General features: G+C 39.6%; 37 protein-coding genes and 1 tRNA gene. 13 read left to right on the top strand and 25 right to left on the bottom strand.

The window, feature by feature from the left end; genetic code table 11:
* Together cobN and VB620_RS18670 are read left to right on the top strand one after the other, a co-directional pair.
* Positions 1-2427 (top strand): cobaltochelatase subunit CobN (cobN, locus tag VB620_RS18675; protein ID WP_323197653.1); only part of this gene is annotated, 2427 nt, incomplete at its 5' end.
* An 18-nt stretch (positions 2428-2445) separates the two neighbouring features.
* Positions 2446-3615, top strand: a complete 1170-nt coding sequence (locus tag VB620_RS18670) for a peptidoglycan-binding domain-containing protein (RefSeq protein WP_323197652.1) — start codon at positions 2446-2448, stop codon at positions 3613-3615.
* Positions 3616-3647: 32 nt separating this feature from the next.
* Here VB620_RS18670 and VB620_RS18665 read toward each other — a convergent pair whose 3' ends face one another.
* From VB620_RS18665 to lipA, 5 genes are all read right to left on the bottom strand, one after another.
* The gene (locus tag VB620_RS18665; protein WP_323197651.1) at positions 3648-4103 is read right to left on the bottom strand and encodes a transcriptional repressor; all 456 of its coding nucleotides are present in this window, start codon (positions 4101-4103) and stop codon (positions 3648-3650) included.
* 160 nt (positions 4104-4263) lie between these two features.
* The gene (locus VB620_RS18660) at positions 4264-5256 is read right to left on the bottom strand and encodes a DUF4351 domain-containing protein (RefSeq protein WP_323197650.1); all 993 of its coding nucleotides are present in this window, start codon (positions 5254-5256) and stop codon (positions 4264-4266) included.
* A 421-nt stretch (positions 5257-5677) separates the two neighbouring features.
* Positions 5678-6928 carry an RNA polymerase sigma factor SigC gene (sigC, locus tag VB620_RS18655; protein ID WP_323197649.1) on the bottom strand — a complete coding sequence of 417 codons (1251 nt, stop codon included), beginning with the start codon at positions 6926-6928 and terminating at the stop codon, positions 5678-5680.
* A gap of 476 nt (positions 6929-7404) precedes the next feature.
* Entirely contained in the window at positions 7405-8331 is a 927-nt protein-coding gene (locus VB620_RS18650) for an NAD(P)H-dependent glycerol-3-phosphate dehydrogenase (RefSeq protein ID WP_323197656.1), read from the bottom strand.
* A 43-nt stretch (positions 8332-8374) separates the two neighbouring features.
* Positions 8375-9244, bottom strand: a complete 870-nt coding sequence (lipA, locus tag VB620_RS18645) for a lipoyl synthase (protein ID WP_323197648.1) — start codon at positions 9242-9244, stop codon at positions 8375-8377.
* A gap of 115 nt (positions 9245-9359) precedes the next feature.
* Between lipA and VB620_RS18640 the strand changes: the two genes are divergently transcribed.
* The 11 genes from VB620_RS18640 to VB620_RS18590 all read left to right on the top strand — a co-directional run bounded on the left by VB620_RS18640 (position 9360) and on the right by VB620_RS18590 (position 22025).
* A tRNA-Pro gene (locus VB620_RS18640) sits at positions 9360-9433 on the top strand.
* Between the two features lie 108 nt (positions 9434-9541).
* Complete coding sequence (locus VB620_RS18635; RefSeq protein ID WP_323197647.1) at positions 9542-11038, top strand: class I SAM-dependent DNA methyltransferase; 1497 nt, start codon at positions 9542-9544, stop codon at positions 11036-11038.
* A 56-nt stretch (positions 11039-11094) separates the two neighbouring features.
* On the top strand, positions 11095-11424 hold the full coding sequence (locus VB620_RS18630) for a GIY-YIG nuclease family protein (protein WP_323197646.1): 330 nt from the start codon (positions 11095-11097) through the stop codon (positions 11422-11424).
* Positions 11425-11430: 6 nt separating this feature from the next.
* The gene (locus VB620_RS18625; protein WP_323197645.1) at positions 11431-12714 is read left to right on the top strand and encodes a restriction endonuclease subunit S; all 1284 of its coding nucleotides are present in this window, start codon (positions 11431-11433) and stop codon (positions 12712-12714) included.
* 207 nt (positions 12715-12921) lie between these two features.
* Positions 12922-13146, top strand: a complete 225-nt coding sequence (locus tag VB620_RS18620) for a hypothetical protein (protein ID WP_323197644.1) — start codon at positions 12922-12924, stop codon at positions 13144-13146.
* A complete protein-coding gene (locus VB620_RS18615) occupies positions 13137-13547 on the top strand; it encodes a type II toxin-antitoxin system VapC family toxin (RefSeq protein WP_323197643.1) in 411 nt (136 codons plus the stop codon). Before VB620_RS18620 ends, VB620_RS18615 begins: the two co-directional genes overlap by 10 nt.
* Before the next feature lie 44 nt (positions 13548-13591).
* Entirely contained in the window at positions 13592-15952 is a 2361-nt protein-coding gene (hsdR, locus tag VB620_RS18610) for an EcoAI/FtnUII family type I restriction enzme subunit R (protein WP_407674265.1), read from the top strand.
* 1248 nt (positions 15953-17200) lie between these two features.
* Positions 17201-18430 carry a sedoheptulose 7-phosphate cyclase gene (locus VB620_RS18605; protein WP_323197641.1) on the top strand — a complete coding sequence of 410 codons (1230 nt, stop codon included), beginning with the start codon at positions 17201-17203 and terminating at the stop codon, positions 18428-18430.
* 4 nt (positions 18431-18434) lie between these two features.
* Positions 18435-19268, top strand: a complete 834-nt coding sequence (locus VB620_RS18600) for an O-methyltransferase (RefSeq protein WP_323197640.1) — start codon at positions 18435-18437, stop codon at positions 19266-19268.
* 138 nt (positions 19269-19406) lie between these two features.
* On the top strand, positions 19407-20828 hold the full coding sequence (locus VB620_RS18595; RefSeq protein ID WP_323197639.1) for an ATP-grasp domain-containing protein: 1422 nt from the start codon (positions 19407-19409) through the stop codon (positions 20826-20828).
* 135 nt (positions 20829-20963) lie between these two features.
* Positions 20964-22025 (top strand): D-alanine--D-alanine ligase family protein, encoded by a 1062-nt coding sequence (locus tag VB620_RS18590; protein ID WP_323197638.1) that lies wholly within the window; start codon positions 20964-20966, stop codon positions 22023-22025.
* A gap of 112 nt (positions 22026-22137) precedes the next feature.
* On the opposite strand, the gene VB620_RS18585 is transcribed toward VB620_RS18590, so the two are convergent.
* The 20 genes from VB620_RS18585 to VB620_RS18490 all read right to left on the bottom strand — a co-directional run bounded on the left by VB620_RS18585 (position 22138) and on the right by VB620_RS18490 (position 40587).
* Positions 22138-22638 (bottom strand): DUF3122 domain-containing protein, encoded by a 501-nt coding sequence (locus tag VB620_RS18585; RefSeq protein WP_323197637.1) that lies wholly within the window; start codon positions 22636-22638, stop codon positions 22138-22140.
* An 84-nt stretch (positions 22639-22722) separates the two neighbouring features.
* Positions 22723-23214 (bottom strand): DUF1499 domain-containing protein, encoded by a 492-nt coding sequence (locus VB620_RS18580; protein ID WP_323197636.1) that lies wholly within the window; start codon positions 23212-23214, stop codon positions 22723-22725.
* Between the two features lie 142 nt (positions 23215-23356).
* Positions 23357-23935: a WcaF family extracellular polysaccharide biosynthesis acetyltransferase gene (locus tag VB620_RS18575; RefSeq protein WP_323197635.1), complete on the bottom strand. Its 579-nt coding sequence runs from the start codon at positions 23933-23935 to the stop codon at positions 23357-23359.
* Positions 23922-24509, bottom strand: a complete 588-nt coding sequence (locus VB620_RS18570; RefSeq protein ID WP_323197655.1) for a YdcF family protein — start codon at positions 24507-24509, stop codon at positions 23922-23924. Before VB620_RS18570 ends, VB620_RS18575 begins: the two co-directional genes overlap by 14 nt.
* Positions 24510-24539: 30 nt before the next feature.
* Positions 24540-25304: a glycosyltransferase family 2 protein gene (locus VB620_RS18565; RefSeq protein ID WP_323197634.1), complete on the bottom strand. Its 765-nt coding sequence runs from the start codon at positions 25302-25304 to the stop codon at positions 24540-24542.
* A gap of 55 nt (positions 25305-25359) precedes the next feature.
* Positions 25360-26169, bottom strand: coding sequence for an FkbM family methyltransferase (locus VB620_RS18560; protein ID WP_323197633.1), 810 nt, complete (start codon positions 26167-26169; stop codon positions 25360-25362).
* A 151-nt stretch (positions 26170-26320) separates the two neighbouring features.
* The gene (locus VB620_RS18555; protein WP_323197632.1) at positions 26321-27514 is read right to left on the bottom strand and encodes a glycosyltransferase; all 1194 of its coding nucleotides are present in this window, start codon (positions 27512-27514) and stop codon (positions 26321-26323) included.
* Complete coding sequence (locus VB620_RS18550) at positions 27514-28878, bottom strand: O-antigen ligase family protein (protein ID WP_323197631.1); 1365 nt, start codon at positions 28876-28878, stop codon at positions 27514-27516. The genes VB620_RS18555 and VB620_RS18550 overlap by 1 nt, the downstream gene beginning before the upstream one ends.
* A gap of 10 nt (positions 28879-28888) precedes the next feature.
* Positions 28889-29947 (bottom strand): glycosyltransferase family 4 protein, encoded by a 1059-nt coding sequence (locus VB620_RS18545; protein WP_323197630.1) that lies wholly within the window; start codon positions 29945-29947, stop codon positions 28889-28891.
* A gap of 31 nt (positions 29948-29978) precedes the next feature.
* Entirely contained in the window at positions 29979-30617 is a 639-nt protein-coding gene (locus VB620_RS18540; RefSeq protein WP_323197629.1) for a class I SAM-dependent methyltransferase, read from the bottom strand.
* A gap of 19 nt (positions 30618-30636) precedes the next feature.
* Positions 30637-31764 carry a glycosyltransferase family 4 protein gene (locus VB620_RS18535; RefSeq protein ID WP_323197628.1) on the bottom strand — a complete coding sequence of 376 codons (1128 nt, stop codon included), beginning with the start codon at positions 31762-31764 and terminating at the stop codon, positions 30637-30639.
* A gap of 13 nt (positions 31765-31777) precedes the next feature.
* On the bottom strand, positions 31778-32530 hold the full coding sequence (locus tag VB620_RS18530; RefSeq protein WP_323197627.1) for a glycosyltransferase family protein: 753 nt from the start codon (positions 32528-32530) through the stop codon (positions 31778-31780).
* Positions 32531-32562: 32 nt separating this feature from the next.
* On the bottom strand, positions 32563-33258 hold the full coding sequence (locus VB620_RS18525) for an FkbM family methyltransferase (RefSeq protein ID WP_323197626.1): 696 nt from the start codon (positions 33256-33258) through the stop codon (positions 32563-32565).
* A gap of 56 nt (positions 33259-33314) precedes the next feature.
* Entirely contained in the window at positions 33315-34289 is a 975-nt protein-coding gene (locus VB620_RS18520) for a hypothetical protein (protein ID WP_323197625.1), read from the bottom strand.
* Between the two features lie 44 nt (positions 34290-34333).
* The gene (locus tag VB620_RS18515) at positions 34334-35302 is read right to left on the bottom strand and encodes a glycosyltransferase (RefSeq protein ID WP_323197624.1); all 969 of its coding nucleotides are present in this window, start codon (positions 35300-35302) and stop codon (positions 34334-34336) included.
* A 121-nt stretch (positions 35303-35423) separates the two neighbouring features.
* The gene (locus VB620_RS18510; RefSeq protein ID WP_323197623.1) at positions 35424-36254 is read right to left on the bottom strand and encodes a glycosyltransferase; all 831 of its coding nucleotides are present in this window, start codon (positions 36252-36254) and stop codon (positions 35424-35426) included.
* Positions 36255-36341: 87 nt separating this feature from the next.
* Positions 36342-37547: a glycosyltransferase gene (locus VB620_RS18505; protein WP_323197622.1), complete on the bottom strand. Its 1206-nt coding sequence runs from the start codon at positions 37545-37547 to the stop codon at positions 36342-36344.
* An 8-nt stretch (positions 37548-37555) separates the two neighbouring features.
* Positions 37556-38590, bottom strand: coding sequence for a glycosyltransferase (locus VB620_RS18500; RefSeq protein WP_323197621.1), 1035 nt, complete (start codon positions 38588-38590; stop codon positions 37556-37558).
* A gap of 19 nt (positions 38591-38609) precedes the next feature.
* Complete coding sequence (locus tag VB620_RS18495; protein ID WP_323197620.1) at positions 38610-39833, bottom strand: glycosyltransferase; 1224 nt, start codon at positions 39831-39833, stop codon at positions 38610-38612.
* Between the two features lie 163 nt (positions 39834-39996).
* Positions 39997-40587, bottom strand: coding sequence for a methyltransferase domain-containing protein (locus tag VB620_RS18490; protein ID WP_323197654.1), 591 nt, complete (start codon positions 40585-40587; stop codon positions 39997-39999).
* Positions 40588-40769 lie beyond the last annotated feature (182 nt).

Below are 40769 nucleotides of genomic sequence, written 5' to 3'. Positions count from 1 at the left end.
CCCCACACCCCCCACACCTCCCACACCCCCCACACCCCCCACACTCCCCACACTCCCCACACCCCCCACACCCAACGCCCCGTTCCCGGTATGCAGTTGGGTAACATCTTTATAGGGATTCAGCCATCACGGGGTTATGATCTTGACCCTAGTTTGAATTATCATGCACCGGATTTAGTGCCGACCCATGATTATTTAGCTTTTTATTATTGGGTGCGGGAATGTTTTGATGCTGATGCTGTAGTTCATGTGGGTAAACATGGCAATTTAGAATGGCTACCGGGTAAAAGTGTGGCTTTGTCTAGTAGTTGTTATCCAGAGGTAGCCTTTGGCGCACTTCCCCATTTTTATCCGTTTATTGTCAATGACCCTGGTGAAGGTTCTCAGGCTAAACGTCGCGCCCAAGCTGTGATTTTAGACCACCTGACACCGCCGATGACGCGAGCAGAATTGTATGGGGCTTTGCAAGAGTTAGAAAATTTGGTGGATGAATATTACGAGGCGGAAAGTTTAGATCCCACCCGTGTACCAGTAATTAGCGATCGCATTCGGGAATTAGTCATTGCCGAAAATCTACATAAAGATTTAGGAATTGCCGAAGAAACGGATATTTTAAAGTTTGAATCCGTAATTTTGAATTTTCTCGGCGGCTATCTGTGTGAATTGAAAGAAGCCCAAATTCGGGACGGTTTACACATTTTTGGTCAATGTCCCCAAGGGCGACAACTGCGAGATCTAATCGTGGCGATCGCCCGCATTCCCAACCGTTATTCTATAGGTATTACCCGCGCTATCTGCACAGATTGGGGTTTAGACTTCGACCCCCTAACCACAAATTTCGCCACAGAGTTATCACAACTTGACCAACAAATTTTAGCCAGCAAAAACCCCAAAATCTGCCGCACTGTCGGCGATGCAGTGGAAATCCTCGAAGCACACGCAGCCGAATTAGTAGAACAACTCCTCAATCCCCACACCTCCCACACCTCCCACACTTCCCACACCTCCCACACCTCCCACACCCCCCACACCCCCCACACTCCCCACACTCCCATTCTTAACTGGATCAACAGCAAACTCCTTCCCGCCTTACAACAAACCCACGAGGAAATTGCCAACTTACTCCACGGACTGGATGGTAAATACATTCCCAGCGCCCCCTCCGGCGCACCGACAAGGGGTCGTCCGGAAGTCCTCCCCACCGGCAGAAACTTTTATTCAGTGGATATTCGCGCGATTCCCACAGAAACCGCTTGGGATGTCGGTCGCAAAGCCGCAGAAAACCTGATTGAATGTTACACCCAAGAAAACGGCGAATATCCTCAAACTTTGGGTTTATCCCTCTGGGGAACTGCAACTATGCGAACGGGTGGTGATGATATCGCCGAGGCTTTAGCTTTGTTGGGTGTGCGTCCGGTGTGGGATGGTGCAGCCAGGCGGGTTGTAGACTTTGAAATTTTACCTTTAACTATTTTGGGTCGTCCCCGTGTCGATGTCACCTTAAGAATTTCGGGATTTTTCCGAGACGCTTTTCCCAATTTAATTGATTTATTCCAGCAAGCTGTAACAGCAGTAGCCGCACTAGATGAATCTTCAGAGTATAATCCCCTGGCTGTGCAAGTGAACCAAGATACTGATTTTTGGATGCAACAAGGTTTGAGTGCAGAAGCCGCCAATGTGCGATCGCAATACCGCGTTTTTGGTTCTCAACCAGGTGCTTATGGTGCGGGACTCCAAGGACTTATGGCATCACAAAACTGGGAAGATGATCAAGATTTAGCCAATGCTTATATTAACTGGAGTTGCTACGCTTACACCACCGCCCCCGAATCTCAAGGGGAATTAGTGGGAATTTCTGCCCCAGAAGCCTTTGAGCAACGTTTAGGACAAATGCAAATTGTCTTACACAACCAAGACAACCGCGAACACGACATCCTCGATTCTGATGATTATTACCAATTCCAAGGCGGTTTAACAGCAGCAGTGAGATCGCTTCAAGGCAAAAACCCGCAAACCTATTTTGGTGATAATTCCATTCCCGCGCAGCCGCGTGTACGGAAACTCTCCGCAGAAATTGCTAGGGTATATCGTTCTCGCGTCGTCAACCCCAAATGGATAGAAGGAATGATGCGCCACGGCTACAAAGGTGCATTTGAAATGGCCGCCACCGTCGATTATTTATTTGCCTACGATGCTACCGCCCAATGTGTCGAAGACTATATGTATCAAGGCATCACGCAGGCCTATTTACAAGATCCTGTAGTCTCTGAATTTATTCAACAAAAGAACCCTTGGGCAATGCGTGATATTGCTGAAAAACTACTAGAAGCACACCAGCGAAATTTATGGCAGGATGTAAATATACAGACATTAGACGACTTGCGAAATCTTGTACATCAAGCCGAAGCAACTATTGAAGAACAATAATTGATTTAAGAAACAGATATGGACAACCTTGCGTATTTGTATTTAGCTGATGCTTATGAAAACACCGCATCCAGTGAATTAGTATCCCTCAGTACCTTATTAAACAAAGCATCTGCACCAGATTGGAAACGCTTTTCCAGTAAAGCCTGGAGACATTTGTTACCCCTAGCCCTGGCTTTATCTATTCTCAGTTCTGTCAGCAGCGTCTTAGCATTAGAGCGTGGAGACCAAGGACCCTCAGTGCGGAATCTCCAAGAACAATTGCAACACTCCGGCTTTTATCAAGCTCCCATCACCCAAGTCTATGACTTCTCCACAGAAGATGCTGTGCGGCGTTTTCAAGCAGCTCATGGTTTAGTCGTTGATGGAATTGTGGGAATCATGACTAGGCAAAAATTAGAAACCTCCTCTGCACAACCACAGAGTTCTAGCCACACATCAGTCAATTCACAACTGCCAAAACTGACTACAGCCAGTACACCTTTTGATACTACAGCCAGCACAGAGAACGTCTCAACTAAAATTATTAGTGCTGTGGTAAATCCAACAAGCCCTAATCCTCACTTCCTGAAAAGAGGTGATCAAAGCGAACAAGTCAAGATATTACAAGAACGGTTGCGAGTTGCAGGTTTCTATTCTGCTCAAGCCACAGGGGTATTTGGACCAATTACCGAACAAGCCGTGATGCGGTTCCAAGAAGCTTATCAATTAGATGTTGATGGTATGGTTGGCTCTGCAACACTCAGCAAATTACCAGATGTTGCTGTTGGCGGAGAAAATACTCCTCCCATACAGATAGTAAATACAGATAATCTCAGTGTTGGTCATCAAGGTGAAGCAGTCAGGCTAGTTCAGCAACATTTGATTCAAGCCGGATATCTTCAGGGAACACCAAATGGATATTTTGATTCCCAGACTGCGGCTGCTGTCAGTCAATTTCAAGCTGCGAATTACTTAGCTGTCAGTGGCATCGCTGGCCCCACTACCAGAGCTAAACTATATAGTGTAATTGATACTCCTGCCCAGAGTGAATTTAGTATCTTGGAAATCCAAAGGCGACTACGAGAACAGGGTTTCTATCAAGGTAATCTCAATGGTGTGATGGCCGATGATACTAAAATAGCCATCAAGCAAGCTCAAGAGCATTATGGCATCAGTCTCAGTGATATCAGAGGCGGACGTTTTTAACATCCGCTCTAGATGTGAAGATCATTTATTGACTACAAAGGCATAAGCGAGCGTTGACATTGAGGACAAACTGCGTGGATTGTCATTTGGCAATCCAGCAGGTGAAATCCTTCTTTTTGAGCAGTTTTTGCCCCAATTTTTAAAATTGAGTCGTTTTTAAACTCAATGGTGGAGTTGCATTTCACACAAATCAAGTGATGATGATGATGGGGGTAAGGCTGGTTAATTTCGTAATGCTTATGTCCTTCTCCTAATTCTAATTCCCGTAAAATCCCCATACGGGCCATCAATTTCAACGTGCGATAAATGGTGGAAAGACTGATCCCTTCCCCTTCCGTTTCTAATCGATGATAAAGATCCTCGGCGCTGAGATGTTCACCTTGGGGAAGTTCTTGAAAAATGTGGAGAATTGTTTCTCGCTGCGGTGTTAAACGCCAGCCTCGATCATTCAGTTCTGCTTTAAGTGAAGTAGATGTGTAAACAGTCATACTAATTTTTCTCAACAAAGCCTATTAATTGAGAATATAGCAAATTCTCAGGGCGATTTGCAACAATCATGTCTTATTGCGAAATATTATTAAGGCATCAATGATCATTGATTCTGAAACTTAACTTTATTTAAATAGGACGATTGATTTTTTCCCACTGTTAATTTGTTTCCAACCAGTTAAGTATATCTGCCATACTTGTAAAATCCAGTAAAGCTTCGCCAAGATTTTCTAATTGATTCACAGAAAGCGATTGGATGCGCTGTTGTATTTCTGGTGACAATTCACCTACTCTTCTTTTCAGTAATTTCAAAATAATCGCTTGTTCGCCTTCTTGTCGGCCTTCTTGTCGGCCTTCTTGTCGCCCTTCTTGCTTTCCCTCTTCTTTTCCCCGCTCGTAGCCTATGCGTTCGCCTGTGGTGACATATCTCATAGTCCGCTCCTGCTCAAATTGTTTAAATTCGTCCCAGAATTGATTTTCTAATGCTTTTGGTAAAATCATAACCCAATCAATGAATCGATAGAGGTTGCGAATATCTTGCTCTTGTAAGCCTAAATCGTATAAACGGCGAATTAAGCGGAATTTCCAAATTTTACGTTCTGCGGGTGATGAGCGCGTTTCCTGAGTTTTTAAATGCGCCATGACTACTGTCGCAAAGGGATTATTGTTATTTTCCAAATTCTCCCAACTAGCTTTGTAATCTAAAAGTTTGACGCTCCCAAATTCAAAGTTTAAGCGGGTGTGGGGATAATTGTAACTGTAGTTCCTGGGTCGCCATTCTTGGTTGGTGTCACAGAGAATAGCCAAGCTAATTGCTGGTTGGTCGAAACGGTCAAAGATGCGAAAGTTATAGGTGAACATCCGCTTACTGAAATTATCTTCTTTTTGCGCCTGAATTTCTACATGAACTAATAACCACAGTTCTTGTCCTCCAATTTGCCAAACTTTGACTAATTGGTCAGCATATCGTTTACCTTGTTCTGCTTCACGGGCGATTTGTTGAAATTCTTTGTTGAGAAATTCGTAGGGGCGTTCCCAGTCAATTAACGCCGCAGTTTCTGGGAAAAAGAATTGCATGGCCTGGGGAAAATATGCTTCTAGAATTTCTTTCCAAGGACTATCAAAATCAACACGGTCATTAAGATTGGTCATCAAGAGAAATATCGGAAAATTAAATATGCGTTTTCTCAAACCCTTGTAGAGATGTTCGATGTATAGCAGGGAACAGGGAACAGGGAACAGGGAACAGGAAACAGGAAACAGGGAACAGGGAACAGGGAACAGGGAACAGGGAACAGGGAATAGGCTCGCCCTGAGCGAAGTCGAAGTAACTCGTTTGCGTAGCATCCCGAAGGGTAGGGCTTGAAACTCTGACATTGTAAAGGTTTTATTATTTGTTTCTGTCCTAACTTCCCTGGCGATTGCTATAACGTCTCTACTTTCTTTCTCGGAGATTTTTTATATAAGGTGGTAGAAGAATTTTAATTTATATTTTATATAATGACGGCAGATTTTACACAAGAGCAGACAGAATTAGCGCCCTTGTGTAGATCAAATTTGTCGCCATTATTGACTAACTTAAGGATTCCAGATAATCGCGGATAAGGTTGCGCCGTTTGGGTTGGCGGAGTTTTTGCAAGGCTTTGGATTCGATTTGACGGACTCTTTCTCTAGATAAATCCAGAGCGCGGCCAATTTCGGCTAAGGAATAGGGATGACCATCGGATAAGCCAAAGCGCATGAGAATTACATCCCGCTCACGGCTGGTTAAATCTGACAACAAACTATGCAAGTCTTTTTGTAAAGATTCTCGCATTAACATTTCTTCTGGGGTAATGCAGTCGGTTTCTAGTAATTCCCCTAATTCGGTGTCTTTATCTTTACCAACTTTGGTTTCTAAGGAAACGGAACGGGGGACTCTGAGTAATACTTCCCGCACTGCGGTTGGTGTCATTTCTAACTCAGTTGCTAAATCGTCTAAAGTGGGTGTCCGGCCTTTTTCTTGGGCAATTTTGCGTTGAGCTTTTTTAATTTTGTTGAGTTTTTCGGTGATATGAACAGGGAGGCGAATTGTGCGACTTGATGTGGCGATCGCTCTGGTAATTCCCTGACGAATCCACCAATAAGCATAGGTACTAAAGCGGTATCCCTTGGTGGGGTCAAATTTTTCTACGGCTCTTTCTAAACCTAAAGTCCCTTCTTGAACCAAGTCTAATAATTCTAAACCGCGATTTTGATATTTTTTCGCCACTGACACTACCAAGCGCAAATTTGCCTTGATCATGTGTTCTTTGGCGTGGAGTCCTTGAGTTTGGACTTTCTCCAGTTCTTCCACTGTCAATTCCGCAATTTCTGCCCAGCGCCGCTTACCATTGGCTAAAGTGGGTTTAAGATCCGCAAGATTTATCTCAGCAGTGCTAGCCCACCGTTCTAAAGACGGGCGGTGTCCTAGTGCCGATGACAGTCGCTCTTGCACTTCAATTAATTTCAGGTATGGTGCAATGACTTCATCTCCTTGCTTGGCGGCGGTGGCTAAGATCGTTCGCATCCGCAAGTAGCGTTGAACTTTTTGGGCTTCGGAAACTTCTTCATCCCGCCCTAACAGCCGCACCCGCCCAATTTCCTGAAGATATAGACGTACTAAGTCTGTACTACGACGGTTAGTATTCCCAGCAAGGTTAGCAGGGTCAACCGCAGCTACTTCCAACTCTTGGATATCTTCTGCCGATAACTCAGCATCATCAATAATGAGTTCTTCATCCAAAGCCGGGTGGGAATCTTTGGTATTAGAAGCGGCATCTGCGTAAAAAGATGTTGCTGGCATAAGGCTCGTTTCAATGGCTCCAGGTAACAATAGATTACGGTCAGCTAATTACACTGTTGCTATTGTTCCCGTGATTCAAGATGAACTAACACGGTTGAGATTTTCAGTACAATTTTTAGCAAAAAAAATATACTAAAATTTTCTCACACTCATTCCGAACTGTATCGGTAGAGGGTCTGAATTGAACCAATAGCTATTCAAATCTCGATCTAGGCTTTAGATGATCATAAAGTTCCTAGTTAGCAGTTCTACATAAGCAAGTGTTGGTGGTTATGTTAATAACTGGTAAAAACACTTGTTAGTAAGAATGTATATTGATCATCAGCATGGTTATATCTACATGGGTAGGAAAGTAATATCCAGATAATTTATGATTTTTTTTCTAGGGATTATTCAGGAATTAATACAAGTGTTAGGTTGTCATCAATTAGCTAGTATACACGCAGGCGGCCTGATTAAACTGCTAGGAATGAGTTTCAATAGTGATACTCTGGCTTGATATCTCGTAACATTAATTCTTCTAATGCCTGACGGGGTGTGATTTCACCTTGGAGTAGGCGATAAACTTGCTGGGTCAGGGGGATGGGAATGGTATATTGCTGGGCGCGTTGCACTAACACTTGGCAAGTGTTGACACCTTCAGCTGTTCCGGCTGTGTGTGCGAGAATTTCTGTTAATGTTTTACCACTAGCCATTTGATAACCCACTTGGTAATTGCGACTGAGAGGACTGTTGCAAGTTGCTAACAAGTCTCCTAGACCGGATAAACCATAAAATGTTTCCGTCTTTGCACCCCAACTCTGGCCGATGCGAACCATTTCTGTGAGTCCACGGGTGACTAATGCGGCTTTGGCGTTGGTTCCTAGATGTAAGCCATCACACACACCGGCGGCGATCGCCATAATATTTTTTAATGTTCCCCCTAGTTCTACACCGATGGGGTCAGGATTGGTATATACCCGAAAAATAGGCGAAGAAAAGACCAGTTGTACCAGTTCCGCCGCAGCTGTGTTTTCGCTAGCCACTACTGTTGCTGCTGGTAATGATTCTTGGATTTCTTGAGATAAATTTGGTCCCGATAATACTACCACTGGATGATCGGGGAATGCTATTTGCCAAATTTGTGAGGGTGTAGAGGTGGTTTGGGGATCTAAGCCTTTGGTAGCTGTAACTAAAATTGTGTTTGGGGAAAGGGGTATAGATTTGACTTGAGAGACTAGATCACTTACCCCTTTCATGGCGATCGCTGATAGAATGATTTCCGCACCTGAGATCACTGCTTCCAGAGTGGCTGATCCCCGACGTGACCACACACGCACCTCATGGCCGTTCTGACTGGCTAAGTCTGCTAAAGCCTGACCCCAAGCACCTGCACCCAAAATAGCTATAGTAGTTTTCTGCACCGCTATCATCAATATTTCCTACTATCTAAATATCACACCCCAGTTAACGCGGGTAACGTTCCATTAATTCCCGGACTTGCTCTGCATGGTATGAGCTTCTTGTCAACGGAGATGAAACAACTTGTAAAAATCCGATTTCTTCCCCGAATTTCTGCCAGGCTGCAAATTGCTCCGGAGTGATAAAATCATTAACTTGCAAGTGTTTGGCGCTGGGTTGGAGATACTGTCCAATAGTCAATATGTCACAATCCACAGAGCGGAGGTCTTGCATAACTTGGCGAACTTCCGCATCTGTTTCACCTAGTCCCACCATAATTCCGGATTTAGTATAGATCCCTGGGGCGATGTTGCGAGAACGGTGGAGTAATTCCAAAGTCCTCTGATAGTTTCCTTGGGGACGCACCCGGCGATATAACCGCTCAATAGTTTCTGTATTGTGGTTAATTACCTCTGGCGCAGCTGCTAAAATGATTTCCAAAGCTTGCCAATTACCGCATAAATCCGGAATTAACACCTCAATAGTCGTTTTCGGCGACACAGCACGCACCCCTTCAATGCACCGCACAAATTGAGCCGCACCACCATCAGGTAAATCATCCCGGTTCACAGAAGTAATTACCACATGATTCAGACCCATTCGGCGCACAGCTTCCGCTAGTCTGGCTGGTTCTGTGGGGTCCAGGGCTTGGGGTTTTTTCTCAAAATCAATATCACAATAGGGACAAGCGCGGGTACAGGCCGGACCCATAATTAAAAATGTCGCCGTACCAGCTTGAAAGCACTCACCAATATTCGGACAGGACGCTTCCTCACAAACTGTATTGAGCGCTAAATCCCGCAAAATTTCTTTAACGTTACCAACGCGCTCCCACTGAGGCGCTTTTACTCGCAACCAGTCTGGTTTAACAGTCACAATCTGCCCTTATATTTGAAGTTATACAAGTCTCATCCTAGCAAGCAAAGCTCTGAGTTAAGATATTTATCATTTTTGTTCACGACATGATATAATATGTGGGTATTTATTGTGGCGGGATGTGGCGCAGCTTGGTAGCGCACTTCGTTCGGGACGAAGGGGCCGCTGGTTCGAATCCAGTCATCCCGATTGGTAAAATCTTAGCATTGAGAACGGCTGGAATACTTGTATAATCTGAAGTTAGGCAATTTTGAAGATTACGCCGAATTGTCGTCCAAAATTCCCCAGCCAGGCTAAATGTTCGAGCAAACCTTTAAAAATATTGATGACGTTCTCTGGAAAGAGGCGGGTTGCACTACAGAGTTAGATTATACAGAGCAAACTTCTTGGCTACTGTTTCTCAAATATTTGGATGATTTGGAGCAGGAAAGGGCGCTGTCAGCCGAGTTAATGGGTAAATCATATCAATTTATTATTGATCAGGCGCATCAGTGGTCAGTGTGGGCGGCTCCGAAAGGGGCGGATGGTAAGGTGAATCATGATCAGGCGTTGACTGGTGATGATTTGATTGATTATGTCAACGGGACGTTATTTCCATATTTACAAGGTTTCAAAGAACGGGCGACCAGTCCAAACACAATTGAATATAAAATTGGCGAGATTTTTACTGAGATTAAGAATAGGTTTCAAAGCGGCTATAGTTTGCGGGATGCGTTGGAATATGTCGATGAACTGCGGTTCCAATCCCAGCAGGAGAAACATGAGTTATCCCATCTCTATGAAGGGAAAATTAAAAAGATGGGGAATGCGGGGCGGAATGGTGGTGAATATTACACACCCCGTCCGTTGATTCGCGCAATGATTCAGGTGGTCAGGCCGAAAATAGGCGATCGCATTTATGATGGTGCTTGCGGTTCCGGGGGGTTTTTGTGCGAAACCTACGACTATTTACGTCACGGGAATCTAACCACAAAACAGCTAGATATTCTCCAAAATCAGACTTTTACAGGGAAGGAAAAGAAGAGTTTAGCCTATGTAATTGCCATCATGAATATGATTTTGCATGGCATTGATGCGCCGAATATCATTCATACTAATACTTTGACCGAAAATCTCAGTGATATTCAGGACAAAAATCGGTTTGATGTCATCTTGGCTAATCCGCCCTTTGGGGGGAAGGAACGCAAAGAAGTACAGCAAAATTTTCCCATTAAGACTGGGGAAACCGCCTTTCTATTTTTGCAGCATTTCATCAAAATCCTCAAGGTTGGCGGTAGGGCGGCGGTAGTAATTAAAAATACCTTCCTTTCTAATTCTGATAATGCTTCGCGGGCGCTGCGTCAAGAGCTTTTGAGTAGTTGTAATCTGCACACAATTTTGGATTGTCCCAGTGGGACTTTTATCGGTGCGGGGGTGAAAACTGTTGTTTTATTTTTTGAGAAGGGTACACCTACTCGGAAGATTTGGTATTATCAACTCGATCCGGGGCGGAATATGGGGAAAACTAATTCCCTAAATGATGAGGATTTGCGGGAGTTTGTCGAGCTACAGTCTAGGTTTTCTGAGTATAAGAAGTCTTGGTTAGTGGATATTGCGGATATTGACCAGGAGAGTTTTGATTTATCGGTGAAGAATCCGCATAAAGCCGAGGAAGCAATATTACGAGAACCCCAAGAAATTTTAGATGAAATTGCAGTTTTAGATCAGGAGAGTGCCGAGATTTTGGCAACTATTGGGGGGATCGTGGTTTCGACTCCGCTCAACCACCGGGTTTCAGATATGAGGGCTGAGTAAAGACAAAGATGAGGACTGAGCGGAGTCGAAGTCCGTTTTTTTCACGAGGTCAAATAATGCCTTATATGTATATTCTAGAATGTGCTGATGGTTCTTTTTATACAGGAAGCACAAAGGATTTGCCTCGTCGTTTATGGGAACATAACAATGGTTTGGGTGCAAATCATACTAAAAAGCGATCGCCTGTAAAGTTAGTTTATGCAGAACAGTATGATCATGTGGCTGATGCTTTTTATCGTGAAAAACAGGTTCAGGGGTGGAGCAGGGCTAAAAAGATTACCTTAATGAATAGTAATTGGGAACGTCTTCGTATTTTGGCAGAGTGTCAGAATGATTCACATTATAAAAATGCTGGTTTCGACTCCGCTCAACCAGCAGAGGATTAAGGAAATATGACTATATCTGGTTGGGTTGAGAAAGAATTGGGTGAAGTTTGTACTCTTCAAAGGGGCTTTGACCTTCCCAAAAATCAGAGAGAGAAAGGTAATTATCCTCTAATTAGCTCTAGTGGTTGTATTGATAGTCATACAGAAGCTAAATCATTCGCTCCAGGTGTAGTTACTGGTCGAAGTGGAAGTATTGGGTCTGTTTTTTTTATTACTGAAGATTTTTGGCCTCTCAATACGACTCTTTATGTAAAAGACTTTCACGGTAATGATCCGCGCTTTATATTTTATTTACTCAACAAATTTGATCTCAAACGTTTTGCGAGTGGAGTTGGAGTTCCAACACTTAATAGAAATAGTGTTCATAGTGAGTTAGTAATAATTCCATCATCAATTATTGAGCAAAAGCGGATTGTGGAAATTTTGGATGAGGCATTTGAGGGGATTGATAGAGCGATCGCCAACTCAGAAAAGAACCTCACCAACGCCCGCGAACTCTTTGAAAGCTATCTCAACGGCATTTTTACCCAAAAAGGTGACGGATGGATAAATAAGAAGTTAGGAGATGTATGTGATTTTCTTAATGGATTTGCTTTTAAAAGTACCGATACAGTCAATTCTTCCGATGTACAACTAATCCGAATGGGTAATTTATATCAAAATATTCTCGACCTAGAAAGAAAACCAGTCTTTTATCCAAATGAATTTCGAGAACTTTATGCAAAATATATTGTTTCAGAAGGTGATTTAATAATGTCTCTAACAGGAACAGTTGATAAAGAAGATTATGGATATACAGTTGAAGTTCCAAAAACGACAAACATACTTCTTCTTAATCAGCGAATTGTTAAATTTATTAATATTGATACTAGTTATTTAGATAAAAAATTCTTTTTACATTTATTGAGAACTAAATATTTTTTGAATGCTTTATATAATTCTTCTCGCGGAGTTAGGCAAGCCAATTTATCAAGCTTATCAATGAAGGAAATACAGATTATTTTGCCTCCTGTAGAAGTTCAGAAATTTTTAGTTTCAGAGTTTCGCGCACTCGAAACAGAAACCCAACGCCTCGAAAATATCTACCGCCAAAAAATCGCCGCATTAAAAGAACTCAAACAATCCATCCTCCAAAAAGCCTTCACAGGAGAACTCACGGTTGGACTTACTTCGACTTACTTCGACTGCGCTCAGTACAAGTCGCTCAGTACAAGTCGCTCACCGACCACCGCAGACACAGCAACAATTGCCAAGGAGGAAAAAGCAGCATACAGCACTTCCGGCTATTAGGCAATACAATTTTTCTCCTTGTCCCTCTCCTATCATAGCTTTCAGCCTTGAGAATGTACCTCATAGCTGCCGGAAGTGCTGTAAGCAGTGACTTTATCTAACCGGGTGATAATCGCTTGTTTAAAAACAGACTGCTGTATTCTAAAGATAAGCCATAATAAACGAAGCACAAACCCAATAAAACCCCAAATACCAGAGGTTTGACTTATGCTGATCAAGAAAATTATCCAAGAGCTGCAAGACATTCCCGAAGAAAAACTTGCAGAAATCTATGATCTTATTCATTACTTTCGCTTAGGTTTAAGTCGAGAAGCTACCCAACCCCTTGCAGTGAGCGAAGTCGAACAGCGCACCCCTGGGTTATTAAAAGGAAAACTTAGTGAGGCTTTTTTTGAACCCTTACCGGAAGAGGAACTCCAGGAATGGGAATAAGCTACCTAATTGATACCCATATATTATTATGGTGGCTTTTTGATGACCCAAAACTGGATAAAAATTGTCGAAAAATTATTAGTAACCCAGATAATCATATTTTTGTTAGTAGTGTTTCCCCTTGGGAAATTGCGACCAAATACCGCATAGGAAAACTACCGGAAGCAAAAGAAATCCTGGAGAAATATTCACAGATATTACACCAAGCAAGATTTATTGAACTTCCCATAACTTCAGCTCATGCACTGAGAGCAGGTACTCTACCTATTCCCCATCGAGATCCTTTTGATCGGATGATCATGGCTCAAGCTGAACTGGAAAATTTACCCGTCATTACTTATGACAAAGCCTTTCAGACTGGATTTATCCAGGTAATTCCCCACCTCAACTCTAAACAATGAATGAAGCCGAAACCTCTAGGTTGAGCGAAGCCGAAACCTCTAGGTTGAGCGAAGCCGAAACCCGCGCCGAACTAATTGACCCCGCACTCAAAACCGCCGGCTGGGGAATCGTAGAAAATAGTCGCATTCGCCGGGAAGTCATCGCCCCAGGACGTTTAATTGGTAACGGTAAACGCGCTCATCCAGAATATGCTGATTATCTCCTGGTTTATCGTGGGGAAAAACTCGCCGTCATCGAAGCCAAAAAACGCGACTTACCAGATACCGCAGGTTTAGCACAAGCCAAAAAATACGCCGAAAAATTGCAGACTCGATTCGCCTACTCTACAAACGGTGTGGGAATTTACCAAGTAGATATGCACACAGGCGCAGAAGGTTACATCAGCCAATACCCCACACCCGAACAACTGTGGAAAGACACCTGGGGGTTGAGCGAACTTGAAACCAGCCAAGTTAAACAATGGCGCGAACGCTTTGCCAATGTTCCCTTTGAAGACCGTAGCGGTACATGGGAAACTCGATATTATCAACACAATGCCATAAAACACGTCTTAGAAGCCATTACTCAAGGCAAAAACCGCATATTGCTAACAATGGCTACAGGAACCGGTAAAACCTTCGTCGCTTTTCAACTAGCTTGGAAACTCTTTCAAAGTCGCTGGAACCTCAGCCAAACCCCCACCCGTCGCCCGCGAATACTATTTTTAGCAGACCGGAACATCCTCGCCAACCAAGCCTATAACTCCTTTTCCGCTTTTCCCGATGATGCTTTAGTCCGCATAGATCCCGAAGCTATCAAAAAACGGGGACGAGTTCCTAAAAATGGTAGTGTCTTCTTTACCATTTTCCAAACCTTCATGACCAAGACAAGCAGTAGTCTGAGTGAAGTCGAAGACAACACCGCCAACTTCAGCGACTATCCCCCCGACTTTTTCGACTTCATTATTATTGATGAATGTCACCGAGGCGGAGCTAGTGACGAAAGCACCTGGCGCGGTATTTTAGAATACTTCTCGCCCGCCGTGCAACTGGGACTCACCGCCACACCCAAACGCGACAATAACGCCGATACCTACGCCTACTTTGGCGAGCCAGTCTATACCTACGCCCTCAAAGACGGTATAAATGATGGCTTTCTGACTCCCTTTAAAGTCAAGCAAATCGAAACTAACCTAGACGAATATATTTACAGTCCCGCAGATGAATTAATCGCAGGTGAAATAGATACAGCCAAAACTTACACCGAGTCCGATTTCAACCGCACCATTGAAATTAATCAACGGGAAGCCTACCGAGTACAATTATTCATGTCAGAAATTGACCAGAATCAAAAAACTCTGGTATTTTGCGCTAACCAAGACCACGCGCTGGTTGTGCGGGATTTAATCAACCAAATGAAGATGAGCAGTAATCCTAATTACTGTGTCCGCGTCACCGCCGATGATGGGAAACTCGGTGAACAATATCTCAGCACCTTTCAAGACAACGAGAAAAATATTCCCACCATTCTCACCACTTCTCAAAAGCTTTCTACTGGGGTTGATGCGCGGAATGTTCGCAACATCGTACTCATGCGCCCCATCAACTCGATTATTGAATTTAAACAGATTATAGGTAGAGGGACTCGCCTGTTTGAAGGCAAAGACTACTTCACTATTTACGATTTTGTCAAAGCCTACAAAAACTTTAATGATCCGCAATGGGATGGCGAACCCAATGAAGCAGTAACTGTCACATCTAGAAGTGAACAGAAGTTACCATCATCAAAAGCTCATACTACCACAGAACGCCAGGAAAACACAAGGGATTCCCCCCACACCATTAAAATCAAACTCGCCGATGGCAAAGAACGCACCCTTCAGCACCGGATATCTACCAGCTTTTGGAGTCCAGAAGGTAAACCCATGAGCGCTACTGAATTTGTAGAACGTCTCTTTGGCGAAATTCCCGAATTATTCCAAAATGAAGCCGAATTACGCACAATTTGGAGTCGTCCCGATACTCGTAAAGCTCTATTAACAGGACTTTCGGAAAAGGGTTATGGCGAGGAAGAACTAACGGAAATTAGTCGCCTGATTGATGCTGAAAAAAGCGATTTATATGATGTTCTGGCTTATATCGCCTATGCTTTTACACCCATGAGCCGCCGAGAGCGAGTCATTGCTCATAAATCCTTAATTTTCTCTCGATATACAGGCAAACAGCAAGAATTTCTCGACTTTGTACTAGAGCAATATATTCAAGCGGGAGTCGGGGAACTGGATCGAGGGAAATTACCTCAACTCTTGGAGTTAAAATATCATGCTGTCCGTGATGCGGTGGCAGAACTAGGAAGCGTGGCGAATATTAGTGAAGTGTTTATCGGGTTTCAGCAGTATTTGTATTCACCGGATGTAGCTGCTTAATGGGGAAAAATACTCAATTCAGATTAAACCCGGAAGGTTCCAAAATGGAGGTTTGATATCCCATGGCGTTTGGGGATGGGGTTCTAGATTCTGATTATTAGTAACATCTCAATGGTAGGTAGTGATACGAATCACGGCTAAGAGGATTTTTGTGATTTAAAATCCTGGTGGTTATTTTATACACATTATCCCTAATCTGAATGAAAGCTATGTTATCTCAAGTATGAGTGAGAATTGACGACGCTAGGCGATCGCCAAAGCTTCAGCGTGATTATAAAGGCTATAACCCTGAGTTTTCCGTTGTTTTAATAAAGTTTGCAGTGTACATATTTACATTTGTTATTACTTGTATTAGGATAATGTTATGTTTTGTGTACTTGCTTTAATTTACTCCCCAGTAAATTTCCGGTAGGTTTAAACCAAAACGGCTTAAATCGCCATAAAACAAGTAGTTCAAGGAAACTTGGAATTTTTTTAATAGAGAACCATTCCTTAATAAATGTAAAGTGTTGTAACAATTCACTCAGATATACCTGATTCTAGTATTCAGAGTACTGAGTAGTAACTTGACTGAACAACAGAGGAATTACATTGCCTTTTGAGGTATTTTTCTCTAATACTAAAAAACAGCCACCAGAGGATTAATGTCAGCCGTAAATAGACCGAGTAGTTGATTAAAACAGGAGTTTTCCCAAGTTCAACGTTAGGACAATTGCTAGAGTCAAACACAGTGGAATTAAGTAAAATTCCGGAAAAATTCGGAGAGATTCACTGTCATTCTCAGCCAAATAGAATGTAGCGAGTTTAGCAATATAAGGTTTGATAGTCATGCTCAAAAACAGCGAATTAAAGATTAATCAGAGTTCTCATCTCAAATTAAAGCTTGGAGATCAGCGATACGAATATTTCTCCAGGATAGGATTTTTACGAAATCTCACAATCGGAAAGCCACTCAACTTAAAGATAGTGGATTATATCTGAGTTACGATATAATTTCCCCATGACAGTCAACCATCTTCCAAAAAGTAGTAGTTGATTGGTTTGGAGGTAGCCTTAAATTAAAGGTCACCCAAAAAATTTACAAAAATGAATGGTGTTGTTAAATAACATTACCAGTCAGTAATAGACTTTAGCTTTTTAATCAGAAGCCCATTTTGTTGTGTCTTTAATCTCAAGTTACAGGATTAAAGTCAAGGGAAATAATTCCCGCAATCTCACATTTTTTTAGTTGGAATTAGGTCAAAAAACATGAATAAAGTACAAGCATCCTTTCAAGCTACAGAAACCGCATTTCATGTAGAAGGTTACGAAAAGATTGATTTTAGTCTTGTCTATGTGAATGGTGCATTTAATATTGAAAACCGAGAAATTGCTGATAGCTATAGCAAATTCGGACGCTGTTTGACTGTGATTGATGCCAATGTTTACGAACTTTATGGCAAGGAAATCAGGTCATATTTTAAGCATTACGATATTGATCTGACAGTATTTCCCATCATTATTAGTGAACCAGCGAAAAGCTTAGAAACTTTTGAAAAAATTGTCGATGCTTTTTCCGACTTTGGCTTAGTTCGTAAAGAACCAGTGTTAGTTGTGGGTGGTGGTTTAGTGACTGATGTGGCTGGATTTGCTTGTGCTGCATACCGTCGCAAGAGTAACTATATTCGCGTTCCTACAACCTTAATTGGTTTAATTGATGCTGGGGTAGCGATTAAAGTAGCAGTTAATCATCGCAAGTTAAAAAATCGTTTGGGCGCATATCATGCACCTTTGAAAGTGATTCTAGACTTCTCATTTTTGAAGACTTTGCCAACGGATCAAGTCCGCAATGGTATGGCAGAGTTAGTAAAAATTGCTGTAGTGTCTAACTCAGAGGTATTTGAACTACTCTATAAACATGGAGAAGAATTACTAGCGACTCACTTTGGACACGTGAATGCTACACCAGAAATCAAAGAGATTGCTCATAAAGTTAACTACGAAGCTATCAAGACGATGCTGGAGTTAGAGACTCCTAATCTGCATGAACTTGATTTGGATCGGGTGATTGCTTATGGACACACTTGGAGTCCTACCCTAGAATTAGCGCCTCGTGTACCTCTATATCATGGTCACGCGGTGAATATAGATATGGCTTTATCTGCAACCATTGCGGCAGAAAGAGGCTATATTCCTACAAGTGAGCGCGATCGCATTCTCGACCTAATGAGTGGCATCGGTTTATCTCTAGATCATCCCCTACTAGATGGAGATTTGCTGTGGGAGGCTACCGAGTCTATTAGCTTAACACGAGATGGGAAACAACGGGCTGCTATGCCTCGCCCCATTGGTGAATGCTTCTTTGTGAATGATCTTACCCGTAAAGAACTGGATGCAGCTTTAGTGCAACACAAAAAACTATGTGCAGAATACCCCCGTCGCGGAGAAGGAGTTAACGCATATATTGAAACTCAAGAATCCAAACTAGTGGGGGTGTAAAGATATGACCAGTGTTGTCGGTAAAGAAATGGCTAGACCTATAACGCCCCATAGCATTTTAGTCGCTGAGTTACAGAAAACTCTCAAATTAGCACAAGAGAGTGATGTACCCGCAGAGATATTAGATTCTCTGCGCCAGGGAGTGCAATTAGCCGCCGGTTTAGATCCCTATTTGGATGAGTACACTACTCCCGAATCCAGTGCTTTAAAAGCATTAGCGCAAAAAACTAGTCAAGAAGACTGGGGAAAACGCTTTAGCGATCGCGCCACAGTGCTTCAATTAGAGCAAGAAATGCTTTCAGGACATCTGGAAGGACAGACCTTAAAAATGTTTGTTCATCTCACCAAAGCCAAGCGGATTCTGGAAGTAGGAATGTTTACAGGATATTCTGCCTTAGCAATGGCGGAAGCACTACCCAGTGATGGGGTACTGATCGCCTGTGAAGTAGATACCTATGTGGCTGAATTTGCCCAGAATTGCTTTAGTGAGTCTCCTGATGGCAAAAAAATCATTGTGGAGGTTGCCCCGGCTTTAGAGACACTGCACAAGCTCGCAGCCAGAAAAGAATCATTTGATTTAATTTTCATTGATGCGGATAAAAAGGAGTATGTAGAATACTTCCAGCTAATTTTGCAGCATGATTTGATTACCAGTGAGGGGTTAATCTGCGTAGATAATACTCTATTGCAGGGACAAGTATATCTACCCCCAGAACAACGCACCGCCAACGGTGAGGCGATCGCTCAGTTTAATGCTGTGGTAGCCGCCGATCCGCGTGTAGAGCAGGTTCTGTTACCTATCCGAGATGGTGTCACCCTAATTAGAAGGGTAGGTTAATTTAGGTATCCGGGAGATGAAGAAGATCAATTCTTCCTCATTTCCCTCTCTGGTTTTCTATGGTTAAATTACTTTTTGAACCACAGAGGCGCAGAGGACACAGAGTTTAGAGGAATTTACTTTTTTATTAAAAGATTTATGGCACAATCGGTTTCATTATCTGTGGGGACATCTCCCACCGTAGCAACGGGTGTGGGGGTGAAGTTAGTGGGTTTATTTAAGACCCTGGGTACTCTGACGTTATTATTATTGGCTTTGCCGTTGAACTTTTTGATAGTATTGATATCTCTGCTGTGGGGTATTATGCGATGGGCTACGCCCCGCCTTTGGCGATCGCCGTTCCGCAAAAAAGCGGTGGTTACAGCTAATCCTCAGACTATCTTAGTCAGTGGCGCTAAAATGACCAAAGCGTTACAACTGGCTCGTTGCTTCCATGCCGCCGGACATCGAGTTATTCTGATTGAAGGTCACAAATATTGGTTATCTGGTCATAGATTCTCTAAAGCTGTCAGTGCTTTTTATACAGTTCCCGCACCGCAATCAGACCCAGAAGGCTATATCCAGGCGTTGGTAGACATCGTTAAAAAAGAGCAAGTTAACGTTTATGTGCCTGTATGCAGCCCTGTAGCTAGTTATTACGACTCATTAGCAAAACCTGCACTCTCAGAATACTGCGAAGTTTTCCACTTTGATGCAGATATGACGAAGATGCTAGATGATAAATTTGCCTTTACAGAAAAGGCGCGATCGCTCGGTTTATCTGTCCCCAAATCCTTTAAAATCACAGATGTACAACAAGTAATCAACTTTGATTTTAGTCAGGAAACCCACAAATATATATTAAAAAATATCGCTTACGACTCAGTTCGCCGCTTAAATTTAACCAAACTACCCTGCGAAACCCCAGAAGAAACAGCAGCCTTTGTTAACAGTTTACCCATCAGTGTAGAAAACCCTTGGATTATGCAAGAGTTTATTCCTGGTAAGGAGTTATGCACACATAGCACAGTCCGGGACGGAGAATTGAGATTGCATTGCTGTTCAAACTCTTCCGCATTTCAAATCAATTATGAAAACGTCGAAAACACTCAAATTCGGGAATGGGTGCAACACTTCGTGCAGAGTTTGGGGCTAACTGGACAAATTTCTTTCGACTTTATTCAAGCAGAATCCGGTACAGTTTACGCCATTGAATGCAACCCCCGTACCCATTCCGCCATCACCATGTTCTACAATCATCCTGGTGTAGCAGATGCCTATTTTGGTAAAACACCCCAAACCGCACCCCTAGAACCCCTAGCCAGTAGCAAACCCACTTACTGGATATATCACGAAATTTGGCGACTGACTGGTGTGCGTTCCGGTCAACAATTGCGAACAGCCCTAAATACCATATTCCAAGGCACAGATGCCATTTTGCAGTTAGATGATCCTGTACCATTTTTAACCCTGCATCATTGGCAAATTCCCCTACTCTTGCTGAAGAATCTCCAACAACTCAAAGGCTGGGTAAAAATCGACTTCAACATTGGCAAACTTGTAGAACTAGGTGGCGATTAAAAAAAACGGCGTTGTTGAACTAAAGTATAAAATTCCAAAATCACCTTTATTTTCTTCCTACCTTTGCGCCTTTGCGCCTAACGCACTTCGTGCTTCGCTTCGCTGATGCGTGACACTAATCCATATTAATAAACTATGCCATTACTTCGTATCTTGCATTTAGTTGGTTCTGCGGACAATAATTTTTACTGTGATTTGTCAAGGCTTTACGCCCAAGATTGCCTCAGTGCGATCGCCAACAGATCATGCTATGATTTTCAGATTGCATACATTACACCTGATGGCCAGTGGCGTTTTCCTCGCTCCCTAAATCGAGAAGATATCGCCATCTCTAAATCTATGCCTCTGGTAGATGCGATCAAATTTCTCTCGCAGCAAAACATTGATTTAGTATTACCACAAATGTTTTGTATTCCGGGCATGACCTACTACCGCGCTTTGTTTGACCTGCTGAATATTCCTTACATCGGGAATAAAGCTGATATTATGGCGATCGCAGCTCACAAAGCTAAAACAAAAGCAATTGTAGCAGCCGCCGGTGTCAATGTCCCTCATGGAGAATTGCTCCGTCCCGGAGATATACCGACTCTCACACCTCCAGTAGTGATTAAACCCGTAACCTCAGATAACTCTTTAGGAGTGGCGTTAGTTAAACAAGTTAGTGACTATCCGGCCGCTTTGCGAACAGCCTTTGAATATGCAGATGAGGTAATTGTCGAAAAATTCATTGAACTCGGTCGAGAAGTCAGATGTGGGATTATTGTCAAAGATGGTGAGTTAGTGGGTTTACCCTTAGAAGAGTATTTGGTAGACCCTGATGATAAACCCATCCGCAGCTATGCTGATAAACTCAAACAAACCGATGATGGTAATTTAAGTTTTAGTGCTAAAGATCAGGTAAAATCTTGGATTGTAGACCCCAAAGATCCCATCACCCAAAGGGTGCAGGAAGTGGCGAAGAAGTGTCATCAAGCTTTGGGTTGTCGCCATTACAGTTTATTTGACTTCCGCATCGACCCCCAGGGAGAACCTTGGTTTTTAGAAGCTGGTTTATATTGTTCTTTTGCTCCCAAGAGTGTTATTCCCTCTATGGCTAAAGTTGCGGGAATTTCTCTGAATGAGTTGTTAATGATAGCTATTAATGAAACCTTGGGAAATCTTGGTGAAAACCATTTAAAATGTGAGCAAACAATTTAATCGGCGTTGCTGAATCAAAGTATGAAATGCCAAAATCACCTTGATTTTTCTTAGTTCCTTTGCGCCTTTGCGCCTTTGCGTGACACTAATTCATATCTCAATTCAGCAAACCCTAATTAATTTCTGTTACTAGCCATTGCCACTCAGTCACTACATTATTGGGAATTTTGAGAACCAATGGCGTTCCGCTTGCAGTGGGTACATACAACTTGAGTGCATCGGTGGTGGGTAATTGGGGCAGAATATTAGTGACTTCATATTCACCCACATTAGCAGCAGGTGCTGTTAAACCATAAGCATCGGATGCACTCAACAATTTTCCCGATGCTGCTTCAATTTCTAATGGTTGGGGGTGAGCAATTTCAGCGACACCAGGAAAACCCACCACTCGTAATCTTAATTCTTTGACAGGATTATCGTAATTTTGTTTAAATAACACCACCTGCCAAGCGTAGCCTTGATCATCTTTAATAGATACTTGGGAGTGATAGTGCAGAACACCGGGAGAATCATGATGTTCCCGCAATAATGCTTGTGCTGATTCTCCAGCCCATCCGACAAAAGTCAATGCTATGAGGATTACTAGGACGCAACGCCACAAATGTTTCTGCATTTTTCCCTTGAGATGAACACTCAATGTTTATTCTACATTTTTTAGAGTGCGATCGCATCCCCGACCTGAGCCACATTTACCAAATTAAATATTTAAATCCTGTAAAGCCAGCCGAATTTGCTCCATACGCCGGCGATTAACCCCCAAATCCGATTCTCCCACACGAGATGCCGACCGGAGATGAATCACTGACTCATCAGCAGGTAAATAAAACTCCACATCATCCACAAATTTAAAGATGCGGCTTTTAGATAGAGCATGAATATAATTATCTGTCTCTTCTATCACCTCAGTGCGGGGAACAACACCCAGAACTTTGAGTAAAGTTTCTCTAGCCGCTTCCCGGTCAACATGATATTCAATTGGCTCAATGGCGTGTTTATCATCAGCACCTTGGCTAACAACACAGTTATTTGAAGCGGGACAGGGACTAAGATGACCACCGTTCACCCCCAAACCAGAAGCATCCGCCCAACTGGGGGAAGGAAAGAGCAAACCACTAACTAGAGTAATAAACATCACAAAAGTAATTATCCGTAGCAGTTGCTGTTGAAACGCCGTTAGCAAATAGGACATAATCTATTGATTTCTGAAGATTTAAATAGCACACCATTATTTTCCCTCATTTTGCCTGTTTCTTCCTAGTTCCTGCTTCCAGACAACTTCATGATTTTTAATTTAGTAATAACCCAAAAAATCCTCACAGCCTCCAGAACCCTCATAACTCTGTGTCCTCTGTGCCTCTGTGGTTACTTTCTTCCCACTTTCTTTCCTTAATTGCTACTGCCGGATTACCAGCATAAATCGTCAGAGATGTCAATGATTTAGCAGTAACTCCACCGAGAGTTAACACAGCACCTCTACCAACAGTTACTCCCGGTCCAATCATAGACCTAGCTGCAATCCAACTACTTTCTTGAATATGAATTGGCGCAATTTTCAACTCAAAATGTGGATGACTCCAGTTATGATTACCTGTGCAAAGATACACACCCTGAGATATGCAAGCATGACTTTCTATTGTCACATGGGCGAGGTTATCTATCCAAGCATCTTCCCCAATCCAAACATAATCACCTAAAGTTAACCGCCAAGGGAACTTAACTCGAACTCTGGGTTTAATGCGAACACCTTCCCCAATCCTCGCGCCAAACATCCGTAATATTGCTACCTTCACAGATGACATAGGTAGCCAATAACTCTCAACTAAGGGAGAACCAAGGAAGTACCACAATAGCTGTTTCCAGTAGGGTGCGCCAGTGGTATAATTTCCCAGGGTGTATTTATCTAGCTGCATAGGATGGGTTACGAAAACGAGGGTGAAAGCTAGCTCCTGTACGACCTGATATCACCCACAATAGGGAACGTCCACTATCTCTGACGATGCGAACAATGGATTCTCTCGGTTGGTCTTCGGGGATAGATATGGGGGTAAATGTGATTCCTTCACTACCTAGAACTATGGTAGCTATGGCTTTGGCTCTGGGGAGATGATAGTCGGAGGTAATTAAGTAGATGTGCTGGATTTGGTGCTGCTTTAAATCTTCCACCAGGGTGGTAAAGTTGGTAACTGTGTCCACAGCACGGTAATCGAGGTGGAGGCGGTTTTGGGGAATATTTGCCTTTTTAAATATGGCTAGGGCTTGTTTGGGGGGGATACCGCCAGAAACCCAGATATCTAACTGGGGATGTTGTTGGGCAAATTCAGCCGTAAATTCTTCTCGTTCTGGACCGCCGCCAAGGGTAAGGATAGCTTGAGGATGGGGAGATTGCCAAGAGGCGATCGCAGTTCTGAGGGGAATCATGCTGAATAATGCCAGGAGTAAACCTGCTATAGTTAGAAACCAATATTTCTTGTTCAGCTTCAACATGGCAGCCACTAAAATTAGTGTTAACAACTATTATTTTAGTTTCTCTGCCTCAATTAAATGTATACTGAGCATAACTTCTGCCAATACACGCTGCCAGGCGTAGTATATACCATGCCATCCATCCAGAATACCACCTTTGAGGATGAGGCAATAAATTAAGATTATGAATGGTGCGAATATTTTTTGTTTACGGATGCGATCGCTTAAACTAAGTTCATTATTAGGTGTTTCCAACAGCTTTTTAGTTTCAATCACCATGTAACGTTCTTGCGCCCATAGCCAACGATTTAAAGGTTTGCGATCGTCATGATAAATGTATCCTGAAAGTTGACCAGACTTCCCTTGATTTTCTAGCAGTTGGGTATGACCATCATCAATATAAATAGCTTTATCTTTGCGAAATAGAAATTCTCTAGGTGGGAGTATCGTACCCCGTAAAGGCTTACCGAATACACAATATTTAAATCTGCCAAAGTAGCCATCAATACTACCATTTGCAGGTAAATTTTTGATTTCAGTAATCAGTTCATTGGTCAGAACATAATCTGCATCCAGAGACATAACCCATTCTGATGTAACCTGTTCTAAGCCATAGTTCCATTGAGTAGCGTGGGTATCAAATTTGCGTTGAAAAACTTCCACTTGAGGGTAGGAAGAGAGAATTTCTAAAGTTTCATCTGTACTATAACTGTCAATGACAACAACTTTAGTTGCCCAGCAGAGACTTTGGAGAGTGCGCTTAATATTAGGTGCTTCGTTGTAAATCAGGATAAGCGGGGTAACTTGTTCTAGCATTTAAACTACGATGATAGTCAATTCAAATTTCAATAAACATTTTCTAAATTATCATTTAGAGTGGGTTTTCTGGGGCTATTGCTAGAAGAGAAAATAAATTTCCGTCTGTTTTTACTAGTTCTCTGCCATCCCATAACGAAAAATTATATGATCTCAGAAAATTAAGCAGTTCTTGTTTATCTTTATCGGCAAAACCATCTAAATATACTGCCTTAATTCTTTTTGCATCAAACCATGAACTTGCTCCTTTGAGAACTGACATTTCTTGTCCTTCAACATCTATTTTCAATATAATTGAATTACCTTTTATTGCTAATCTATCTAGTCTTTGAGATTTTACATTAGTAACTTTATTTTTAAAGTTATATTTCGAGGCATTTTCTAGAGTTGTAAAAACATGAGATACGGCTCCTTCACAAAACTCCAATTCACCTTCTGTATCTGATATTGCAGTATTATATATTTTAAACCCATAATTCTCTGCATTATTTTTTAGACGTTGATATGTATCTGGATTAGCTTCAAAAGCATGGATATCTAAATCAGGTAATATTGACTTATAACGAGATAATAATGATGAAAATATACCTATATTTGCTCCCACATCTATGAAAGTATCGCCTGCTGATAAAATTGCAGAAATATTTAATAATACAGAAATTTCATCACGAAGTAGGCTGCTTGTATTACAAATTCTAGATGCTCTATAATATCCATTCTCTTTAATGGAATTAATCAGTAATTTTCTATCGAAAAGATTAACTGTAATATTATTATCACCAAACAAAATTGTTATTAATAATTTTCTTAACTGTGGGTTCTTGTTATAGAATTTGTCAATTAATAACCAAAAAAATGAGTTCATAGTTATGATATCCTTGTTTTATTCATGTAAATTATGTGAAGAGAGAGATAAATCCTGTATCTAAAAGTTGATTTCAAGTAGTGGTAAACCAATCTTCATCTAGGTATTGCTATAGCTTAATTCTTTTTCAGATATCTCTATTACTCAAATTTTAATTGGCATTTTTGATTGTACGGTCACTGATAATATTTTTATATACTGAAACCATTTTGGCTGCTATAGTATCCCATGTATAATTATCTAGGATAAATTGCCGAGCGCGATCGCCAGTCGCTTTTGCATCTTCAGGATGATTGAGACAGTGTTCTATAACCTTGGTAATTTCTAAAATATCTAGTTCGGGAACATAACCAACCTGATTTTCCTTAATCATAGACGCTAAAGCCACACCAGGAGTCACGATAGTCGCTAAACCTGCTGCCATTGCTTCCAATACAGCCACTCCAAAATTTTCAGAATGAGAAGTTAAAACAAAAATATCCGAGCCTTGTAGTAATATATCTTTCATTTCACCCGTCACAAATCCAGGACGATGGGTACAATGCTCAAGGTTGTTAGTTTTTAATAGTTCACTAACTTCAGCTTCATATTCTGAAGAACCATTACCTGCTAATATAAAGCTAAATTTCTGCCCTTTTAATTTACTCAGAGCCGGAATTAGATAATCTAAGCCCTTTTTATAATGTAACCGAGATAAAAATAAGATAATTCTTTCTTCTGGAGAAATATTAAATATTTCCTGTAATTTCTGACGAGCATTGTGGATTTGGGGAGTAATTTCTAAACCTAATGGCATGACAATAGGTGTAACTCCCAGATTCAACCCTGCAATTTCTTGAATTTCCTTTATAGAAGTTAGTTGTAGAATGCGACTATGTTGTAGATTACTTCGTTCTATCAAGGATAAATATATCTTTTTTTTCAGTTTGCTCTGTTGCAAAGACCACTCACACAGTAAACCATGAGGTTGATTAATATAAGGTATTCGCTTCAATCTAGCAATGATCATAGCCACAGTTGAACTATATGAAAATAATGCATGAATATGCACTAAGTCATACTCGCCAATATTCTTCCAAAGCCATTTTGTCAACTCCCAAGAAAAGGCAAATTCACGGACAAAAGAGACTTGGGGCGAGAAGCGGGGGAAGAACCAAGTAGGAATTTGTTGATACTGCGTTAGTTCACATAATGGTACATCAAGTAAATCAGTACCATTATCGTTCGTGGTTACTAGTTCTACATTAATTTCCCTAGTGTGTAAAACTTGCAGCATTTCTATGACGGCCTGGCTGGCTCCTCCACGATGCCAACCAACAGAAGGAATCACATGAAGAATCCTCATTATTTAGATAAAAACATATAATTTGGCTGATGCTGGGATCTAAAATAATCATACTCTTGCTTTGCAACTTCTAGGAGATAGTTGCCAAGTATAAGATATAAAAAAACCGCAAGAATCGAGAATGTGAGATTACCTAGAAGATAAGCTTCAGAAATACCACCAACTAGCAGAGAGAGTAATCCAGCCATGACAGCACTACATTTTAAATAATAATCAGGTCTCATTTTGGAGAGTTTGTCTAGCTTAAAAATCATTTTTAGGGAACTCCAAGCAAACATAAACATTGGCAAAGCACCAACTAAACCCAAACTTCCGAAAACTCCTAACCATGAACTTTCACCAAACCGCAGGCGATCGCCTTGGAAGGGTGCGCCAAATAGTGGGTATTTTAGAAATAGATTCCAATAACCACTCCAAATATATGAACGAGTACTGGTATCTGTACCATCCCATTTGCTCCAAGTATTTGATAAGAGGTCTGATGTACCTGCACTTGTAGAACTGAGGTCAGGTAATAAAAATGCTGCAACCACACCTACAATTAGAGCTATTTGTAAGAACTTCCCTCCCCTATAACGGAAGAAAATTAAAACTGAGACAACAGCCATAATTGTACCTGTGCGGGAGGCTGTCATTAATAAACCCAATATTGCTAACCCCAAAAATCCTGCCCATATTCCCTTTATCCAGAGATTTTTTTGCTGAAAGAACAAAAGTAAAAAACAAGGTATAGTCGCAGTAATTAAAACAGCAGTATGGTGAGGATTGCCACTAGTTCCTAAGAACCATCCATGCACAAAAGTAATAGCATACAAGTCCCTTGATGCTTGATAAATGTTGGCAATACCAAATATTACCCCTACCATAGCGATCGCCCACACCCCTAGTTGGAAGTTATGGTCATTTTGCAGCCATCGAGAAGGACCGAAAATCACCATTAAAACTAATCCCCCAAAGGTAGCAGCACTTAAAAAAGCAAATCCTAAATCTCCATAGACTAATATTTTGAAAAAAATTGCACATTGAACTAGGATAATATAGATAATTGGCTGGGGTATAAATTTTTTTCGCCATGTATTCTTGGTATTGAAAGCAATAACAATTAATAAACCTAATAATACTATTGATAATGGTCTTCCCAATTCACGAATTTGTTGTAATGGAAAAACTAATGCTGGAGGTTCTGTGATAAATTCGTTGGCAAATTTACCCAGGGATGCAGCAAAACCAAAAACAGACACCAATAACCAACCCAAGCGCGGGCGTTTTTGATTAGCTTGAGAAACTACAAATAAGCCACCAAGCATCAGCATCAAACCCAAGGGACTAGCAATTACACTAACTAGTTGATTGACAAAATCCATATATACCTAATTACTGCACAGATTTAATGATCTTTAACCAACGCTCTGCCCATTGATCTGATCCATAGGGTTCTGCAAAGCTCTGGGCGCGTTTTCCCCACCTTGCTAAATTACCATAAGAATTATGTATTTCCACTAATGCTTGAGCCAAGGCTTGATCATCAGCAGGAGGAATAATTATACCGTTATATCCAGAACGAATGACCTCTACAGAAGAACCACAAACCTGAGTACAAACAACAGGTAAGCCAGCCGCAGCAGCTTCCACCAATGCTAATGGCCAAGGATCAAAGCGGCTAGGTAATATAACAACCCCGGCATTTAGCCAAATATCTTTCATCTCGCTGGGTTGCACAAAACCTCGGTTTTCAATACCTGGTTGCGATCGCAGATGAAATTCTAATTCACCTTTACCACAACAAATTAAATGCCAAGGATCTTGAACTTCTCGGCGATACTGTTGATATGCGGCTGCTAGAATATCTATGCCCTTATCGTGGCTATATCTTCCTACGAACAAAAACGAACGTGGCCAGGATGACTGGTTCCGTTGTTCCCACAGAGGCGACCAAGCCTGATAATCTATTCCATATAGTCCCAAAGAAATATTTTTTAACGGTATTCCCAAACGTCGAGCATACTGCCAACTGCGATCGCCCGTAACAACTACATGAGCCATTCTCTGTAAATAAGAGCGCAACATCCAAGGAGCTAAATACTGCTTCCAATTGCCCCACCAAGGCGTATCCATACCCATGATGAAACTCACATCTTGTAGTTGCTCAGAGAAAGCTAATTGACGATAGGGTGAATGAAACCATCCACTCAGCACTATGACATCGGGACTTTGTTCAATGACTAATTGCTCTATTAATTTGGCTTTATTTCTTTCTTCTAAATCCAGAAGACAGTGAGGAATACCTTGCATTAACTCATCAGCAAAAGCAGTTTGAGTCCGAGCTTGGAAAGCGATGATAAATAATTCGATCTCCGGTATAGCTTGCAATGCTCGCCAGCAAGCTGTCATGTAACCAGAAATATCAGACCAACAGAAAACAACTTTGGTCATGAATAATATATTCTATAATAGTTACTGTAAATCACTTTTGGCACTGAATCCCTAGTTCTAAAGTCCATCTTTCTGGGTCTTCAACATCCTTGAACAAATCAATCCCAGAATCACCAAACTTAGCTCTACGAATGTTTTGAAAACCAGCTTTGCTCAATTCCAAAGATAGAGAATTGTAGTCATACATCCACAGATGAGTGTTACTAGCTAACCAATCTTTGATAAAACTCAGTATATCTCTTTGCCTATTTTCTTTTCCTAACCAAGTTATTCTCATAAATTCATGAGCAGCTTCAGGAGTATTCGAGTTTATGTATGTTTTTGCCATAATTTCCAAATCAGGAACTACTAATCTAAAAATACCTCCCGGTTGTAGATGCCTATAGCAATTAGATAAAGCATTACGCAGTTCTTCTAAACTTATATGTTCTAAAACGTGAGAACAGTACAATAACTCTATACTTTCATCAGGAACTGGTAAACCTTGAACAATATCACCATATTTAACAATTTCTGGATAACGTCCAAAAGGTCCAGATGGAACTAAGTTGCCAACAATAGGCAATCTTTGTAAGCGCATAGCTGGGCTGGAATCAAAATTCAACCATTTTGGAGGAGCGCAAAGACCACAACCAAACTGAGTAAAGCGTGCTTCTGTTGCCAATAACATAATTCCTACCTATAGTCCTTTAAATGTACTCATAAAATGCTTTTTGAACAATATCAACACAGCTTGACCAAGTATACTGTTTTGCGTGTTCTTGTCCACGCTGACTATAATCTTGTCGCAATTGTGAATTTTCTTTAAGTTGAATCAGGGTATCAACGATCGCTGCTGTATCCTCTGGTTTAACTACTATACCTGCGCTACCAACTACCTCTGGTAATGAAGCGCGGTTACTGACTATTGCGGGAGTACCTACCACCATTGCTTCTATTGCGGGAATACCAAAACCTTCATAATGGGAAAGAAACAGCAGTGAAGAAGCACAACGCATCAGCCGTGGTAAATCACTATCTGGTACTATTCCCAATAGTTTCAAATTAGGTAAATCTTTAGCTGCTGCAATATATTCTGGTTCTGAATCTCCAGCGACAACAATTTGTATATCAGAATTTACATCTAGCAACCCTTTAGCTACATCTAGGACAAAATCCGCACCTTTTCTTAATCTTAATCCGCCAATAACGAAGGCATACGGATTGTTAACAGGTCTTTCTAACTTAACTGGGTCAATTGACGCAATATCATAAAAAGGCTGTTCTACACCACAACCGACAACCACTATTTTATTTTCGTCTGCTCCCAGTAATTCAATCATCCGGCGTTTAGAAAATTCAGAGATGGTAAAAACAACCTTATAATTAGTCAAAGCCTTATAAATCCACTGACTCCATTTATAACGAAACCAACGATGTTGTCTGGTATTCGACCAAGGTAAATCAGTCTCAAATGCTTGAATATCGTAAATAGTAACTGCGACTGGACAGCTTGAAACTGGAATATAGGTTTCCATTGGTGTGAATAGCCAATCTGTATTTTTAGAAAGGTAACTATCCATTTTAGGAAATTGCGCTAATTTCCACAGTCTCTCTGTTAGGTTTTCTGGGAAAGGAAAAGTTTTTAATGGTATATTTCGCAGAGGAGAAAGTAAATCAAGTTTGCCATCTGCTTGTAACCATTGTTTAGAACATAGTAACTCTAAGTTTATTGAGTCCTGTGATGTTAATCCCAGCAAGGTGTTGTTGATATGTCGTCCCGCACCTGTACACGGTAAATATGTGCGGGTGGGGTGGATATAGGAAATGATGTTCATCTATTCATTTAGGTTAAAGTCCAAAGTTCTCAACATGAGTTCTAGTGAGTGGACGAATACTAATTAGTTTCCACAAGGTTTTTTTGAAAGAAGACCAGTTGCGGAGAGAGTGGGACATTACACTTTCTGAATGACCAATCGTATAAATACTGTAGCGATATGGTATTGGTTGGAGTGGACGGTTTAACTTATTACAAGTTTTCACTAACAGTAAGTGTTCCCATAAATCAACAAAGTAATCGCTATCTGGAGTATTCATAGATTCAGGTAAGTCATTTTCTGTTAAATAAACAATGTGAGAACTAGCTGTAGTTAAGTGAAAATTATTTCGAGTAAAAATATATTTACTTCCTATCTCCCAGACATAACCTTTTGGCATATACCATCCATGAGATTTATTATAATTTTTTTTCACAAAATCTACTAAATCTCTATGAATAAAATCATCTGCATCCATTCTCATCACATAACCTGATTTAAATCCTTTTAATGCTATCATTCCTCGCTTGATTTTTAATTTTTGATCAAGAAATAATTCAGAGCGATTAGTTGGAATGGCAAATTGCTCACTAATTATTTCTAATCTTGAATCATTAGGATATTTTTCAGGTGGAGCATTACAAACTAAAATTATTCTTACATCTGAACAGCTTGAAGATAAAATACTATTGAGTGTACCAATGCATAATTTTGAAACAAGTGAATAGTCTTCAGATACATCAGGACTTTTTAAGGGAATAATAAATGTAACAACTGGAGATGTCATAATCATAAATTTAATTATGTTTTTATTGGTTATTAAAGGATATTCTCAGAAACTGCTAATATATCATAATCATATTCAATAAAGTTGTAACCTTGGGATTTCAAAAGTTCCCGTGCTTCAGTATACTGCTGTTTTGAAAGATGGAATTTTTCAAAATTAATAATATTAGGATGAATAATGTTTAAAAACATTTTCAAAATATCTAAATCTAACCCTTCTGTATCAATTTGTAATATATCAATTCTATTGATATTGTATTTTAAACAAAAGGTTTGAGCCGTTACTCCTTCAACCATAAATTTAGTCAGATCACTCTTATTTAAACCAAATCTTGAAAAATGAGATATATTAATAGACGCTTTTTGATCTAACTCTCCGCAAGAGTACATAGTTGTATATCCATCAGTATTACAAATAGCAGCCTCTATAATATGAACATTTCTTTTATTATCGTATTGTTGCTGAAGTTTGTAAACTGCTTTAGGTTGAGGTTCTACTAAATATGCTGCTTCATAGTTTTTTTTAGCAATTATATTACTCAAGTGATCATTTGCTAAACCATCAAATGATCCAATTTGGACGATAAGAGGTAATATATTTTTTGATTCAAGAAGAGCAAAAGAAAGTTCTAATAAATTTAGATTGCACTCAGGTGTTTTCCAAGATGGAATAATAGAGTAACCTAACCAACTAAAGAGTTGTCCAATGTAATAGTTTAGTTTTTGCATATTAAGAGTTATTGAGTGTTTATTCAGTAAGCATTATTTAATATTCAAGAATTAAATTACTTATCATAATTGCGTTTGATGTAATGATAGTAAAAATTAACATATTTTTTGGAAATGATTCTTTTAGGTATAGTTTTAGGCAGCATAAACATGAATTCTAGTGTGTAAATAATCAAAAAAATTAAATAGTTATAATTCTTTTTTGCAAAATACATTAATATCCATCTATGAGGTAATAAATCTCTCCATGTATATCCTGCCCAATGGACTAATATAACCTGTTTTTTATGGTCTAACCCTCCATAATCCCATAAATAAAATTTATCACTTTCTTGATAAATATGTCCAGATTGCCTTGCCCAACAATTTTGACAAATATCTCCTATTACTTCTGCAAAGTGACCATAAACCACAGGCTTCATATCACAGCAATAATTAATAAATGCTTGATCAGTATTACGGGGATTGAGTTGTTCACGGATTTTTAATGCTTCTGCTGTCAAATTTTCAAATTCCTCAATAGAAAAAAGTCCTTTTCGAGAAGCCCAACGTCCAGAATTAAAGCCTCTTCCTCGTCCTTGTCTTAATAGCTGTTGGCGGAATTGTCCTGGCTCATATACTTGGTTTATAGCACAGTCATAATGTAGGAAGTCAAAACCGAATTCATCAAGGGCTGTAATCAAAGGTGTGAGATTAGCTAAAACAACTTGACGAGCATCTAAATACATGAACCGATCCAATGGTCCCCAAAAAGCAGCATAGCGTCTGAACCAGTAATGTCCTGTCGGGGTGTATCCTAACTCAAAAGCTTTACCAATAGCTTCTAAACGGGGGAATGATGGGTCAATATATATTTCAAAATTGTATTGTGTTTGTAGTTGTAAGATGCGATCGCACTCTTCGTTAAAAGGAATTAAAATCAATCGTAAATCTGGGTTGAAAGTGCGGAAACTGTTGAGAAATGCGATTGTCCAATCGTAAACTTTATCATTCGCGGAAAAATAAACGCCTATACTTTGTTCCTCAGACATAACTTTAATTAAATAGTATATTATTCAATATATTCCATATTTGATTAACTGGAAATCCTGGGAATAAGTTGTCGTAGTTTATCAATCAATAATTCTGCCCAATAACTACCAAATAATTTGACTAACCAAGGATAAGGTTTATTTCCTGTTATACAGTTTTTTGAGTCTAGGTTACGAGCAGCATTAAAATATTCTTGTGCTTCCTTAACATAACCCTCTCGTAAAATACCACGTCCGAAAGCCCAAAAACGTTGAGCTAAAATTTTTCGTACTTCTAGAGATAAAGGTTTACCTGTCTGATTCTCTATGAGTTGGTGGTGTTTTTGTAGGGTTTGAAAGTGAAACATTGCTCCTTTGCTACTGTAGCCTCGTTGACTAATCCGGGCATTATCTACATACTCACGATATTTATATAGTGAACCAGGATAATGCAGAAATTCCACACCGGCTAACACTAAGCGCAGGTGTAGATCATATTCTTGACCTCTTGGTAATGAGGGATCAAAACCGCCAATCTCCAACAAATACTCGCGTTTGTGGAGGGGGCAAGAAGTTAAAGGACTATTGGCTAAAATGTGAGCAATGTTATCTTCGTCAGGTTGTCGCGGACGTAGGGGATAACTGGGTATAGGTTGAGTATGTTGATCAACCCAAATTGCGTCACCATAGACAATGGCTTTGCGTTCTGGTGAGAGTTTACTGGCTTGAGAGACTTGTGTTTCTAGACAATCTGGTAATAATACATCATCAGCATCTAGGAATTTTATATATTCACCTTTAGCTAATTCAATTCCTCTATTCCGTGCTAATGGTGCGCCGCAATTTTTGCCAGTTTCCCAGCGAATCTGATCACCAAAGGCTTTGATAATGTCTAGGCTACCATCAGTTGAACCATCATCAATAACAATTATCTCTATATGATTGTATGTTTGGTTGATTGCGCTGGCGATCGCATTTTCAATAAAGCTTTGGTTGTTATAGCAGGGGATAATAATGGATACTGAATATGACATAGAAAGATTGCAATTATATCTTTAATGAATTAAACGAGTGTTTTTGTAAATCTATAATTCTCAAGTTATCTAACCAAATTTCTCTTGGGTTAAATTGTTCCTGTGTCTGTGTACTCATACTTTAATTATATTTAAAGATTTTAGAAGTTATACTTACCTTAACCCTGTTGTAAAAACCTAAGAGAAATGTTTTTTGACTAATGTTAATATGATTAGTATCAAAGCCAAATTCTTTTATTCGCTGTAAATTTATAGTAGGCCAACCCATAACATCAGATGTCATATTGTTCGTATGTATTGTTTGCAACCAATAAAAACCATCATCAATATCTATAACTTTGATGTCGCCTAAATCATTATGGAAATAATTATAAACTATGTCTACAGTACCCATGTCAATTTTTGATATTAGACTTACAAAGGGATTAGAGGGAATTTTTTTCCATACTAATTCATAATAGGGATTAACACGCAATTGATAACCGTTTAATAAGTTTAGAGCAGTTTTATTATCCCTCAAAATAGATGAGTTGTAATCAATGTATTTTTGTAATCGTGAAATTGCTTGTCTATGAAAAGCATCATCTGAGTCAAGACGAGTTGTAACTATATGGGTTTCTTGACATTCAACTTTATTTAATACAAATTTTTTGACATCCTCAAGAAATAAAACTGCACCATGTACATAGCGAATTTCATAAGGAAAAGGACAAGATTTAAGCAATGTATTAAATTCATCTTTATATTTGTCCTTGGTATCTCTATCTAAATAAATTAACCAATGAAAGTTATTACAGTCCTGATTCAGGATAGATGGAAGACAGTATTCTCGAAATAAATTGAGGCGTTTTTCTATCCATTCATCTGTATAGATTTTATCTACAACTTGGAGTTTATCATTCACTGGCTTAACATTAAATCTTGTAACTAAAAAATGTTTGAATTTAGACATAACAAAATACCTCATTAAAACGATAATGTTGATCAAATTAACAAATAAAATGCAAGAACAATGCTAATAAAAATGTAAAAACCCTAATTAATTTTTGATTTGTTGATATAACTGCCAAATCAAGGGATATTTTCTAGCAAACCGATATATTATACCCTGTCTGGCTCTTTCAAAATTCACAACTTGCTTAACTGCTTGATTTTTTCTGGCATTATCTATTTTTGTTTCATTGAGAATGAAATCAATCTGTGCTGCTCTATCCATCCAATTAAAATTATCCTCTGCATAGCGACGAGCATCACGTTTCCATTTATGAATATTGCTGAATTCCCCTGCATAGAAATCTAATATTTCTGTAAGGTTTTGAATATTAGGAGAACATTGAGGCCAGTAATAACCATCATTGCGACTCCATAATCTATCTATTTTTGCAGCATAACTAACTCCCTGAATCACAAATTCATTCATCGGTGGGTTATCGCAAGTTACCAGGGGTAAGCCGCAAGCTTGAGCTTCAATCATAGGTAAGCCAAGCCCTTCTAAACGGGATGGTCCAACATATACATCTCCCAAATGATATAAACCTGGTGCTGTAACAGTCTTTTCGATACATTCAAGTGAACCTTGATCTTTCAGTTCCTGAATAACTTGGCTCTGTTCTGGTAGTGCTTTTATTAGGTCAACCTGACTATGGATAATCAGCTTTGCAGGTTTAGTAGTATTCTTGAAAGCTCCAATTACAAAATCAGTACCTTTGCGCTTGGGGCTATATCCACAAGAGTGGAAAAATGTAATTTTGTCTGCATTACTAGGTTCAAAATTTTGAGGTTTGAATATACTTGTGTTAGTTCCCCAAGGTACATAAAATGCTTGAGGATGCCATGAAAATGCTGCATAATGTCGTTTAGTGTTGCAAATCAAGAAGTCATAAGCAGTAAAAAATGGGATAGTTTCTTCTGTGTAGTAGTCAACATAAGCACCTGTTTTCAGTCCTAGATTGAGACACCAACTTAGTGGTTCCCACCATTGCTGCTCATTGAAAAATACAACATCAATGTTTTTGTGTTTAATCCAAGTTTCAAAATCTTTTTGATCGATTGCGGTTGGTACGGGTAAATTACTTATTTTTCCCCAGGTTACACTAGCATCATCCCAAATCGGATCACCTTTTGGATATTCACCTGCTCTAGCATAGATAAAGACATTGTGATTTAAACTAAATATTTGGCGATATTGACGAGAAACATAACCTGCTCCTCGCTCAAACCACATTGTTACAATACCAATATTCATAATACTCTTTAATGAGTGGATTTTTTGATTAAGTTTTGTTTAAGATAGCTTAAATAGCGGCGACTTTGAAACAATGTTGCATCCCTGAATTGCAGATATATTTCCCACATTTTTAACATTTGCAAATGTCTTTTTGCTATAGGATCATTTGCTGGTCGTGATAAGATTAGATAAGACCCAATCACTTGCTGGATTTGTTTTGCACGTTTTTTAAAAGTATGGTGCTGGATAACTTCTTGATAACCCGCTTCAGCTATAGTTTCCCTTTTGATAGGGTTATCTAAATAGTAAGCGATTTTTTCTTTTAAATCTTTGATATTCTTTGTTTCTACTAAATGAACACCATTTTGAAACGGATTTTCAGATGATAAAGTCTCTGTCAAAAGAAACCCTCTACAAGCAAGCGTTTCATAAACCCTAGTTTCTGTATCTAGAAAGTCTTCTCCATGAATATTTAAAATAATCCTAGCACGGTTAATTAAAGTAACCATATTTTCACCGAAAGCAGAACAGGTTGTGACTGAGAAGCTATCAGATAACTCAGAAATGATTTTTTGCCGTCTTGGTAGCAATGTGCCAACAAAGAGAATATCAATATCTTTGGTGATGCCCTCAATAGGTTTATGAAAATTCGGATCAATTGCACTTAAGAATAAGCTCATTTGATGCTGATTAAGCCAACCTTTATTTGCTACCCATTCCATGCAAGGTAAAGACCTAAAAAATATATGTTCAAATATTTCTGAATTTAGCAAATAATGTTGATTGACATTGCGAGCTACCAGTTCCGTAAACAGTAAAAACTTGGGTCGTTTAATAGCTTTTAGGATGTGCAAAGGAATTAGATAACCGCATCCCCGTTCTAAAAGAACGGCATCGAAATTTTCAGTTATACCGACGATATTTTTAGATAAAGCATAAGCATTTTTTTGATAATCCACACAGATAGTTTCCACCTCATTCTCTATTAAAGATTGATTTAAAAATGTTTCTAAACCCCAACCCGTATTAGTTTCTATTTTATTGATGTAAAGTAGTTTCATGCCGCCTAAAATAATAATTTTAATTTTCGTTTATCATTTCTATAGCTTGCTCTATTGCCAGGTTAAATTTTTCCTCAGCGTAGTCAATTAAAAACTGTTGATATTTTGCTTCATCAATTTTAAAATTGTGGGCAAGATGTATAATAGCCTCAACAATCTTATCTGGTTCTTCGGGAACAATTGCTTGCCAATTATAAGTATTTACAACTTTTTGCATTACATAACCATTGCCAACAATTACTGGTTTCCTCAGCTTGATACATTTTGATAACAGATTGCTACTAGATGAATGTTTCAGATATTGAAGATAGATAATATCAGAAATTTTTATTAGTTCATTAAACTCTTCTTCGTTTGGTATATAATAATCACATCTGATATAAGAATTTACTGACAATTTGAATGAAAGTTCTTGAATAATTTTTACTTCTTCTGCTGAGTAGCATTGCTCAGGTAAATGTCCAACTACAAGAATAAAATACTCATCTGGGTTTAATTGTTGTACTGATTTCAGAAATAGTTGTAAATTTCTTTTGGGTAGTAAAGCACCCGTTATAGAAATTATTTTTCTTCCAGATGCTAAATGCTGAACTTTATTAGCTATTTCTGAATGTTCAGTAACATTGACATCAACTATTTCTGGCAAAACGAAAAACTTATTTTCTTGAAAGCGAGTTTCAAAGAACTTGGTATACACTGGATGTAGATAAAGAACGGCTTTACAAGAGTTTAGAGAAAATAGCTTTTCTGCTACAAAGTGCTGACGACTTTTAAGTTTACCGAAAGAAATGGCTGATTGATAAGATGGTTGAATAGATAGTGCTACCCATTTAGAAGGTAATAATAGTCTAGCAACCCAAAGAGGAATAGATGGAATAGCTGAATCAGCATGGGCAAAAAAAACAGGAATCTCTTTACCAATTTGGTGCAATAAATTTTTGGTGTATTGCAGATTTACAATTGATGAGAATTGAAAGGTTGTTTTAGGGTATAGATTTAAGCAAATATTGTCAATTAAAGATAAAATTTTAAAAAATAATTTATCTATCAGTGATAGTTTAGCTTCTAATACATGACAATTTTGTAAGTTTAATTCTTGTAACCATTGATTAAGTGCTGAATTGTCTTCACAGGAAGCATAAACAAATAAGCCAGATTTTGTTAAAGATAATAAAATGTTTTTGAAATATATTTCATGATGTCCTTTCCATGTAGAAATATCAATTAACAAAATTGTTTTCATTTTATTATAATTGAACATATTTTTGAAATAGGACTTACGCATTTTAACGAAACATCGGGGTTTGAGATTGCTTCCTTACGTCGCAATGACAATATTTGAAGTAGGTTTTGCGTAAGTCCTGTGAAAAAAATCCCTATTTAATTAGAGATTATTTATAAAGGCTTTAATCTAAGATTAAAGTTTTTCTGATAATTGAGTTTAATATATGAGCAAATTTTTCCCTGAATCCAAGTTTACTCTTATTACCTAATTCCCATTTTGGCATTTTATATATTTTGTCTGATTGATATGAACTGATGTTCAATGATTCAAAATTATTCAAAGGATAATATGGAACAAATGTATCTTCTAAAAAAGAATTTATTTCATCTTCCCAATATATTTCTGTGACCATACTTTCCCTAAAGAAAGCAAACAATAAATTATTTTCTTCAATAGATATGACTTCTTTTAGAACTCCGATTTTTGGAGAAAATTTCAATGATGCCTGTATATCGTCAAAAGTTACCCACCATAAATGACCATCATGATTATTCAGAATCAAGTTATCAAATAGAGGTGTTGGAACTTCTATATATCCTCTAGATGAAATTCTCATTAATTCAGTGCAGAATTTGATTGGTTTAGTTACGTGTTCTGCTACATGGCTGGCAAAAACAAAATCAAACTCTTTGTCGTTAAAAGGAGTAGAACAAGCATCACCACAAATGAAATTTATTTTGCTGTTTTCATAATACTGTGTTAAGTCTTGAATATCTAACGCAGTGCTTGCTGTGTCAATTGGACGTTTTCCACATCCAATATCAAGAGTAAGCGTTCAGGGGGTATAAAGAAGAAGAAAACAACCCCCGAAGTCAAGCAATCAAATTATGCAGCTTTCGACAAGTCAGAATCATCAGAACAAGCAGTAGCTTCTGGAAGCAGAGAAGGAGTGGC

This window comes from Nodularia harveyana UHCC-0300, from assembly GCF_034931085.1.
Classification (GTDB): domain Bacteria; phylum Cyanobacteriota; class Cyanobacteriia; order Cyanobacteriales; family Nostocaceae; genus Nodularia; species Nodularia harveyana.
Note: the sequence above shows the minus strand (reverse complement) of the source record. Positions and strands in the feature narration are given on the sequence as shown.

Bases quoted from the DNA above. Each gene is read 5' to 3' on its own strand.
- VB620_RS18670 (WP_323197652.1), top strand. From the start codon at position 2,446: ATGGACAACCTTGCGTATTTGTATTTAGCTGATGCTTATGAAAACACC.
- VB620_RS18665 (WP_323197651.1), bottom strand. From the start codon at position 4,103: ATGACTGTTTACACATCTACTTCACTTAAAGCAGAACTGAATGATCGA.
- VB620_RS18660 (WP_323197650.1), bottom strand. From the start codon at position 5,256: ATGACCAATCTTAATGACCGTGTTGATTTTGATAGTCCTTGGAAAGAA.
- sigC (WP_323197649.1), bottom strand. From the start codon at position 6,928: ATGCCAGCAACATCTTTTTACGCAGATGCCGCTTCTAATACCAAAGAT.
- VB620_RS18635 (WP_323197647.1), top strand. From the start codon at position 9,542: ATGTTCGAGCAAACCTTTAAAAATATTGATGACGTTCTCTGGAAAGAG.
- VB620_RS18630 (WP_323197646.1), top strand. From the start codon at position 11,095: ATGCCTTATATGTATATTCTAGAATGTGCTGATGGTTCTTTTTATACA.
- VB620_RS18625 (WP_323197645.1), top strand. From the start codon at position 11,431: ATGACTATATCTGGTTGGGTTGAGAAAGAATTGGGTGAAGTTTGTACT.
- VB620_RS18620 (WP_323197644.1), top strand. From the start codon at position 12,922: ATGCTGATCAAGAAAATTATCCAAGAGCTGCAAGACATTCCCGAAGAA.
- VB620_RS18615 (WP_323197643.1), top strand. From the start codon at position 13,137: ATGGGAATAAGCTACCTAATTGATACCCATATATTATTATGGTGGCTT.
- VB620_RS18605 (WP_323197641.1), top strand. From the start codon at position 17,201: ATGAATAAAGTACAAGCATCCTTTCAAGCTACAGAAACCGCATTTCAT.
- VB620_RS18600 (WP_323197640.1), top strand. From the start codon at position 18,435: ATGACCAGTGTTGTCGGTAAAGAAATGGCTAGACCTATAACGCCCCAT.
- VB620_RS18595 (WP_323197639.1), top strand. From the start codon at position 19,407: ATGGCACAATCGGTTTCATTATCTGTGGGGACATCTCCCACCGTAGCA.
- VB620_RS18590 (WP_323197638.1), top strand. From the start codon at position 20,964: ATGCCATTACTTCGTATCTTGCATTTAGTTGGTTCTGCGGACAATAAT.
- VB620_RS18585 (WP_323197637.1), bottom strand. From the start codon at position 22,638: ATGCAGAAACATTTGTGGCGTTGCGTCCTAGTAATCCTCATAGCATTG.
- VB620_RS18580 (WP_323197636.1), bottom strand. From the start codon at position 23,214: ATGTCCTATTTGCTAACGGCGTTTCAACAGCAACTGCTACGGATAATT.
- VB620_RS18575 (WP_323197635.1), bottom strand. From the start codon at position 23,935: ATGCAGCTAGATAAATACACCCTGGGAAATTATACCACTGGCGCACCC.
- VB620_RS18570 (WP_323197655.1), bottom strand. From the start codon at position 24,509: ATGTTGAAGCTGAACAAGAAATATTGGTTTCTAACTATAGCAGGTTTA.
- VB620_RS18565 (WP_323197634.1), bottom strand. From the start codon at position 25,304: ATGCTAGAACAAGTTACCCCGCTTATCCTGATTTACAACGAAGCACCT.
- VB620_RS18560 (WP_323197633.1), bottom strand. From the start codon at position 26,169: ATGAACTCATTTTTTTGGTTATTAATTGACAAATTCTATAACAAGAAC.
- VB620_RS18555 (WP_323197632.1), bottom strand. From the start codon at position 27,514: ATGAGGATTCTTCATGTGATTCCTTCTGTTGGTTGGCATCGTGGAGGA.
- VB620_RS18550 (WP_323197631.1), bottom strand. From the start codon at position 28,878: ATGGATTTTGTCAATCAACTAGTTAGTGTAATTGCTAGTCCCTTGGGT.
- VB620_RS18545 (WP_323197630.1), bottom strand. From the start codon at position 29,947: ATGACCAAAGTTGTTTTCTGTTGGTCTGATATTTCTGGTTACATGACA.
- VB620_RS18540 (WP_323197629.1), bottom strand. From the start codon at position 30,617: ATGTTATTGGCAACAGAAGCACGCTTTACTCAGTTTGGTTGTGGTCTT.
- VB620_RS18535 (WP_323197628.1), bottom strand. From the start codon at position 31,764: ATGAACATCATTTCCTATATCCACCCCACCCGCACATATTTACCGTGT.
- VB620_RS18530 (WP_323197627.1), bottom strand. From the start codon at position 32,530: ATGACATCTCCAGTTGTTACATTTATTATTCCCTTAAAAAGTCCTGAT.
- VB620_RS18525 (WP_323197626.1), bottom strand. From the start codon at position 33,258: ATGCAAAAACTAAACTATTACATTGGACAACTCTTTAGTTGGTTAGGT.
- VB620_RS18520 (WP_323197625.1), bottom strand. From the start codon at position 34,289: ATGTCTGAGGAACAAAGTATAGGCGTTTATTTTTCCGCGAATGATAAA.
- VB620_RS18515 (WP_323197624.1), bottom strand. From the start codon at position 35,302: ATGTCATATTCAGTATCCATTATTATCCCCTGCTATAACAACCAAAGC.
- VB620_RS18510 (WP_323197623.1), bottom strand. From the start codon at position 36,254: ATGTCTAAATTCAAACATTTTTTAGTTACAAGATTTAATGTTAAGCCA.
- VB620_RS18505 (WP_323197622.1), bottom strand. From the start codon at position 37,547: ATGAATATTGGTATTGTAACAATGTGGTTTGAGCGAGGAGCAGGTTAT.
- VB620_RS18500 (WP_323197621.1), bottom strand. From the start codon at position 38,590: ATGAAACTACTTTACATCAATAAAATAGAAACTAATACGGGTTGGGGT.
- VB620_RS18495 (WP_323197620.1), bottom strand. From the start codon at position 39,833: ATGAAAACAATTTTGTTAATTGATATTTCTACATGGAAAGGACATCAT.